Annotated in this window: 48 protein-coding genes, 1 tRNA gene and 1 pseudogene (1 of these 50 running past the window's edge); 29 read left to right on the forward strand and 21 right to left on the reverse strand. The window is 39.5% G+C overall.

Annotated elements, in window-relative coordinates; genetic code table 11:
- Positions 1-99 precede the first annotated feature (99 nt).
- Positions 100-1,287, reverse strand: coding sequence for a PQQ-dependent sugar dehydrogenase (locus CWB60_RS13810; RefSeq protein WP_138579271.1), 1,188 nt, complete (start codon positions 1,285-1,287; stop codon positions 100-102).
- Between CWB60_RS13810 and CWB60_RS13815 the strand changes: the two genes are divergently transcribed.
- Positions 1,272-1,718, forward strand: coding sequence for a hypothetical protein (locus CWB60_RS13815; protein ID WP_138579273.1), 447 nt, complete (start codon positions 1,272-1,274; stop codon positions 1,716-1,718). The two genes, CWB60_RS13810 and CWB60_RS13815, sit on opposite strands and share 16 nt — an antisense overlap.
- A gap of 92 nt (positions 1,719-1,810) precedes the next feature.
- Here CWB60_RS13815 and CWB60_RS13820 read toward each other — a convergent pair whose 3' ends face one another.
- Positions 1,811-3,073 (reverse strand): valine--pyruvate transaminase, encoded by a 1,263-nt coding sequence (locus tag CWB60_RS13820; RefSeq protein ID WP_138579275.1) that lies wholly within the window; start codon positions 3,071-3,073, stop codon positions 1,811-1,813.
- A 239-nt stretch (positions 3,074-3,312) separates the two neighbouring features.
- Between CWB60_RS13820 and CWB60_RS13825 the strand changes: the two genes are divergently transcribed.
- The 3 genes from CWB60_RS13825 (at position 3,313) to CWB60_RS13835 (ending at position 6,469) form a co-directional block, all read left to right on the forward strand.
- Positions 3,313-4,404 (forward strand): endonuclease/exonuclease/phosphatase family protein, encoded by a 1,092-nt coding sequence (locus CWB60_RS13825; protein WP_138579277.1) that lies wholly within the window; start codon positions 3,313-3,315, stop codon positions 4,402-4,404.
- Between the two features lie 144 nt (positions 4,405-4,548).
- Positions 4,549-4,968, forward strand: coding sequence for an MAPEG family protein (locus CWB60_RS13830; RefSeq protein WP_138579279.1), 420 nt, complete (start codon positions 4,549-4,551; stop codon positions 4,966-4,968).
- 124 nt (positions 4,969-5,092) lie between these two features.
- A complete protein-coding gene (locus CWB60_RS13835) occupies positions 5,093-6,469 on the forward strand; it encodes a hypothetical protein (RefSeq protein ID WP_138579281.1) in 1,377 nt (458 codons plus the stop codon).
- Positions 6,470-6,638: 169 nt separating this feature from the next.
- Here the strand turns inward: CWB60_RS13835 and CWB60_RS13840 are convergent, their stop codons facing one another.
- From CWB60_RS13840 to CWB60_RS13860, 5 genes and pseudogenes are all read right to left on the reverse strand, one after another.
- A complete protein-coding gene (locus tag CWB60_RS13840) occupies positions 6,639-7,511 on the reverse strand; it encodes a LamG domain-containing protein (RefSeq protein WP_171036152.1) in 873 nt (290 codons plus the stop codon).
- Positions 7,512-7,964: 453 nt separating this feature from the next.
- The gene (locus CWB60_RS13845) at positions 7,965-9,239 is read right to left on the reverse strand and encodes an Ig-like domain-containing protein (protein ID WP_138579283.1); all 1,275 of its coding nucleotides are present in this window, start codon (positions 9,237-9,239) and stop codon (positions 7,965-7,967) included.
- Positions 9,240-9,272: 33 nt separating this feature from the next.
- Entirely contained in the window at positions 9,273-9,785 is a 513-nt protein-coding gene (locus CWB60_RS13850; protein ID WP_096041630.1) for an outer membrane beta-barrel protein, read from the reverse strand.
- Positions 9,786-9,959: 174 nt separating this feature from the next.
- Positions 9,960-11,807: an ABC transporter ATP-binding protein gene (locus tag CWB60_RS13855; protein WP_138579285.1), complete on the reverse strand. Its 1,848-nt coding sequence runs from the start codon at positions 11,805-11,807 to the stop codon at positions 9,960-9,962.
- Positions 11,808-11,898: 91 nt separating this feature from the next.
- Positions 11,899-12,750, reverse strand: a pseudogene (locus CWB60_RS13860) (hypothetical protein).
- Positions 12,751-12,954: 204 nt separating this feature from the next.
- On the opposite strand from CWB60_RS13860, the gene CWB60_RS13865 reads away from it, so the two are divergent.
- On the forward strand, positions 12,955-13,359 hold the full coding sequence (locus CWB60_RS13865; RefSeq protein WP_138579287.1) for a GFA family protein: 405 nt from the start codon (positions 12,955-12,957) through the stop codon (positions 13,357-13,359).
- Position 13,360: 1 nt separating this feature from the next.
- Here CWB60_RS13865 and CWB60_RS13870 read toward each other — a convergent pair whose 3' ends face one another.
- Complete coding sequence (locus tag CWB60_RS13870) at positions 13,361-14,158, reverse strand: class I SAM-dependent methyltransferase (protein ID WP_138579289.1); 798 nt, start codon at positions 14,156-14,158, stop codon at positions 13,361-13,363.
- Positions 14,159-14,386: 228 nt separating this feature from the next.
- On the opposite strand from CWB60_RS13870, the gene CWB60_RS13875 reads away from it, so the two are divergent.
- Both CWB60_RS13875 and CWB60_RS13880 read left to right on the forward strand, forming a co-directional pair.
- A complete protein-coding gene (locus CWB60_RS13875; RefSeq protein WP_138579291.1) occupies positions 14,387-15,790 on the forward strand; it encodes a M28 family peptidase in 1,404 nt (467 codons plus the stop codon).
- A 142-nt stretch (positions 15,791-15,932) separates the two neighbouring features.
- Entirely contained in the window at positions 15,933-16,379 is a 447-nt protein-coding gene (locus tag CWB60_RS13880; RefSeq protein ID WP_138579293.1) for a DUF4826 family protein, read from the forward strand.
- 46 nt (positions 16,380-16,425) lie between these two features.
- Here the strand turns inward: CWB60_RS13880 and CWB60_RS13885 are convergent, their stop codons facing one another.
- From CWB60_RS13885 to mnmA, 5 genes are all read right to left on the reverse strand, one after another.
- Positions 16,426-16,884, reverse strand: a complete 459-nt coding sequence (locus CWB60_RS13885) for a GNAT family N-acetyltransferase (protein WP_138579295.1) — start codon at positions 16,882-16,884, stop codon at positions 16,426-16,428.
- 9 nt (positions 16,885-16,893) lie between these two features.
- Positions 16,894-18,039: a cupin domain-containing protein gene (locus CWB60_RS13890; RefSeq protein WP_138579297.1), complete on the reverse strand. Its 1,146-nt coding sequence runs from the start codon at positions 18,037-18,039 to the stop codon at positions 16,894-16,896.
- Positions 18,040-18,116: 77 nt separating this feature from the next.
- A complete protein-coding gene (purB, locus tag CWB60_RS13895) occupies positions 18,117-19,487 on the reverse strand; it encodes an adenylosuccinate lyase (RefSeq protein WP_096041635.1) in 1,371 nt (456 codons plus the stop codon).
- Positions 19,488-19,519: 32 nt separating this feature from the next.
- Complete coding sequence (gene hflD, locus CWB60_RS13900) at positions 19,520-20,122, reverse strand: high frequency lysogenization protein HflD (protein ID WP_004586725.1); 603 nt, start codon at positions 20,120-20,122, stop codon at positions 19,520-19,522.
- Positions 20,122-21,222, reverse strand: a complete 1,101-nt coding sequence (gene mnmA, locus CWB60_RS13905; protein ID WP_004586724.1) for a tRNA 2-thiouridine(34) synthase MnmA — start codon at positions 21,220-21,222, stop codon at positions 20,122-20,124. Before mnmA ends, hflD begins: the two co-directional genes overlap by 1 nt.
- A 337-nt stretch (positions 21,223-21,559) precedes the next feature.
- Here mnmA and CWB60_RS13910 point away from each other — a divergent pair, with 337 nt between their 5' ends.
- On the forward strand, positions 21,560-22,828 hold the full coding sequence (locus CWB60_RS13910) for a sensor domain-containing diguanylate cyclase (protein ID WP_138579299.1): 1,269 nt from the start codon (positions 21,560-21,562) through the stop codon (positions 22,826-22,828).
- A gap of 54 nt (positions 22,829-22,882) precedes the next feature.
- Here CWB60_RS13910 and CWB60_RS13915 read toward each other — a convergent pair whose 3' ends face one another.
- Genes CWB60_RS13915 through CWB60_RS13945 form a run of 7 tightly spaced genes read right to left on the reverse strand, consistent with a single transcriptional unit; the run spans position 22,883 to position 26,028 of the window.
- Positions 22,883-23,326: an NUDIX domain-containing protein gene (locus CWB60_RS13915; protein WP_138579301.1), complete on the reverse strand. Its 444-nt coding sequence runs from the start codon at positions 23,324-23,326 to the stop codon at positions 22,883-22,885.
- On the reverse strand, positions 23,319-24,005 hold the full coding sequence (locus tag CWB60_RS13920) for a pseudouridine synthase (protein ID WP_138579303.1): 687 nt from the start codon (positions 24,003-24,005) through the stop codon (positions 23,319-23,321). Before CWB60_RS13920 ends, CWB60_RS13915 begins: the two co-directional genes overlap by 8 nt.
- Positions 24,005-24,334 (reverse strand): TusE/DsrC/DsvC family sulfur relay protein, encoded by a 330-nt coding sequence (locus CWB60_RS13925; RefSeq protein ID WP_004586720.1) that lies wholly within the window; start codon positions 24,332-24,334, stop codon positions 24,005-24,007. The genes CWB60_RS13920 and CWB60_RS13925 overlap by 1 nt, the downstream gene beginning before the upstream one ends.
- Positions 24,335-24,337: 3 nt before the next feature.
- Positions 24,338-24,604 (reverse strand): sulfurtransferase complex subunit TusB, encoded by a 267-nt coding sequence (tusB, locus tag CWB60_RS13930; protein WP_138579305.1) that lies wholly within the window; start codon positions 24,602-24,604, stop codon positions 24,338-24,340.
- A complete protein-coding gene (gene tusC, locus CWB60_RS13935) occupies positions 24,601-24,957 on the reverse strand; it encodes a sulfurtransferase complex subunit TusC (RefSeq protein ID WP_024033522.1) in 357 nt (118 codons plus the stop codon). The genes tusB and tusC overlap by 4 nt, the downstream gene beginning before the upstream one ends.
- A complete protein-coding gene (gene tusD / locus CWB60_RS13940; protein WP_004586717.1) occupies positions 24,954-25,307 on the reverse strand; it encodes a sulfurtransferase complex subunit TusD in 354 nt (117 codons plus the stop codon). The genes tusC and tusD overlap by 4 nt, the downstream gene beginning before the upstream one ends.
- 55 nt (positions 25,308-25,362) lie before the next feature.
- A complete protein-coding gene (locus tag CWB60_RS13945; RefSeq protein WP_004586716.1) occupies positions 25,363-26,028 on the reverse strand; it encodes a Bax inhibitor-1/YccA family protein in 666 nt (221 codons plus the stop codon).
- A gap of 251 nt (positions 26,029-26,279) precedes the next feature.
- Between CWB60_RS13945 and CWB60_RS13950 the strand changes: the two genes are divergently transcribed.
- The 20 genes from CWB60_RS13950 (at position 26,280) to CWB60_RS14050 (ending at position 55,675) form a co-directional block, all read left to right on the forward strand.
- Positions 26,280-26,370 (forward strand) — tRNA-Ser (locus tag CWB60_RS13950).
- Between the two features lie 734 nt (positions 26,371-27,104).
- Entirely contained in the window at positions 27,105-27,485 is a 381-nt protein-coding gene (locus CWB60_RS13960; protein ID WP_004586715.1) for a hypothetical protein, read from the forward strand.
- Between the two features lie 128 nt (positions 27,486-27,613).
- Positions 27,614-28,072, forward strand: coding sequence for a free L-methionine (R)-S-oxide reductase MsrC (gene msrC, locus CWB60_RS13965; RefSeq protein ID WP_004586714.1), 459 nt, complete (start codon positions 27,614-27,616; stop codon positions 28,070-28,072).
- On the forward strand, positions 28,072-28,350 hold the full coding sequence (locus CWB60_RS13970; RefSeq protein WP_004586713.1) for a hypothetical protein: 279 nt from the start codon (positions 28,072-28,074) through the stop codon (positions 28,348-28,350). Before msrC ends, CWB60_RS13970 begins: the two co-directional genes overlap by 1 nt.
- A 15-nt stretch (positions 28,351-28,365) precedes the next feature.
- Positions 28,366-29,004, forward strand: a complete 639-nt coding sequence (proQ, locus tag CWB60_RS13975; RefSeq protein WP_004586712.1) for an RNA chaperone ProQ — start codon at positions 28,366-28,368, stop codon at positions 29,002-29,004.
- A 26-nt stretch (positions 29,005-29,030) separates the two neighbouring features.
- Entirely contained in the window at positions 29,031-31,055 is a 2,025-nt protein-coding gene (gene prc / locus CWB60_RS13980; protein ID WP_096041641.1) for a carboxy terminal-processing peptidase, read from the forward strand.
- Between the two features lie 181 nt (positions 31,056-31,236).
- Positions 31,237-32,697: a Na+/H+ antiporter NhaC gene (nhaC, locus tag CWB60_RS13985; protein WP_171036153.1), complete on the forward strand. Its 1,461-nt coding sequence runs from the start codon at positions 31,237-31,239 to the stop codon at positions 32,695-32,697.
- 43 nt (positions 32,698-32,740) lie between these two features.
- A complete protein-coding gene (gene pepN / locus CWB60_RS13990; RefSeq protein ID WP_138576522.1) occupies positions 32,741-35,335 on the forward strand; it encodes an aminopeptidase N in 2,595 nt (864 codons plus the stop codon).
- Entirely contained in the window at positions 35,336-35,557 is a 222-nt protein-coding gene (locus CWB60_RS13995; RefSeq protein WP_024033528.1) for a DUF2835 domain-containing protein, read from the forward strand.
- A 250-nt stretch (positions 35,558-35,807) separates the two neighbouring features.
- Positions 35,808-37,901 (forward strand): DUF1302 domain-containing protein, encoded by a 2,094-nt coding sequence (locus CWB60_RS14000; RefSeq protein WP_004586707.1) that lies wholly within the window; start codon positions 35,808-35,810, stop codon positions 37,899-37,901.
- 13 nt (positions 37,902-37,914) lie between these two features.
- Positions 37,915-39,279: a DUF1329 domain-containing protein gene (locus CWB60_RS14005; RefSeq protein WP_024033529.1), complete on the forward strand. Its 1,365-nt coding sequence runs from the start codon at positions 37,915-37,917 to the stop codon at positions 39,277-39,279.
- A gap of 127 nt (positions 39,280-39,406) precedes the next feature.
- Positions 39,407-40,402 carry a WD40/YVTN/BNR-like repeat-containing protein gene (locus CWB60_RS14010; protein WP_138576520.1) on the forward strand — a complete coding sequence of 332 codons (996 nt, stop codon included), beginning with the start codon at positions 39,407-39,409 and terminating at the stop codon, positions 40,400-40,402.
- Positions 40,402-42,723, forward strand: coding sequence for an efflux RND transporter permease subunit (locus CWB60_RS14015; RefSeq protein ID WP_138576518.1), 2,322 nt, complete (start codon positions 40,402-40,404; stop codon positions 42,721-42,723). The genes CWB60_RS14010 and CWB60_RS14015 overlap by 1 nt, the downstream gene beginning before the upstream one ends.
- Before the next feature lie 213 nt (positions 42,724-42,936).
- A complete protein-coding gene (locus tag CWB60_RS14020; protein ID WP_004586703.1) occupies positions 42,937-47,778 on the forward strand; it encodes an NAD-glutamate dehydrogenase in 4,842 nt (1,613 codons plus the stop codon).
- A 117-nt stretch (positions 47,779-47,895) separates the two neighbouring features.
- Positions 47,896-48,906: a quinone-dependent dihydroorotate dehydrogenase gene (gene pyrD / locus CWB60_RS14025; RefSeq protein ID WP_004586702.1), complete on the forward strand. Its 1,011-nt coding sequence runs from the start codon at positions 47,896-47,898 to the stop codon at positions 48,904-48,906.
- Positions 48,907-49,036: 130 nt separating this feature from the next.
- Positions 49,037-49,567 (forward strand): cell division protein ZapC, encoded by a 531-nt coding sequence (locus CWB60_RS14030; protein WP_138576516.1) that lies wholly within the window; start codon positions 49,037-49,039, stop codon positions 49,565-49,567.
- Positions 49,568-49,656: 89 nt separating this feature from the next.
- The gene (gene rlmKL, locus CWB60_RS14035; RefSeq protein WP_054982571.1) at positions 49,657-51,774 is read left to right on the forward strand and encodes a bifunctional 23S rRNA (guanine(2069)-N(7))-methyltransferase RlmK/23S rRNA (guanine(2445)-N(2))-methyltransferase RlmL; all 2,118 of its coding nucleotides are present in this window, start codon (positions 49,657-49,659) and stop codon (positions 51,772-51,774) included.
- On the forward strand, positions 51,767-52,003 hold the full coding sequence (locus CWB60_RS14040) for a glutaredoxin family protein (protein ID WP_096041650.1): 237 nt from the start codon (positions 51,767-51,769) through the stop codon (positions 52,001-52,003). The genes rlmKL and CWB60_RS14040 overlap by 8 nt, the downstream gene beginning before the upstream one ends.
- Positions 52,004-52,016: 13 nt before the next feature.
- The gene (gene uup, locus CWB60_RS14045; protein WP_096041651.1) at positions 52,017-53,927 is read left to right on the forward strand and encodes an ATP-binding cassette ATPase Uup; all 1,911 of its coding nucleotides are present in this window, start codon (positions 52,017-52,019) and stop codon (positions 53,925-53,927) included.
- A gap of 11 nt (positions 53,928-53,938) precedes the next feature.
- Positions 53,939-55,675 (forward strand): DUF3466 family protein, encoded by a 1,737-nt coding sequence (locus CWB60_RS14050; RefSeq protein ID WP_004586697.1) that lies wholly within the window; start codon positions 53,939-53,941, stop codon positions 55,673-55,675.
- Positions 55,676-55,809: 134 nt separating this feature from the next.
- Here CWB60_RS14050 and CWB60_RS14055 read toward each other — a convergent pair whose 3' ends face one another.
- On the reverse strand, positions 55,810-56,322 hold the full coding sequence (locus CWB60_RS14055; protein ID WP_024033538.1) for a DUF2062 domain-containing protein: 513 nt from the start codon (positions 56,320-56,322) through the stop codon (positions 55,810-55,812).
- On the opposite strand from CWB60_RS14055, the gene CWB60_RS14060 reads away from it, so the two are divergent.
- Positions 56,302-57,671, forward strand: the 5' portion of a protein-coding gene (locus tag CWB60_RS14060; RefSeq protein ID WP_138576514.1) for a DNA internalization-related competence protein ComEC/Rec2. The gene runs 895 nt beyond the window's last position; the window shows 1,370 of its 2,265 coding nt (coding positions 1-1,370); its start codon is at positions 56,302-56,304; its stop codon lies off the right edge, out of view. The two genes, CWB60_RS14055 and CWB60_RS14060, sit on opposite strands and share 21 nt — an antisense overlap.

Here is a 57,671-nt window from a genome sequence, read left to right on the forward strand (position 1 = left end):
AAATCTTGACTTCAGACATCAGTTGCAAATAGCTAAAGCGTCCTAATATAACCCATTATATTCCTCTTAAAGCAAAGTGCTTCTAATTTTCTTTGTGAGCTAATTTGCTTTAAACAACATCAGCTCAGCATCTTTCCCATCGGTTAATATTGCTACATTCCCTTTAGTGGTTACATACACGTCTCTTAATCGTCCTGTTGCTTCTGGAAATATGTGCGTTTGGGTGAATTCGCCATTAGTCAGATTAACGCTGTAGAGCTTTTTATCAACGAGTGTGGTGATGAGCGCATGTTTTTGAAGTGAAGGGAATGCGGCGTATTTAGAGCCGTAATACGCCATACCCGATGGGGCGATTGATGGCGTCCAATCTACGCTTGGTTTTTGCATGCCGGGGTAGTCTCTAAATGGAGAAATACGTGCTTGTGAATAATCGTCACCATAGGTGATCACCGGCCAGCCGTAGTTGGTAGCTGGCGTTAAGTAATTTAGCTCATCGCCACCGGCGGGGCCGTGCTCGTGGCTAATAATTTGCTCGGTATCGTAATCATACACTAAGCCCTGTGGGTTTCGGTGACCGAGCGAGTAAACAGCGTGTGCATTGGTGTTTTTGTGATTAATAAATGGGTTATCTTTTGGGATAGTGCCATCTAGGTTTATACGTAATAGTTTGCCAAGTTGGCTGGTTATTACTTGTGCTTGCTCTCTAAAATCAAAGCCATCACCAGTTGAAAACAGTAGAGTGTCGTCGGGTAAAAAGAGGGCGCGGCCAGCGTAGTGTTGTGGAGTATTTTTATCAGTCGCTACTGTGTAAATAATAACAGGCGTTGAAAAGCCGGTGCCATTAAAGGTAGCTTTTGCAATTACTAGGCGATTAGCCTCAGCTGTGCCTTGTGCGTAGGTAAATATAACTTCTTTGCTGGTGTTAAAATTAGGCGAGAGCACTATATCAAGTAAGCCGCCTTGGCCTGCAACGTATAAACTCTCAAGGTTTAAATTTACTCTAGTTTGCTGATTGTTTTTTACAATAACAACGTGGCCGTCGCGCTCTGTAATTAGCCATGACCCGTTTGGTAGCTTAACCATGCTCCACGGCGAATTTAATTTTGTAGCGACTGTGTGAGTACTGTATTGCTCTTTAGGTAATTCAGCAGCACTGGCGGTAGACGCAAAAAGCCCTACAAACAGCCATAGCGCTAATTGAGAGAGTCGTTGTTTACATTGCAAGCCTTTGCTACTGTAAGAAAAAAGCTTTACTTTAAGTTGAGATAACCATGCCATTTTTAACACGTTTACTCCCTATATTTTTAGTTTCTTGGTTATTTACCTTTACGCTTGCTAGCTTGTTTCATAGCCAATACGTTGTCAATCAATTAGTTGATGTGGGTGTAGTGGTCAGCTTAAGCGACCGTATTAATTTAACGCTAGATGATTGGTTAGGGCTATTACCTACCTATGGCGCTATTATTGCCATTGCTTTGGCTATCGCTTTTTTTGCTGTTGTGTTACTTGTTAAAAAGTTTAAAAAATACAGCATGGCGTTATTTGTGGCATCGGGTATCACTGCTTTTGCCGCGGTCTTAGTGGCCATTGAGTCGATTATGAATATTCATATTATAGCGGGCGCTCGTGGATGGGGATTTTATTTGCAGTTACTAGCAGGTGCTTTAGGTGGCTTGCTGTTTGCCTTATTAACCAAGGCGTTAGCCCCTAAACAGTAGGTTAAATAAAAAACTCAGTGGCTAACGCTAAGCGTTAACCACCACGTTAAAATACGATGTAAAACGTTAATTAAAGCTCTATATAATAAGCGCTACATAATAAGCGACTTAATAGCCTCTAGGCCTTTTCTGAGAGTAGCTTCATCGTTAGCGTAGTTAATGCGTACGCACTGGTGTTTGTGCTCCCAGCTATCTTCAATGCCAATAAAAAAGTTATGCCCAGGAATTATATATACATCTTGCTCTTTGAGTTTTTGATAAAGCATTTCGCTGGTTATTTTTGAGTCTTTAAACCATAGCCACATAAAAAACGCGCCTTCTAGTTTATGTAAATAAACAGGCAAGTCTGCAAAAATTTCATCAAACAGGTTTATGGCTATCTCTGCTTTATTTTTATAAAAAGGCAATACCGTATTTTTACACAAAGGCAGTAATTCGCCTTCGTTAATTAAGCGGGTTACTAAGCTTGGGCCAATAGCGTTAGGCGATAACACCATAGAGCCGTTAACACGGCCAATGGCTTTAATTATTTCGTTATTGGCAACCACAATACCAGTGCGCAGGCCAGGCAAGCCCAGTTTTGAAAGCGACATACACAATATAATGTTTGAGTTCCACGTAAGGTTTGCATCGGTGTAAATACAGCCCGGGAAAGGGTCGCCATAGGCGTTATCAATAATTAGGGGAATATTGTACTTGTGTGCAAGGGCGTCTAGATGGCGTACTTCCTCATCGGTAATGACATTACCAGTTGGGTTGGTAGGGCGCGATACGCACAGTGCACTAATACTGGTATCGTTGGCTAATACGTTTTCAACCGCGTCAAAATCAATGACATATTTAAATTGCTTAGAGCCACTGGGTGTATTTAAAATTTCGATGTCGGGCTTTATTGCCACAAACATATCATCAGATAAACCTTGGTCGGCGTAACCTACGTATTCAGGCGCAAGCGGAAACAAAATACGCTTATTAGTGCCATCGCTCATTTTGCCCGCAAGCATATTAAACAACACAAAAAAGTTAGCTTGGCTGCCGTTACCCAATGCTATGTTTTGTGGTGTTAAGCCCCAGTCAAACTCGCTATTTAGCTGTTTAGCAAGGGCCGCTCTAAATTCGTCATTGCCAGTTGGCCCGTCGTACAAACCAAATACTTGCGATACTTTATTACTGGCTACTAGCTTTTGTAATTCATCTAAAAATACGGCATTAACCTGTGGTACGTGTGCGGGGTTACCGCCACCTAGCATAACAATATTTGGATTATTGCTTGCGTTAGCGCTGCCTAAATCTTCCATAAGCTGCGTTATTCCGTTGGGTTGTGTAAATTTAGTACCAAAATTTGAGTAGTTCATAATACCTATGTGTGCGCTAATAACGAGGAGGGCAGTATAGCGCAAATAAAGGGCTTTATTTGCATGTTGATAATAATTCACGGTTTAGAACTTTAAACCCTTTAGGGTATAATTAACGCACTTTTATTCGCTAGGCTATTGTTATCAGTAATTTTGAATCGACTTTACATCACACTACGCTTGAGGCTGAACCTGCCGCTGATTTAAACGAGCCTGTAGTAAAAAACACGCAATTTAAAATAGCCACGTTTAATTTATTTAACTACCTTGAGCCGCCTAATGCGTATTACGATTTTGAAAAAATTTATACCGCAGAGCAATGGGCACGCAAACAGCGTTGGATTGTAGATTATTTAAATGAGTACGCGCCTGATGTAGTAGGTTTTCAAGAAGTATTTAGTATTGAATCGCTAAAAGCGTTAATGGCGCAGCAAGGCTATACATATTTTGCTGTGGTTGATGCGCCAGAGGTGATTGATGATTTTATTTTTAAGCGCCCGGTTGTGGCTATAGCGTCTAAATTTGAGATTGTTGATATAGCTGCGGTTAAGCACAATACCGAGCTTGTTGAAATGCTTGGCCTTAATAGTAATTTTACGTTTAGCCGTAAGGTGTTAAGAGCCACCATTAGATTACCCCATGTAGGTAATACCGACTGTTATGTAGTGCATTTTAAGTCAAAACGAGCCATGATTGAAAGTGATGAAAGTACTACTAGCTCAGCTAAAACCGAGCCCCCCTCAAGCGAAAAAAACATAATAGACACTCATAAAGCAAATGTGGCCGGCTCGTGGGGCTCAACCATTCAGCGCGGCAGTGAAGCCACTTTACTAATGATAGAAATGATTGCCCGACGCGAAGCTACACAACAGCCTATGGTGTTAATGGGCGATTTTAATAACGACCTAGCCGATGGCGTGTTGAGCCATTTACTAACGAATACATTGCGATTTGCCCCAGCGTTTGATGTTAAAACATACCTTGCAAAATATTGTTTAAATGACGCGTGGCAGTTATTTAAAACACTAAAAATGAGCCAATTTACGGCGCACAACACCCAGCAAAACGCTGGGAATGCAGATGTTCAACAAAGTAATGCCCCCGCTGCGCCGTTATTAAATCGCAGCCCTACCCATTATTATGGAACGAGTAGTACGGTACTTGATTATATTTTACTCTCGTGTGAATTTGACCCAAGTTACGATGATAGCTTTTATGAAGTGAGTGATTATCATACATACGACAGGCATTTAATAAACCCAGAATACGAACGAGACGATTTAACAACCGATCACGCGGTGGTATCAATTACGCTAACGTTAAGGAGTTAATACGTGGGTAACATTTATAAATAGCTTTGCAGCTTTTACATTATTATTGAACCTATAAATTATAAGTTATTAATTATAATGAACTTATTTTAGGCTTAAAACTTGCTGTAACTACTGAATTAAAACAATTTTAAGGACATAAAAATGACTGAAGTTGCGCTTTCTGCCAATATGGCGTTTTACGTTTATTTAATAATGTTAGTGGTACAGTGGTCGGTAGCTACCTTTAGCAAAGCTAAACAACCTAATGCTGTACCGGGTAAAATTAGCGATGATTTATCGCACGGCAGTTTTATATTTAGAGCCCACCGTACTTTTCATAACACACTAGAAAACAGCGCGTTGTTTATTGGTACTGTGTTGTTTGCATTTGTTATAAATTACCAAAGCCCTATATTTGCCATGTGCGTTTGGGTGTATGTAATAGCGCGATTAATTCATATGGCGCTGTATTACGTTATAGCCACAGAGAAAAACCCAAGCCCACGCACGTACTTCTTTTTAATCAGTTTTATAGCCAATATTGTTATGCTAATTTTAATTGGCTTAAGATTATTGGCTTAATCAAGTTAAACGGAAAATAAAGTTAACAATCACTATTATTTAAATTTTTGGCGATTGGATAATAAATGGGCAATGCTATATAGTTAAAATTTATGAATTAATATTTAACTTTCAAAGGCAACGGATGAAATTTAAAATAGCATTTATGTTTTTACTCGTTTCAATGTTTTTAATTTACAAGTTTTATTCTCCCCAAGAAACCAATAATAGTGGTTCGAGTAATGCTTTGAATAAAGGCAGTGAAGCGGGTTTAAAGCTATTGAATAATTTATCAATGGGCAGCCAAACTAAGCAATTTGAGTTATGTTCAAATAATTTAGAAACGTTAAAAACTAACGACGATTACTCTACTTGTGTTGATAGCGTATTGATTAATGAAAATAAACGTCTTTTAAGAGAACAAGCTAAGTTAGTCGAACCAATTTACTTAGCCTGGATATACTTTAATTGGCAAGAAGCTTTATTGCATTTAACTAGTTTAAAATTGGAACTACAGGATTTTTTAATAAAAAAAATCGCGTATACCGTAGGGCAAATAGATTTACAAGAATTACTCATTTGGATTGATAATAGTAAATTAAATAATGATATAAAGGCAAAACTAATTACAGCTGGGTATTTATCCTACATGGAAAGTAGACCAGAAACAGTTCTAGAGGAAGTAAGCTACCTCTCCAATACCTCGATCAAAATGGCAGTAATAGATAATTTGCTAATGCAATGGGGCGTTCAGGACACACTAGAAGCGCTTAGCTGGATTGAGCAACAACCAAGGCCTGATATGTATATGCGGTTGATATTACCTATGTTAACGGCATTAATTGATAAAGATACTTCTTTGGCTGAAGAGACTATTTTATTACTAGACGATTCACAAATAAAATATGACGCCGTTGCGTATTTCACACAAAAGCTTGCTAGTGATGATATTGAATCATCAGAAAGCTGGGTATTGTCATTACCTGGTGGTCCTGTAAGGCAAGCTGGTTTGCGCAGGCTAGTAGAGGTAATGGCTACACAGAGAGTCGAACTCTCACGTATACTCGATATCATTTTAGCTGAAAATGACTTAACACTTCAGGGTAAATTATTGACAAATTTAGTCGCTACTTCGCCTGAAAAAGGACTAGATGCGTTAAAAGAAATAATCCCCACATTATCATTTCCTATAGCGGTTAGAAAGTCACTTTTGGCTGCGCTTACCAAGCTTCTAATTGCTCAAAACCCTGATGCAACAAAAATATGGCTTAATTCATTAACTCCTAGTGAAGAAACTAGTTATGCTAAGCGTTTGGCTGGCGAGAATATGTTAGCCAGCAGCTTATCATCAAGCATAGAGATTGCGAATAGTATGTATAGTTCAAAAGAGCGAATACTTTTGATTGAAGCGGCATTTTCATTTGTAAAGCAACAAGATGAAATTGATTACAATTTTCTGTATAGAAGTTTAGTTTTGACTGAAAGTGAAATAACCCATTTAGAAAATCACTATAATGATTAGTTGTTAGGTGAGGGAATTTAAAGCTTAGTGAGTGCATCAGCTTATAAGTACTTTGCATTAAGTCTCAACGAATGTGTTTTAAAACTTATTAAATGCAGTGAGTATATCGCAAACATTAGAGGGTTTGTAAACATAAGTTCCGCACTTAATAAGTTAAGTTTTTAATATATTACTGGGCTTTATAAACTCGTATCCAATCTACCCAAAATATACTTTTATTGGGATCTGCAAGCTCAGATGCATTAGGCTTAACGTCTCGCCATGGCTGATGTTCCATATCCAGTATTATGTGCATAGGCTTGTTTAAGCCTGTTCCGTTAGTATAGTTTTCAGGATCAATAATATTTGGGCCAGAGACACTTCGAACCAAAACACCATCTATATAGTAATCTAAATTCCACGCATCCTTCCAATGTACTCCATATCTACGAAATTTATTGCGGTATGTTTCTCCGTTGTTGTAAACCCAAGAGCCAGCGTCCTTTGGCTGGTAATCTTGAAATGGGTCTCGAATAAATACGTGATGACTAACATGCATACGTTGGTCAAACCACTCTTGGCCAATTCGGTCGCTACCATATGACTCCATAGCATCGATTTCTTGGGTAGAATCAGCACTAAGCATCCATACAGCATTTGCCATAGTGTTGTTTGTTGGTTTTACCATCGCCTCTAGGTATAGGGGGTAAGTAAAGGTTGCTTTAGAAGAAATAATACCTGAGAGAACTTTGTTCGTACCTGCTTTTTCGGTTGCTTGCAGACCAAGCGCCCCGCCAGTTGTATATGAGTGGCCAGCGCTAAATTCTGTATCGCCAGGACCTAGCCAAGCATTTATATAAGATGCGTTCCAACGATTATTAAAAGCAGCTGGTTTATTATTAGGTTGTGCAATGTAGTTAAACTCATCTGAAACACTTTGTAACTGCCAGCTTTTACCTGCGCCTGCTTGTGCTGGAATACTAAAAGGGCTCCAATCAGCTGCCTGGACTGAAGTGATAGACATAAACAAAGTGCTACCTATTAGTAGCTTTAGCTGTTTCATATTAAATCTCCATTTAAATTAATGTTGAAAGTTTAAAGAAATAGATAAACCTTCTTTAATTTGCCGATACACATTTTTTAGATAGTCACACGATAATTTCGTCTTGAATAACGCAAATATGTGAAAAGGCTGTCAGTAAAATATTCTTTTTAAGTCCGATAATTCGCTTAAAAATCGAACTAGGTATAATATTGCATAGATGTTAATGGTTAACAATATTTAATCAACAAAAATAATAGTAAGGGATGTGCAATGAAGAGGAAGAAGTGTTCTATAAGTTTTTAGTAGTAAAAGTAAAATGTTGGATGCTATTTAAAAACTTTGCAACTTTAGAGGCTTGTAAAAACCAAGCGACAAACCTGTAAAGAGGAAGAGAGTAGAAAGGGTAAAGTGAAGGCCTAGTAAATTAAGGCCTTCGTTCTGAGCTATTTGCTTGACGTATTTAACTATTTTTTATTCAATATTGATTTGTGTACTTGTTACTATTCCATCGTAATTGACAGAAACGATAACTGTACCGTTACTATTTGAATTACTCGTTAATCTATATCTAGCCTGATTGGTTCCAATATTAATTAATTCAGCATTTGCAATTGTGCTACCATTTACACTCCAATTCGCAAATTCTGAAACATTCAAGCTAGAAGAGGTATCACTATAGTTAGCGGTTAATGTTAAATCTAAAGTACCCAGAGGGCTCAATGTTAATGGATTTTCAGCGTCATTAATTTGAATACTTTCTAGGGTTGCGTCGCCTTCAACTTGCACGGCTATTGTTTTATACACTCCACCACAGCTCGCAACAAGCTCTGTAACGCCTGGTTTTAATGCGAGTAAAGTACCTTTATTTTCGCCCTGTTTTGTAACACCGACAGTATATGAATCTAACGTAGACCACTTTATAGTATTGTCTATATCGAAAGGAGAAGGATTGTTTATTAGATTGGCTTGCGCAGCTACGCTTATACGAGAACCTAAGTTTAATTTGATAATATCCTTAGATGTATCATCAGAAAGAATATCAATACTCTCTAGGTTAGCTGGGTTGGCTGTGACAATTAAGGTATCCGATATGTTACCTATATTCGCAGTAATTGAAGTGTTCTCAATTTCACTTGATGAGGTATATAGTGTACCGTTGTTATCGATTAACGCGCTTGTTTCATCATCAAGAGTAAAACTAATATCTTTTATTGTATTTAAAGATATATAGCCATCTGAATAAGTAATATCTGCACTAATACTTGCTTCTATACACGTATTAATGTCACCTATTTCTGGTGAGGCTTGTTTTAGTTCTATGTTCGAAACGGCTTCATCACTAATTGACATTTGTCCTTCACCGGATATTTCATTTATTGTAGTGCCAGTAACCGTAATCAAACCTCTATCCAGTGGAGAATTAGTAATGGCTGTCACTAAGCCACGACTATTGACAGTGGCTACTTCTGGGTCGCTTGTACTCCAAGTAAGCTCATCGGTTACATCTCTCGTTTCTCCGTTACTATCTTTACCCATGGCTTTAAGCTGAAATTGTTCTCCAGGTCTAATGCGTGTTTGATTATTGATAATAGTAACGGATTCTATAATTGTACCTTCAGTGCGAAGCTCTTCGAGAGTTACTGCTTTTTTTAGGTCGGTTGACTCAGTATCAGAGCCACAGCCAGTAACTGCTATTAATAATATCGAAATAATAGAGAGTTTGTGAGAGGTGTGTTTTATTGCCATTTTAGGATTGTACCTTTTAAAATGAGAGAATGACTAAAATTGGTAAGTAAAACCAAGAGAAATAGCTGTTATCTCGATATCGTCTTTGTCATAAAGTGATTGATAGCCAAGCCTTACTTGGGTGCTGTTTAAGTATGGAATATCTTGGTGCATTGCCACACCCCAAGCAAAACCTTTATATTGAAATTCATCATTTATAGTTTCTTCAGGGCCATTAACTGTAATATCTGTTTGCGCATAGCCGACTGAAACATCTAAACCGAAACCATTAACAACATCAGACTGCATTACGAAAAATAATGCGGCACTTTTTTCTATATCGAATTCAATGCGATAAAGGTTATCTTTCTCGTTGGCGGTTAGGTATTGGGCTTCAAAAGCCATATTATTGTTACTGACCCCTAAACGAAGTGCAGTTGATTTTGGTTTAACATCTTCGTTACTAATTGCCATTTCAGGTAATACATAGTCAACACCAATATATGCGGTGTCTGCAAAACATTGCGTTGAGGCACAGAATAGGAGTAGATAAAGAGTTTTTTCCATGTGAAAGTAAACTATCCGTAAATTATTATAAGCAAGGATGGTATATAATTGACTTAACTTAATCAAGGGAAGAGATTCGCTTGGATAAAATTAGGAACAAATTATAAATATCTGATTTAATAGCGTAATGCGCAATAAAGATCGCGCTATTTTCGGCTTATAATCTTATCTTGGCTAATCTACACCAATAAACCCACCGGTTTGATGCGCCCAAAGGCCAGCATAAATACCATTTTGCGCAATGAGCGCTTCGTGGCTGCCTTGCTCTACAACGCGTCCTCCATCAAGTACAATAAGTCTGTCCATTTGCGCAATGGTCGATAGCCTGTGAGCAATTGCAATCACAGTTTTACCTGTCATTAAATCATCTAGGCTTGCTTGTATTGCGGCTTCTACTTCTGAGTCGAGCGCGCTGGTGGCTTCATCGAGTATTAAAATAGGTGCATTTTTCAGTAATACCCGCGCTATAGCGATACGCTGGCGTTGCCCACCGGAGAGGGTTACACCGCGCTCGCCTACTTGAGCATCAAACCCTTTATTGCCTTTGCTATCTTCTAAATCGCTTATAAACTCGAGGGCTTTAGCTTGCTTGGCAGCGCTGAGCATTTCGGCTTCTGAGGCATCGGGTCGGCCGTATAAAATATTGTCTTTTACAGAGCGGTGAAGCAGGGAAGTGTCTTGCGTAACCATGGCTATATAGCGGCGAAGGCTTTCTTGGCTTACATCGGTAATGTTTTGGCCATCAATTTTAATCGTCCCCGAATCGGTATCGTAAAAGCGCAGCAGTAAATTAACTAATGTTGATTTACCAGCGCCAGAGCGACCCACTAAGCCAATTTTTTCACCGGGTTTGATATGTAGGTTTAGGCCGTTCATTACCGGGCCGCGATTAGTTTCGTTAGCGGCTTTGCCGTAGTTAAAGTGAACATTTGAAAACGCGATATCGCCCTTAGAAACGGCAAGCGTTTTTGCATCGGGTTTGTCATCTACTTTAATGGGCGTAGATAAGGTTTTCATGCCATCGGTTGCGGTACCAATGTTTTCAAACAAGCTGCTTATTTCCCACATGATCCACTGCGCCATGCCATTTAATCTAAGCGATAAACTAACCGCAACAGCAATGGCGCCTGCGCTAATTGCACTTAGCGACCATAAATAAAGGGATAGTGCGGCCACACTAAATACTAATAAGTAATTTAGGCTATTAATGGCAAAGTTAAGGCTGGTTACTAAACGCATTTGCTTATAAACAGGCTGTAAAAATACATCCATACTTTGTTTAGCGTATTGCTCTTCACGTTGTGTGTAAGAAAAAAGCTTAATGGTTGATATATTTGTATAGCTGTCGACTATACGGCCGGTCATTTCAGAGCGCGCATCGGCCTGTGAGCTGGCAATTTTTTTAAGTTTTGGCACAAAGTACATTTGAATAGCGGCATAAATAATTACCCACACTAAAAGCGGTAGCATTAAACGCCAGTCAGCTTCTGCAACTAAAAACACCATAGCGCCAAAATAAACCACAATATACATTAGTACATCGAGCAGTTTCATTACGGCTTCTCGTACGGCCAGTGATGTTTGCATTACTTTTGTGGCAATACGCCCTGCAAACTCGTTTTGATAAAAGCTAACACTTTGGCGTAATAAGTATCTATGCGCCGACCAACGAATCGACATAGGGTAATTACCCAGTAATGCTTGGTGTAAAATAGCCGAGTGAAAAAACACCACAATAGGCAATATCACTAAAAGTACTACCGCCATTTTTATAAGTTCGGTTTTTTGCTCTTCAAATAGGGTTTGCGGTGTGTAGGTGCCCAACCAATCAACCAATTGGCCCATATAGCTAAATAACGATACTTCTAAAATGGCAAGCAGGGCAGCACTAACAGACATTAAAACTAACGACAGCTCCATACCTTTAGTGTAATGACGACAAAACGCAAATAAGGTAGAGGGCGGCTGCGTTGGCTTTTGCTCAGGAAATGCGTTGGTCATTTTTTCGAATAATCGATACATTTTATAAACTTAAATGACAAAAAATAGAAAAGGATCATACCATTTAAGTGGCGCGCTGTAGATCTTTAGCGATTAATTTAAACTGCTACTTTTATCGAATAGGGTTTGTGAGGTTTACGCCTTTAATCATATAAATGTCGTCATAGCGTAAACCGCCATTTCCGTAGGGCTTTTTATGTGGGCCCGTATTACATTTAGCTAAAAAATAGCTAAGTGGGCGTTCGCGTTTCATTCTAAAGGTGGCATTTTTATACACTAAGGTTTGGTTTTTAAATTCGCCGCCTTGTACATATACATTGTATTGCTGGCCTTGCATTTTTACCGATGCATTATTAACAACGTACCAAATGTTGTACCAAATGTTGTACCAACTGTTTGTATCAAGTGGTTTAGCCGATTGCGCTTGTGCATAGTTTTGGATATTACTATAGCCTTTATCAGTTTTGACCATTAGCGGCCCGGTATTGACTAACCCATTTGACTCGGTTTTATCGGTAACCCGAAGAGTGGCTTCAAAGGCATCGTAGCCATGAACGTTTATTTGCTCTGGCTCTAAGTTACTTAATCCAAAAGCATGGTTATTTGGAAAAGAGGCGACGTTAATACGGGTAAAAAAAGTGTAGGTTTCGCCAACGGGCACTGTTTTTGGAAGCTTTTTATAGCTGAGGGCTTTTCGGTTGCCGACAATACCATTTTCGGCAGGCTTTTTAATTAAAAAATGGTTTATCCCTTTGGCTGTGTCCTCAACTTATATTTTAGTTACTTGTGGGTTAGCGACATAAGGTTGAGTTTGATTGTCTGTGTCGGCCTTTGTCCAGCCTTTTAGCGGTTGTTCAAAGTTATCTACTAATAGCCATTTTGCAGAGGGGGCATTTTGATTGTTTTGGCTACAGGCTAATAATCCTGAGCAGGCGACTAACAGTAAGCTGTATTTAACGCGCATAATCCCTCTTTTACTAATGTAAGTATAATCATATAAATTGGTAAACCAATATGTGGAATTTAATTTTTAAAGCTAAAAATCTATATAACCAATTTAGCGAAAATTAGTCAACCAATATTGTATTTTATCTATTCTACTGACGTCTATATTTTAAACGCGTAAAATACCTAACAACACGCAATTAAGAATAATAAAAGGGATTATATGTATACTGGAACGTGCTTATGTAAAGCGGTAAGAGTTGAAATTAAAGGGGCTATTTCTCAAATTATTCATTGTCACTGCTCACTATGCAGAAAAAACAGCGGAACTGCTTTTGCCACTAATGGTTTTGTAAACACTCACGAATTTACACTTACCAAAGGAGAAGATAATTTAACTGAATTTAATTTCAAACCTGGGCGTGCGCGCTTTTTTTGTAAAACATGTGGCTCACCTATTTACAGTGCTAATGCAGAGGATAAATCTCGCTTGCGAATACGCCTAGGGTTGATAGATGACGATATTACTGAACAGGTAATGTCGCATAATTTTGTTACCTCTAAAGCCAATTGGGAGCAATTAGAAACCCATTTGCCGTGCTATGAAAAACACGAACCAGGTCGCTAAATTACTCTATGTGGTAAATGCTGTTTATGTCGTTGTGAAGGGTGGGCGCCCACGTTTTAAATAATGGCGAATGGGCTATTTCTTCTTTATTAATGTGCACTAAACTTTGCTGAGAAAGTATCACGACAATATTTTTGTATTCGTTAAACTCTATAAGGGCAATACAGCTAAAGTGTTGCCTAAACAAGACGAGTAAAGCTTGGAGCTCTTTTCCTGTTTTAGGGTTTAAATTTATAATAATTTGCGAATTTAGCCCGCTGCAGCGACGTATGTTTTGCCAAAATACGCTGTTAGATAAAAAGTCTTGATGTACATCGCCACTAAAAATATCAATTGTAATGACATTGTATGTGCGCGTGCACGTTGCAACAAACAGCTCTGCATTTTGTAAGTGCACCGTATGATTAGCGGGCAAGTTAAAATGGTGCTTAGCAACGCTTATCATCGCGGGGTTTATTTCTACACTGTCAAACACAGCTAAGTTATTTATATAAGCCGTTTTGTTATGTAAATAATGAATGGCTCGCTCAATGCCCGCAGTACCTAAACCTAAATTTAAAACCCGTAGTGGCTCAGCTGTTTTAAGTAAAAATAACAGCATACATTGATTAACCGCAATCAGTAATTGTTCATTTTCATTAAGGCTCATCACCCCTTGAATAGTGATATCGCTATGCGCATTTTGGGCAAGTGTTAACCAGCGATAGGCCGTATTTTGATAAACACAAATAGGCCCATATTGGTTGTTACTAGAGGCTATTAAATTGGCAGAGACAGTATCGGCTTTAAGCTGGCGCATAGGTTACAAATACAAATAAAACACCCCATTAGTTTGCCACGAAAACACGCTATGTATATAGCGTATTTATGTAACAAGGTTTGTAATACGCTTGGTTACTTAAAAGAGGGGAGTACTTAAGTGTGGTTAATTTTTACAGTTGAGCTTACTTGTATAAAGCTTTAACTCAAAATAGTTGCACTAAATAGGTTGTTGAGTAATGGTAAGGTAAAAAATAAGGAGCTTATAATGCGCAAAACCCCTTTTTCTATTACAACTAAACTTATTAAATTGAGCACGTTAGCCTTTGCTTGTGCGGCAGGGTTATCAGTACAGGCTCATGCCAGCATAAAATATGAAGAACAACAAAAGCTACATGATATTGCAGCGCAGGTATCAGCTAAACGTATTGAGAGCGACATACAAACGCTGGTGGATTTTGGTACCCGCCATACGCTTTCTGAAACTAAGTCAGATACACGGGGCATAGGTGCTGCACGGCGTTGGATTAAAAAAGAGTTTGAAAAAATATCAGCGCAATGTGGTGGTTGCCTAGAAGTTATTGAAGTTAAAGACACTATATCAGGTGAAAAACGAATTCCTAATCCTGTTGAAGTGGTGAGTATAGTGGCCATTCAGCGTGGTAGTACTGAGCCAAACCGAATGGTTATTATGTCGGGCGATATTGATTCGCGGGTGAGCGATGTAATGGACTTTACCAGTGATTCACCGGGAGCAAATGATAACGCTTCAGGCGTGGCAGGGGTTATTGAAGCTGCACGTGTACTAAGCAAGCATAAATTTAATGGCTCAGTAGTGTATGCAGCGTTGTCTGGCGAAGAGCAGGGGTTATTTGGCGGTAAAATACTCACAGCGTATGCACAAGAGCACAATTGGCAAGTACATGGCGTTTTAAATAACGACATGATTGGCAATATTACCGGTTTTAATGGCGTTACCGACAATACAACGGCGCGTATTTTCTCAGAAGGCACGCGTGTAGTAGAAACGAAACAACAAGCAAGAACGCGCCGTTTTACAGGTGGTGAAGTCGATTCGGCGAGCCGTAATTTAGCGCGCTATATAGATACAATTGCCGATAGGTACATTCCAAATTTAGATACAATGTTAGTTTACAGGTTAGATAGATTTGGCCGGGGCGGGCACCATAGACCGTTTAACGATGCAGGTTTTGCAGCAGTCAGAATTATGGAAACTAATGAGCATTACGACCGACAACATCAAGATTTACGTACAGAAAATGGTGTGGTCTATGGCGATACCATAGATGGCGTTGATTTTGACTACACAGCAAAGCTTACATCATTGAACGCAGTAACAATGGCTTCAATGGCTTGGGCGCCAGCTCCCCCTAAGCAGGTAAAAATTGAAGGCGCGGTTAAGGCCGACACTACGCTTTCGTGGCAAAGTTCAGATGATGATAATATTGCCGGTTATCGTATTTATTGGCGCTATACCAGTGAGCCGCAATGGCAATTTAGCCAAGATGTGGGCAATGTAAGTAAAGCTACACTTAAAAACGTTGTTATAGATAATTACTATTTCGGTGTTGCAGCGATAAGCAAAGACGGGATTGAATCGCCTGTGGTGTTCCCAGGTGATGTAGGCTCGTTTGATCACAATATAAAATAACAGCGATTTACTATTGCTTATGTGCAATTGTGATTAAAAACAAATCAAATGGTGTATTTAAGGTGCAAAGCAGGTGTTTTATGCTTGCACCTTATTTGTTATGCACTTAGAGTGTAGAAAAAAAGCAGTAAAGGTTAATAAAATGCAGCAAGAAGAAAAAAAACCATTAACAGCGCAAGAGCAAGCACAAATAGAGCAACAACGGGTTGCTTGGCAACGCGAGTGTTTTCAAAACGCCCAAAAATACTTAGCAGAAAAAGGCATTATGCCTAAATCAGTAATAGACAAAGACAGTCGTTTTTTAGCGCCATTGTGTGCTATGTGGAAATTTAAAGCGCAAAACGGCAAGAGTTACTGGGTAATAACAGGGCGCTTACCCACTGATCATGCAGACGTAAGTGCAGCAAAAGATGCGCGCGATGCTATGCGATATTTTTCATTACAATGGCAGTTAAAAGCAGATCAAATAATGAGTGCTGGCGCACGAGATAAAACCCAGGTCGACTTTGCTAACTTACTTATAAACCGTGCACACGGCTTATACGAAATGCATGAAAACGAGCAACTTTGGGCTAATGAACCAAAATAAGGTATTGCTTGTATAAACGTAAAAAAGGGCTATTAACGGCCCTTTTTTAATGTACTAATGTAAATGGTTTAGTGACAAACTCAGACACATGGCATTGCATTCGCTGCCTAGGTATACCTGCTTCCATAAAAACACCGCCTTGTTGTATAAAGCCGTTTCGTTTAAAGCGCTCAACTTCGTTTAAAATACAATTAATACTAATAACTTGGTGCCCATCGTTAGCGGCAAGATTAACAATAAAAGTAAGTAATGAAGTATAAACATGGCGATTACGATGTGCGGGTAAAACGGCTATTCGGCCTATTAAGCCATCTGTACACAGCCTACCTGTGGCTACGGGTGCGTTACTGTTGTGAGTAACTAGCACATGGTGTGCTAGTTTGTCTTGGCTATCAAATTCTATTCGTTTGGGTATGTGTAACTCATACACAAATACTTTTTCACGTATTTGTTGTAGCTGGTCTTTTTGCCTATCCCACTCGACCTTATTAATTTGATAGCCCATAGCGCACCTCTAATTAAACCACATCCCCTCATTAACTAGTGTAGTAAAGGTTTGAATAAAAACTAGGCTGGGCTGCGCTGCGTTTAAATCGTCGGTATTAACATAATCATGATCTGTTAATAGTGTAACGGCATTTAAGTCGCAAAGTGGTAACGGGTAGTTTTCGCCATTAATACTTAATAATAGGGTGTCTTCTAGCTGCTGATAGATAGCACGTACGCCGCCTAAACGCTCAAATTCTTCTGCATTGTTTGCTATTAACTCACTCATTTGCTCGCAGGTTATAGGCTCTTCAAGCGGTGCTAAGTCCATTTCGTGCTTGGCTTGGCTTAAGGTATTACCAAGCCAATGCTTAAATAGCTCATCGTTATTAAGTAGCGCTTGCATAAGGGTTTTAACTTTATCGGTTTCGCTCTGTAAAAGCTCACCTTTAGAGTCCCTAAGGGCTAAAGTATGATCGGTATAGCGTTTTTGGCCGCTGTCGGTATCAATAACATGATCGGCAAAACTAGAAAATAAGTCTTGTTGATTAGGCGCTCTAAATCCAACCGAGTAGTTAAGGGCGTTTTCTATTGCATAGCCTTCGTGAGGGCACCCAGGTGGTATATATAAAATATCGCCGGGCTCTAAAATACAATCTATAACGGCTTCAAATTGCTCAACTTGCAGTAGTTTTTTATTTTGCGCAAATTGTTTAAGTGTTGGATCAGGCAGGCCAACACGCCAATGACGCTTACCCTCGCCTTGAATAATAAATACATCGTACTGATCTAGGTGTGGACCAACGCCACCTTTAGGGGTTGAGTAGCTGATCATTAAATCATCTATTCGCCAGTTAGGTATAAACCTAAATGGCTGAAGCAGTTGTGCTGCATCGCTATGCCAATGATCAACCGCTTGTACCAATAAAGTAGCGTGTTGCTCAGTTAATTTTTCAAAGTCTTCAAATGGGCCTTGGTATGCTTGCCAATCGTTATTGTGGTTGGTAACAATTCGCGACTCTATACTTTCTTCCATAGCAAGACCGGCAAGCTCTTCTGCCTCTATTGGGTCTTGAAAGTCTGTAAAGCCTTGTTTAATTAATAGCGGTTTTTTTTGCCAGTATTGGTTTAAAAATTCTTGCTCACAGAGGTTGTTTATTTTTAATTGGTACATAGAGTTGGCCTATAATTTTTAGTACAAAAAAAGCGAAAGGGATTATCCTTTCGCTTTTTATATGCGCAATTTAGTATTTAAACTAAATCGTCAATAAACTCAACAGCGCGGCCAATGTAGTTGGCAGGTGTTAGTTTTTTCATTTCTACTTTAGCGTGCTCTGGCAGGTCTAAACCATCGATAAAGTCGGCCATAATCTCTTGATTTACACGTTTACCACGCGTTAAATCTTTAAGTTTTTCGTATGGTTTTTCAATACCGTATTTACGCATAACCGTTTGAATTGGCTCAGCAAGTAATTCCCAGTTTTGATCAAGCTCATCAAGTAAACGTTGCTCATTTACTTCAAGCTTGCTTACGCCTTTAAGTGTAGATTGATACGCGATAAGCGTGTAGCCCATACCCACACCTAAGTTACGTAAAACGGTTGAGTCGGTAAGGTCACGCTGCCAACGAGAAACAGGCAGTTTTTGTGCAAGGTGAGCAAATATAGCATTTGCTAAACCTAGGTTACCTTCTGAGTTTTCAAAGTCGATAGGGTTTACTTTATGCGGCATTGTTGAAGAGCCGATTTCGCCAGCAATGGTTTTTTGCTTAAAGTGGTTAAGGGCAATGTAACCCCAAACGTCACGATCAAAATCAAGTAAAATAGTGTTAAAGCGAGCAATAGCATCAAATAGCTCGGCAATGTAGTCATGCGGCTCTATTTGTGTAGTGAACGGGTTAAAGGTTAAACCAAGGCTAGTTACAAAGTTGCTTGCGTGGGTATGCCAATCGTAATCTGGGTAAGCACTCAGGTGAGCATTGTAGTTACCTACAGCACCGTTAATTTTACCTAGCATTTCTACCTGTGCGATTTGGTCGCGCTGGCGTTTTAAACGCATGTATACGTTAGCAAACTCTTTACCCATTGTTGAAGGCGTAGCTGGTTGGCCGTGGGTACGCGTCATCATAGGTACTGCTTTGTACTCAATGGCTTTTTCTTTTATAGCGTTAAGTAGTTGGTCGCAGTATGGAAGGAGCACATTATCACGAGCTTCGCTTAGCATTAAACCATGAGATAGGTTATTAATATCTTCTGATGTACAGGCAAAATGGATGAACTCGTTAATAGCGTTAATTTCGCTGTTATCGGCTACTTTTTCTTTTAGTAAATATTCTACCGCTTTAACATCGTGGTTTGTGGTGCGTTCAATGTCTTTAACACGCTGTGCGTCTGCTTCGCTGAAATTATCAACTATGGCATTTAAAAGTGCATTGGCTTGGTCGCTAAATGCAGGTACTTCTTTAATATCGCTTGCTGCAGCTAAGGCTTGCAACCAACGCACTTCAACGGTTACGCGGTATTTGATTAAGCCAAATTCGCTGAAAATACTGCGTAGTTCAGTGGTTTTGCTGCCGTAGCGACCATCCACTGGAGAGATAGCGGTTAACGCTGAAAGCTCCATAATAACTCCTAAATTTTAGTTTTGAACGATAATTAAATGTTTGTTTTTGCAATAGCGAGAATTTTTCTTTTTGCAAAGAAAAAGTGACGGCGTTTACCGCCCATTTGTCGCCATAATACAGCACTGCGAATTCCTGCTAATAAAAGGGCACGAATTTTATTTTGCGTTTGCTGCTGTTTTAATAACTCGGGTTTACCATAAACCTGAATTCGGTGCCCAAGGGGGCTCAGCACCGACGAGTATATATCTGCTAAACCGGCAACTACTGTGTCATCGGTTATAGCAAAGTGATCTAAGCGACGATGAATGTCGTCGATACGACGGCCAAGTTCAGCTAAGCTTTTTGGCTCGTTATTTAAAATACGTTCAAGCTGCATTAAACCACCTACGTACTTAACTATTTCCACATCTTTTTGAGCGCCAGCAGTAAGCTGCGCCATTAATGTTTTATAGCCGTCGCGCAAGTTATGCGTACCTTGGTAAACATCAACCGGGGATGCGGGTGATGTTTGTACAATACTTGTAAATAGCACGTCTAAGTCTGAATCGTTTGCGCTGCCGTATTGCGCGATTTTTTGTACTTGTTTAGCCACTTGGCACATGGCGGCAAGCGCCATGACTTGGTGTTGATTCATTACTTAATCACCGAATCTATAATACCGCCACCTAAACACACATCATCGGCATAAAATACAGCTGATTGACCTGGTGTAACGGCTTTTTGTGGTTCATCAAACAATACGCGTGCCATACCATCTTCCCCAACGAGAAGGGTACAATTAATATCTTCTTGGCGGTAACGGGTTTTAACGGTGCAGCGCGTTGTACCTTGAGGACCAACACGGTCTACCCAATGTAATTGATTGGCGTTTAGGCCATTGCTGTAAAGACGAGGGTGGTCTTTACCTTGTCCGACAACGAGCACATTGCGCTCAACGTCTTTATCTACAACGTACCATGGCTCGCCAGAGCCTTCTTTCATGCCACCAATTAACAAGCCTTTACGCTGGCCAAGTGTATGATACATAAGCCCTTCGTGCTCACCTACGTTGTTGCCGTCAGTATCTTCAATCACGCCAGGTTGAGCAGGTAAAAACTTTTGTAAAAAGTCTTTAAATTTACGCTCACCAATAAAACAAATACCGGTGCTGTCTTTTTTGTCATGGGTGATTAAGTCTTGCTCTTCTGCAATACGGCGTACGTCTGGTTTAGCTATATCGCCTACTGGGAAAAGAGTTTGGCCTATGTGTTCATGGCTTAAGGTATATAAGAAATAGCTTTGATCTTTGTTATCGTCTAAGCCTCGGCACATAACGTATTTGTCGTCTCGTAGTTCACGACGAACATAATGGCCTGTTGCAATATAATCGGCGCCAAGTGCTTGTGCTGCAAATTCTAAAAATGCTTTAAATTTAATTTCTTTGTTACACATAATATCTGGGTTTGGCGTACGGCCCGCTTTGTACTCTTCTAAAAAGTACTCAAAAACGTTATCCCAGTATTCGGCTGCAAAGTTAACGGTATGAAGCTCGATGCCTAATTTGTCACACACTGCTTGTGCATCTTTTAAATCTTCAGCGGCTGCACAGTATTCGTCATTGTCGTCTTCTTCCCAGTTCTTCATAAACAGGCCTTCTACTTGATAGCCCTGTTGTTGTAATAAATATGCAGATACAGAAGAATCAACACCGCCGGACATACCAACGATGACTTTAATGTGACTATTTTCGCTCATGAATAATTTCGCTTATACAGATTGCTGTTAACTTGGAAAGGCCGCGATTATAGCACGCATTTTGTTTTTGCTTAAAGGGAGGAGTGGCGCAAACACACGATTTTGTAGTTATTTTATTCATATAATAAATAGCAAATAAGACTGAAACGCATTTAACATAAAAAATGATGAAAAAATTAAATAAGCCATTGTAAAAAGATATTTCGGTGCCATTCTTACGTTATTAAATGATAATAATGCTTTCATTACCTTGTGCTTGCTTGTAAATTCAGCTGCCAGTAAGATTTTGCGTATTAGACTCACTTTTTTAAAAAAATATTTTCAACGGAATGAATATATGAATTATGCCTTCCAGGTAAAAAAGCTTTCAACGTTAATACAATATTATGCTGCAAACTCACGCGATGAACTAAATGAGTTGCTCATAATGCCTACAAGCGACTTAAAACGTGATACATATACGCTTTTTCATGAAGTTTTTGAGCACACTTTACCCTCAGATGCCAAGCAAAACAGTCCTATTGATGAGATTTTCAATGCTGTCTCAAGTTCTATTGAATTAGTTGACGAGCCAGAAACTGCCTTGTTTGAGACTATGAAACGCTGGTGGGATGAATGGTATTTTGCATTAAGTATGGATAATTCGCTTTCTCACGAAAAAGAAGATGCGCCATACAGTTTCCTTTCTAAAAAAATGCATCATCCTATGAAGCGCCACGAGATGAGCCACTACGCCCATTTATTTACTATTTTGCCTATGCCTATCTCTAATGTGTGTGCTAAAACCGGTGATATTATTAGAGTTAATCAGCGCTTTATAGATGTATTTGGTTATACCGTTGATGACTTACCTAACATAGAGCAGTGGTGGGTTAATGCATACCCAGACCCTCACTATCGAGAGGCCGTGAAAAAAACGTGGCAATCGGCGTTAGAAATTGGCAATGAAACAGGGCAAGACATCCCCGCGCATGATTACCATGTTACTTGTAAAAACGGTAATACAATTACCATGGAAGTATCTGGAATCAATTTGGGCGATGAATATATTGCTGTATTTAATGATGCGACCAAGCGTTTAGAAGATCAAAATATTTTACGCGACATGGCATTTTTAGATTCGCTAACACAAATAGCAAATAGACGTCGTTTTGATGAAAAGCTAAGTAAAGAGTTTGAAAAAGCCGTTGAGTGTGGTGACGATTTGGCGATTATTTTAATCGATATTGATCACTTTAAACTCTTTAACGACCGCTACGGGCATGTTGAAGGTGATTTATGTTTGTATAACGTGGCGCAAGCAATAGCGTGTACGGTAAGTCGCACCGAGGACTTTGTGGCGCGTTATGGCGGAGAAGAATTTGTTGTATTGCTGCCTCAAACCGATAAACAAGGGGCTTTATTTATTGCTGAGCATATTCAAAAGGCAATTGAAGAGCTGCACCTCCCTCATGAAGACAGCTTTACCGGCTACTTAACCCTGAGCATAGGTATTCACGCAATTAATAAAGAGGATAGTTGCGATCAAAAAGAGTTTATTAAGGCTGCCGACAGCGCACTTTATTATTCAAAAAGGCAGGGACGAAATTGTTTAGCATTAAGTTAATTTATAGCCTTGGACTATTTATATAGTTTTGAGAATTATATAAAGCGCAGATGTTTAATTATCGTCGTAAATAAAGTCTACGTCTTGAATAGGGCGGTTTAGGCTGTCTTCAATACATTTTAAAACTAAATGGCTTCTTAGAGGCAGTGCTTTTATGTCTTCTAAACTGTGCCAGTTGGCACTAATTATATCTGCATCTTTTGGGCAGGGCTCAGTGGTGATTTGAGTGCCACCAAACATAAAACAAAAGCGTAAGTAATGCACCCCATTAGCCGCATGTAAGTTATAAATACCGATTAAACCAGTGGGCGTTAGGGACAAACCTGTTTCTTCAAAAAGCTCTCTACTGGCTGCTTGAGCCAGTGTTTCGTTTACTTCTAAATGGCCAGCAGGTTGGTTATAACAAATATTAGAAGTAAATTTATCTCGCTCTTTTACCAGTAAAAAATGCTCTCCTTTTTTTACTACAGCAGCCACCGTTACATGGGGTTTATGCATTTACCTCACCTTTTATAACACTGTACTGTGCGCTGTTTATGCCATCTAGCGTATAATTGCCAATACTGTAGCGAATAAGCCTTAATGTAGGGTGCCCAACATGGGCGGTCATACGGCGAACTTGCCTATTACGTCCTTCATTAATTGTAATACTTAACCACGTTGTAGGAATCGACTTTCGCTCTCTTACCGGCGGCACGCGAGGCCAAAGTTTTGGCTCGTCAATAATTTTTACGTTTGCGGGTAAGGTCATCCCATCTTTTAGTTCAACACCTTTACACAGGGCATTAATGGCCTCTTCACTAGGCTCGCCTTCAACTTGCACCCAATAGGTTTTATTGGTTTTTTTATTCGGTGCGGTAAGGGTATTTTGAAGCTTTCCGCAGTTTGTTAAAAGTAACAAGCCTTCACTGTCACGGTCGAGTCTGCCTGCAGCGTATACATCTTTAATGGGAATAAATTCAGCCAAGGTTTTTCTATTGGCATCGTCTGTAAATTGGCAAAGCACATCGTAAGGCTTGTTAAATAAAACAATTTTTCTATCTTTAGGCGCTATAGCGGGTTTAATTTCACGCGAAGTTGTACTTTTTTTAGTGAGCGCACTGCGTGAGTAAGTTCTACCCGTGGTTCGTTTAGTGGTACTTTTACTTGCGCGATTATGCATTGGTTTGTTCGCCATTAAATACACCTAGCGGGCTTGGGTAAGCCGGCAATTTTTGTGGCTTGTTTTGCAGGCCCCTTGGGAAATAATTTATACAAATAAATACTATTGCCTTTGTCCTCGCCAAGCGCTTTAGCCATGGCTTTAACAAGCATTCTTATTGCTGGGCTGGTGTTATATTCTAAGTAAAAATTGCGCACAAAATTAATCACTTCCCAGTGTTGTTCACTCAAGATAATGTTTTCTTGCTCGGCGATAATGGGGGCTAACTCTTTTGTCCACAAGGTGTAATCTAGCAAGTAGCCTTGTTTATCAGTGTCGATTTGTTGATTATTAAATTCAAGCATGGATTACCAGGTAATAGATTGGTTAGTAGATAGAGTAAGAGCAACAAACTCATCGTAATTAATAAGTGTTTGGCCTGGGCTTAGTTTAACTGCGCGTGCCTGCGCATCCTCTAAAAGCAACAATAGCGAATTGTTTAATTGAAAATACTGCTTAGCGGCATAACAGGCATCACCAACAAGGAGTACTTTATCGGTGTCTTTAATTAAGTTTTCAAGCTGAGTAGAGTCGTAATAAGCCAGTGGCTTTGAAAAAATGTGTAATGTACTCATAGGTTCACCACAAAATCTTGCTGGCCGATCAGCTGCTGTTGCTCAGTGTAATTGAGGCTGGTTGAATCAATAATTAACTGAGATTTGTTTAAGTTATAATCTAGTAACGATTTTTCACATACATATATGTTTTCTACTTCATAGATTTCAAGCGTTTTGATGTTTTTAAAAAAATCTTTTACACCAAGTTGCTGTGTTGATTGATTATGTTTTAAAGCAAGCACAGCAGGGCCGCTAAATAGCCAGCTAATATTTTGCTCAACTGCGGCAAATATCAGTGACATGTCTAGGGCATCGCGGGTATTAAGCTCATCAAAGGGGCTGGATTGGCTCATTACTAAAACGTTTTTCATTTAAACTGTATCCATTTATCTGCATCACTCGCTAGCATGGCAAATTCTGCAAGCCCGGCTACAGTAAACACACCTGTTTGGCTTGTGTTTAAGCCACGTTTTTCTGCTGCAGTAATACATAGCATTAAGTTGACGTTTTTATCTGCAAGTTGTTGCCATTGCGTAGGAATTTGTAGTTCGTCAGAGGCTAGCTCAAAGTGAGCTGACGCGTGATAAATCCCATTTTGATACAAAAATATCGCATCTATGGTGTGGCCTTGTGCTAAACATGCATTCGCAAACTTTATAATACGTTGCGTTGAGTCATGATCTGAAGGAGGAGTATGTAAAGAAAGAACAAATCGCGCCAAAACAATTCCAATAAAAAAGCCCCAATAAAGGGGCTATTTTAACAGAACTATTTAATTAGTCATCACTTGCGCCAAGAAGGTGCAGTAAAGAGGTAAATAGGTTATATACGTTTAAGTATAGAGCGACCGTCGCGCGAATGTAGTTAGTTTCGCCGCCATTAATAATACGGCTAGTATCAAATAAGATTAAGCCAGACATAATTAACACAACAGCAGCGTTAAGCACCATAAACATTAGCGAGCTGCCAATGAAGATGTTAACTATGCTTGCAACAATAACCACTAGTAAGCCTACTGTTAAAAAACCACCCATAAATGAGAAGTCTTTTTTAGTGTTTAATGCATAAGCCGATAGACCAAAAAATATTAATGCAGTAGAACCAAGCGCCTGCATAATAAGCATAGGGCCATTAGGCATAGCCGCATAATAGTTAAGTAGTGGGCCAAGGCCTGCGCCCATACAGCCTGTAAAAGCAAACACCCAAAACACGCCTGAGGCTGAGTCTGCTTTTTTGTTTACAACAAATAATAAACCAAACGAAACCAGTGTGAACACAATTCCCATAAAGTAAGGTAATTGTAATGCCATTGAAATACCCGCCGTAACAGCACTAAATGCTAATGTCATGGCCAGTAAGAAATAGGTGTTTTTAAGTACCTTGTTTGTTTCAATGGTCGACATTACCGGTTTAGCGGTATTGTACGAATGATTAAATGCCATTGTAGAGCTCCTTTAAGTGAAACATGTTTGTTTCGATAATTTAACTAAAATTAGATTACCAACTCTTATATGTTTGGGCAAACCTTTGTAGATCAATAGAGTGTTATTTTTTAATTAAAGTTCATTTAAGCATCAAAAAGAAATTATTTGTTTCATCTTTAAACAAATTAATTGTTTTTTAAGCACTTAAACAATTTTTTTAAAAAAAAGCTTCACAAAGCCAATGGGTTTCCCTATTATGCAGGCCGTGCGGAGAGATGGCAGAGTGGTCGAATGCACCGGTCTTGAAAACCGGCATGGGTTTGTAGCCCATCTAGGGTTCAAATCCCTATCTCTCCACCATTATATTTAAGCCCGCTTTTAGCGGGCTTTTTTGTTTTTACGCTTTATTATCAGGCCACCTTAGGTTTCCTCGCTTATTTCCCCATTTCGGTTTGCTATTAGCCGCTATTAATAGATTAATAACATATTAATTTGCTACTTTTATTTTTTAGATTTTAAAATTGGTAATTAAAATAGTATGTTGTGGCTCAAGGATGATTTACCTTCAAGAAAACTTATTGTTTATCGTGCAATGATGCTCTCGTTGGTAACGTTGTTTGTTTTATTTGTATTTCAACCTTTTGACACAATTAACGATACATCGTCACTTTTGCAGCTTTGCTGTGCTGTATACCTACGACGTATTTAATATTGCAATCTAAAGGTTAGGTTTTATTGACGATAGCGCCTATAAGGTAGTGAACTTAGTCTTATAGGCGACTAAGCAGCGCAAAGTAAGTGTGGGCTGGCAGCACAATGCGTGTTTGTTTTTTGTTAGCAAAACCATTTATTAAACCATTCACTAAACAGCCCAACATAAATTAAATCTTCAAATTATCACACCTTTCAAAGGGGGTTAAATACCTTTGCTATAAACGCTAAGGTATATTTTTATAAAATTAAAATGCCTAGTTACAGCAGTTTAAAGAGTGCTTGTTTTCCCATCATAAATTACGACCATAGTCTCTGTTTCTAACCTTAAGAACTTGGTGCATGCTTAAGATAATGTTTGTAGTGTGTATTTAGGAACTTATATGAAACATCAACTAGCCAAAAGTGTCGCGCTTTCTTTATTATCCCCTGTGATTGTTGGTAGTTTACTTGGCCTTTATTATGGGCTCACTATGAATGGCGATGCGGCTACCATTTTCTTACAACTACTGATGAGTGCAATCGCGAACGCACATATTGTTGGACTGACTATGGCCGCTTTTGTCGTACCGGGTTATTTGCTTATGTTTAAGTATGCAAAAGTGAATTATTCAGGTGTACTGACTCTTGGGCTGCTCGGTGGCGCAATATTTAGTTATTTACTTAGTGCTACAACAGGCGAGATATTTTTAATTAATAGTGTAATGGCCGCTTTTGCCGCAGGACTATTTTTATTTGGCCTGCGTAAAACATCAAAAAAATAATTGCAGAAATATTAATCAAGCGTGCTGAAAAACGGCGCTATTTCTGTTTTTTTGCCTGTAAAAGGTTTCAATTTTTCACGACAAAGAGTACCTTTAGCTACTGTCTGTTTAATAAGAAGTAGTTTGGTATGCAAAAGCACGATTTTTACCAGTCATTAGTTAAGCAAACTGAATCACTAATTGCTGGTGAATCTAATGTCATTGCTAATATGGCTAACGTAAGTGCGCTATTATTTACCTCATTAGAAGATGTAAATTGGGCGGGCTTTTACTTTATGGATTCGCCAAGTGAATTAGTGCTTGGGCCTTTTCAAGGTAATCCAGCGTGTATTCGTATCCCTGTTGGTAAAGGGGTGTGTGGTACGGCTGCAGCAACGTTAGAAACTCAACTAATCGAAGATGTACATGCGTTTGATGGCCACATAGCCTGCGATGCAGCGTCTAACTCTGAGATTGTTGTACCTATCATGAAAAATGATAAAATAGTTGCTGTTCTTGATATCGATAGCCCAACTATTGGTCGATTTGATACTGATGACCAAGCAGGTCTTGAAGCATTAGTTAAATGCTTAGAGGCAAGCTTATAATGAAAGACTTGCTAAATGTTCAAGACTACCTATTCGCAGTACAAGATGTAGGCGATTGGGAAGGGGAAGAAGAACATGTAGCGGAAACGCTCAATGATTTGATTCACATAGCCTGGGATAAACTTCCAGATGATTTAGATTGTGAATCAATCGATGAAATAATAAATGGTATTTGGGAACACCTTCGAGGTGATTTGGCTGTACTTGAAGCCGACTTCGAAGAGTTAATCGACTGGGTAATACACTACGTTGACTCGTCCCTTGATGAAAAGATGTGAAAAATAGGTTCTAAAATGGAAACCACAAACAAGCTAAAAGATATTAATGAAGTGCTGGAATTTCTTTATCAAGAATTTCCACAATGTTTTAAACAAAAAGACGGTATTAAACCGCTTAAAGTCGGTATTTTTAAAGATATTGCCGAGCGTATCGAAGGGTCTGAAAAAGTAAGTAAGACTCAAGTACGTCAAGCGCTTAGAAAATACACGTCTAACTGGCGTTATTTAGAAGCTGTGACTAAGTCAGAGTTTCGTATTGATCTTGATGGCAATCAAGGTGAAAAAGTTGAGCAAGAGCACATTGACCACGCTCAAAAAGCACTAGAAGAAAGCCGTGCTAAAATGGCAAAACGCAAAAAACAACAGCGTCCACGCCAAGATTCAGATTCTAAATCTTTCAAGAAAAAACCAGCCCACGCTAGCAAAAACAATGCACAAGCTAACAAACCAGCTAAAGCAGCCCCTGCTAAACGTTCAGGAAAAGTTGAACCTTTACCTGCAAGTGAGGTCAAGGTTAATAACAAGGTTAAGGTTAAACTTGGCCAAGCACTTGTAAATGCGGTAATTACTGAAGTAAACAAAGACGAAGTTCATGTTGAATTAGTAACAGGCATGCAAGTTAAAACCAAAGCTGACAGCTTATACATTATTTAAGTTGTAAATAAATTAAGGAGTTGTGTATGAGTAAAAAGTTTACGCTCATTCCGTTAGTTGCTGCCCTGTTTTCGGGTTCTTTATTCGCTTCCGTAGAAGCGGCAAAACTTGAAGACTTGCCTGTACTTAAACAAGAAAGTCAACATGGCACTGCCAGCAAACGAGTGGCTAACTTATTTGCTCGTTCACACTATACACCGGTTCGATTTAACGATGGGCTTTCTAGCAAAGTGTACGATCGTTATATCGAATCCCTTGATTTTAATAAAAGTGTGTTTTTAGCAAGCGACATTGCTGCGTTTGAAAAATACCGCAACGATTTTGATAATGCTATTACCACCGGTAAGCTTGGCTTTACGTTTGATATTTTTAACTTAAGCTTAAAGCGCCGTTTTGAACGTTATGATTACTCTTTATCATTACTAGATAAAGAAATGACGTTTGAGAAAGACGATGAATACTTTTTTGACCGTGAAGATTCAGCATGGCCAGCATCGCAAGCTGAGCTTGATGAAATTTGGCGTGAACGCGTTAAATACGATGCCTTACGTTTAAAAATGACAGGCAAAGATTGGGAAGGGATCAAAGAGGTCCTTACTAAGCGTTATAAAAATGCACAAAAACGTTTAGTGCAAACAAATTCAGAAGATGCATTTCAAATTGTAATGAACTCGCTAGCGCGAAGCATTGAAGCGCATACGTCGTACTTATCGCCGCGCCGCGCAGAACAATTTAAAATGGATATGGACCTAGAGCTTGAAGGCATTGGCGCCGTTTTAAGCCCAGATGAAGATTACACCGTTATTCGCAGCTTAGTACCAGGTGGACCTGCCGATAAAACAGAGCAGCTAAAAGCTGACGACAAAATTATTGGTGTTGCCCAAGATCAAAAAGAGTTTGTTGATGTTATTGGCTGGCGTTTAGATGATGTAGTTGATTTAATTAAAGGCCCTAAAGGCACTAAGGTACGTTTACAGTATCTTAAAGGCTCTGATGCACATGGCACGCCTAAAGTAGTTGAAATCACCCGTGATAAAATTCGCTTAGAAGATAGGGCTGCTAAATCTGAAGTATTTGAAGCGAGCTATTCAAATTTAACTTCAAAAATTGGTGTTATTGAGATCCCAGGCTTTTACAACAATCTTTCAAAAGACGTTAAGGTTGAATTAGCTAAACTTAAAGAAGAAAACGTAGACGGTATTATTATTGATTTGCGTCAAAATGGCGGTGGATCATTATATGAAGCTACACAGCTATCAGGCTTGTTTTTTGACCAAGGTCCGGTTGTACAGATTCATACATTAAATAACCGTATTGAAGAGCAAAAAGACCGTGACGGAATTACCTACTACGATGGCCCATTAACTGTTTTAGTTGACCGCTACAGTGCTTCAGCCTCTGAAATTTTTGCCGCCGCAATGCAAGACTATGGCCGCGCAGTAATTATAGGCGAGCAAACCTTTGGTAAGGGAACGGTTCAGCAACACAAAGGCTTAGGCCGTGCGTACGATTTATACGACAATGACTTAGGTAGCGTACAATACACTATTGCTAAGTTTTACCGTATAAACGGCGGCAGTACTCAGCATAAAGGGGTTATTCCTGATATTTCATTCCCTTCGGCGATAGACCCAGCAGAGTGGGGCGAGAGCAAGCAAGATAATGCATTGCCGTGGGATAGCATAGTACGAGCTAAGTATAATAGGCAGGGTAATTTAACGCCTGTAATCACTTATCTTGAAAAACAGCACGAAGTACGTATTAAGTCAGAGCCAGAGTTTGGTTACGTATTTGATGATATTGCCCGTTACAATGAAGAGAAAGACCGCAAAACTATTTCTTTAGTTGAAGCAGACCGTATTAAAGAAAAAGATGAAAATGAAGCACGTACTCTAGCGCGCACTAATGAGCGTTTAAAGCGTTTAGGTAAAGAGCCAATAGAAAACCTAGATGATGTACCTGAGGTAATTGAAGAGCTTGACCCTTTCTTAGAAGAGGCAGCACTGATCACTCAAGATTACATTAACTTTGGCCGTATCGCTAAAAAATAAACACGTGTTTACCCCGTTTAAAAGGCGCTTTTTGCGCCTTTTTTGTTACCTAAATTTCGCTAAATTGCTATAATCGCGAATTACTAAATTGAGTTACATTACTGTGGCTTAAAAAAAGCACTGATACGCTAAAAATAATAAATAACCACGCCACGATATGTGGTGTGCAGGAGTCACTATTTTGAAGCCTTTAGAAAAACCGATTAAACCCGCCTCGTTTTTTGATGCACTTGTTCCTATCACTGTTTTAATTTGCCTTTTAGGCGCAGCGGTATATTTATTTGGCGATAACTCGTCATCAGGTCCTAACCAAATAGCGTTATTATTTGCCACCTTTGCTGCGGCACTAATAGGGCTAAAAAATGGCTATACGTGGAAAAAGCTTGAAGAAGCCATGATTGAAGGTATTACCTTATCATTGGGGGCTATTTTAATTTTATTAATGGTGGGCGCCTTAATTGGTACTTGGTTGTTGTCGGGTACCGTGCCAACGCTCATTTACTATGGCTTACAGGTTATTAACCCAAGCTGGTTTTACGCCGCAAGCTGCTTAATTTGTGGCATTGTTGCAATGAGTATAGGTAGCTCTTGGACCACAGCTGCCACCATAGGTGTGGCGCTTTTAGGGGTGGCCACCGGGTTAGGGCTTGATCAAACTGTGACGGCAGGGGCGGTTATTTCGGGTGCTTACTTTGGTGACAAACTCAGTCCGCTTTCTGAAACTACTAACTTAGCACCGGCTGTTGTTGGAGCTGATTTATTTGAACATATTCACCACATGTTATGGACTACTGTTCCTAGCTTTGTCATTGCATTAATCATTTTTATATTTATGGGCTTTAATGCAACGGCTTCTAACGAAGCCGGCAGGATTGACGAAATAACAGCGATTTTAGAGCAAAACTTTAATATTGGCTTTGAAATGCTAATTCCATTAATTGTGCTGCTAGTTTTAGCTATTAAAAAAATGCCAGCGTTTCCGGCAATTTCAATTGGCGCTGTAATTGGTGCTGTGTGGGCAATGTTGTTTCAGTCTGATTTAATTGCGACACAAATTGACCTTTCTCAGGGTGAGTTGGTTGGTTATTTTAAAATTATTTGGACGACTTTTTTCGATGGTTTTAGCATCGACACGGGTGATGACAAAATGGATTCATTGCTCAGTGGTGGCGGTATGGCTGGGATGTTAACAACAACATGGCTGATCATGACGGCTCTTATGTTTGGTGCCATTATGGAAAAAACCGGCTTATTAGATATTTTTGTTAAGAGCATTTTAAAAATAGCAAAAAGTACGGGCTCGCTTATTACATCAACCATTGCTACTTGTGTGGGCACAAACTTAATAGCGGCTGATCAATACATTGCTATTGTAGTGCCAGGTCGTATGTTTAAAGAAGAATATAAAAAGCGTGGCTTAAAGCCCGTTAATTTATCGCGTACTTTAGAAGATGGCGGCACAATAACAAGCCCGTTAATTCCGTGGAATACCTGTGGTGCGTACATGCAAAGCGTATTATTAATAAACCCATTTGACTATGCCTTGTATGCTTTCTTTAATTTAATTAACCCTTTCTTAGCCATTATTTATGCGTACGTAGGCATTAAAATTTTACGCATTGAACCCAAGCAACCTGCTTAAATCTAAATAGCTCCTTTTTTAAGGAGCTTTAGTTGGAGTAACTATGACTGTTTCAGCAAAGCCAAAAGCGCAATACTTAAAAGACTACACTGCGCCTAATTTTTCTATAGAGCACACTGAACTCACTTTTGACTTACAACCACTAAATACAAAAGTGACGGCGCTACTAACACTTAAAAGAACAACAAATCAAAACTCAGCGCTTGTGTTAGATGGCATAGACTTACAATTAGTGGAGCTGCAAGTAGACAATATTGCTTATACTAATTATAAGATTGAAGGTGAGCACCTAATCATTAATGATTTACCTCACACATGCCAGCTTAAAATTGTTACTGAAATTTCTCCTGATACAAATACCTCTTTAGAAGGCTTGTATTTATCTGGTGGAGCGTATTGTACGCAATGTGAAGCGCAAGGTTTTAGAAAAATAACCTACTTTTTAGACCGCCCTGACGTGCTAAGCACGTACGATGTGACGATTATTGCTGATAAAAGCTTTAAGCATTTACTGTCAAATGGTAACCAAATTGACAGCGGTGAAACAGCTGATGGCCGCCATTTTGCTAAATGGCAAGACCCATTTAAAAAGCCAAGTTACTTATTTGCATTAGTAGCGGGTGATTTTGATGTACTAAAAGACACTTACACAACAAAAAGTGGGCGCGAAATTGAGCTTGCGTTATTTGTTGATAAAGGCAATTTATCTAAAACACCACATGCAATTAACTCATTAAAAAAAGCCATGCATTGGGATGAGACACGCTTTAACCTAGAATATGACTTAGATATTTACATGATTGTTGCCGTAGATTTTTTCAATATGGGAGCAATGGAAAACAAAGGGCTAAATGTATTTAATAGTAAATGCGTATTGGCTAACCAAGAAACGGCCACCGATAAAGATTATCACACGATAGAGTCGATTGTTGGTCATGAGTATTTTCATAACTGGACGGGTAACCGTGTTACCTGTAGAGACTGGTTTCAGCTATCGTTAAAAGAAGGGCTCACAGTATTTAGAGACCAAGAATTTAGTAGCGATTTAGGCTCACGCGCACTTAACCGCATTGATGCCGTTAAGGTAATGCGCACACATCAGTTTAGTGAAGATGCGGGGCCAATGGCGCACCCAATTCGCCCTGAAAAAGTTATCGAAATGAATAACTTTTATACCGTAACGGTGTACGATAAAGGGGCTGAAGTTATCCGAATGATGCACACCCTGTTAGGTGAGGTTAACTTTCAAAAAGGGATGCAGCTTTACTTTGAACGCCATGATGGTCAAGCGGTTACCTGTGATGATTTTGTTGCTGCAATGAGTGATGCTTCAGGCATAGATTTAACGCAATTTAAGCGTTGGTATAGCCAATCAGGTACACCACGATTAAATGCAACACAGCACTATGATCACGATAAGCAACTTTATACTTTAACAATTGAGCAAACAGCTCCGCTAAATCAGCCAGATAATAAGAGCCTTCACATTCCATTTGCCATCGAATTATTAGATGAAAATGGGCAAAGTATTGCACTTACTTATCAAGGTGAAAAACGCGACCACGTGCTTAACGTAACTGCGCCAACGCAAACGTTTTACTTTGATCAAATACCTGCTCGCCCAGTGGCTGTGTTACTTGAAGATTTTTCAGCGCCCTGTATTTTAAGCCAGCAAAATTCAGAACCGGATTTACTGCATATTATGCGTTATGCGCGCAGCGATTTTTCGCGTTGGGATGCGCAGCAGCAGTTATTTATTAATGCGGTTAAGCAAGCAGTCAAGGCACCTGAACACGCAACACTAAGTGAAAACGTTATTAATGCACTACGTGTGTTAATAAGCGCACAAAGTGGCGATTTAGCACTGGTAGCAGAGCTTATAAAACTGCCAAGCTTTGACACCTTTGCCGCTGAGTTTGACATAATTCCTGTTGACGAAATCATTACAATCACAAGATTGTTTGAGCAACAGATTGCCGAGCAATTATCTGATGAGCTTTTACATTGTTACAGTTCGTTAGTAGATGATGGCAGTATAAATCCAGATGCAGTGGCTATAAGAGCGCTTAAAGGTGTTTGTTTACATTACTTAGCTAAAATACCTTCTGAGCAAGTTGACCGCTTTATCAAAGAATCGGCAGATTCACCGAATATGACCAATGTTTTAGCCTCATTAAGTGCGGTAGTAAAAGCATCACACCCATTAAGAACAACGTTGTTAGATCATTTTGATAGCCAGTGGCGTCATGATGTTTTAGTTATGGATAAATGGTTTGCGCTGCAGGCTATGCAATCTGGTGATGATGCTATTGAGAATATAAAAGCGTTGTACGCGCATCCTAGCTTTGATTTTTCAAATCCAAATCGTGTACGGGCATTAGTGGGCAGCTTTAGTCATTTTAATACCGCACAATTTCACCGAAAAGATGGTGAAGGTTACGCATTATTAGGTGATTTACTTATTAAGCTAAACGCGATTAATCCGCAAAATGCCTCTAGAATGTTAACGCCTTTCATGTCGTGGAAACGCTTTGACACAACCCGTGCTCAAGCAATGAAAGCACAGTTGCAACGCTTAGCAAACCTTGAAGGATTAAGTGCTGATTTATTTGAAAAGGTTGAAAAAGCGCTTAATTAAATGATTGAGTATTACTTCTCTTTACACCTGAGCTATAACAAATGCATGGACTACTACCATGGTCGTTTTAGCTCAGTACAAGTGGTTGAGGATAACGGTAAAACAATACGCTTTGCCGCCTCGCACTTACGCCCTTACATTTCATCTATAGGAATAAGAGGGCGTTTTAGACTTTTACTTACCCCCGAGAATAAATTTATTCGCCTCGAACGTATCGCCTAACCTGCTGTTTTTATGTTATAGATACATAAAAATATTATCTTTTTGTTAATTTCAATTTGTTCTATTGTTAATTTACGTGTATAAATTATCTGGTATGACGTCTTACCAATACGTAAACGTCAGCTCAAAAAATATAATAATTGATTGAACGCGACCATTTGTAATTTTTTATAATCGCTTCTATCGTTAAGATTACACTAAAAACAATAACTTGATCACACATAATTACCCACGACAGGGGGGATACACAATGATAAGAAGATCGCTTTTTGTTAAAAACAAAATAGCTATAGGTTTAGCAGCCGCAAGCTTAGGTTTATCTGCAGCAGCGAATGCAGCAAATTTTGAGGTAGGGGGCTTTGATGTCACCTTCGACTCAACTTTTTCCTATGGTCAAAGCGTCCGTGTTGAAGACAGAGATTTCGACATTATTGGTAAAAGCAATAATCCTGCATTTGATTGGACTGGGTATAATCCTTCATTAAATACAATTTATTCTTCTCAAGATGTTTGGGCTCAACCAGGCTCTTACTCTAATAATGGCGATGCAGGTAATCTTAATTTTGATAGCGGTGATTCGTTTTCAAAATTATTGAAAGGAACACACGACCTTTCAATTAGTAAAGATAACTACGGCTTATTCACACGTTTTATGTACTTTTACGATTTTGAGTTAATGGATGGTGATAGAGCCTACGTTAACCCAACCTCAGGACAAGGCGTAGATCCATGTGATGATGACGACACAAAAGAGCAAAGCTGTGCCGACATTCGTTTATTAGATGCCTACGTTTGGGCAAATTTTGACTTAAACGATGGCAATAACCCGCTGTCAATTCGCCTTGGTCAACAAGTAGTTAACTGGGGTGAGAGTACACTTATCTCTCATGGTATTAACGTAAACCCGGTCGATATTGACCGCTTAAAAGCGCCAGGTGCTGAGCTTAAAGAAGCATTTATTCCTGTAGGTATGCTTTGGGCGTCATTAGGGATCACTGAAAATATTACTTTAGAAGGTTTTTATCAGTACCAATGGCATGAAACACGCCTACCGGCTGCGGGTACTTATTTTTCTACCAATGACTTTGCAGCAGAAAACGGCTATCAGCAAAATGTACAGTTAGGTTTTACTTCAAACCCTGACATTGATATGGCCTTTTTAACCGACAGCCTTAATAACCTTTATACTAATTTTGCTCAGGTAGCCGCAGCACAGGGTATTGACCCAACAAGTGCTGAAGGCCAAGCCCTGCTTGCAAACATGTATTTAGCTCATCCAACTAAAGTTGCGCTTAAGGGGAAAGGCGATAACGGTAAAACAGAGCCAGATGACGGCGGCCAATATGGTTTACGTTTAGGTGTATTTTTACCAGAGTGGAACGACACAGAAGTGGCGTTATACCACGTTAACTACCATAGTCGACGTCCGCTAATTTCTGGTCGTGTATCTAACTTTTCTCAAGCTGCCATCGCACAAGATTTAGCGATGATTGCAACAACAGAAATTACAGATGACAACGTGGCAGATTTAGTTGCGTTTTCAAAAGCAGAAAATGATTACCCAGAAGATATTAAACTTTACGGTTTAAGCTTTAACACCACAATTGGCGAAACCGCGTTTGCTGGTGAGTTTGCATTTCGTAAAGACGAACCGTTACAAATTGATGATGTAGAGCTACTTTATACCGCCATGCCTGAACAATTGGCGCTTGCCGGTATTCGCCCAGACTTTGCGGGTATTTCGCAAATGAGTTTTGGTGATGCGATTAGCTCTGTAGCGGCAGGTGAAGTTGCACAAGGTTATATTGAACGCGACACATCACAAATTCAGTTTACTGCAACACATTTATTTGGCCCGTCATTAGGTGCTGATAGCTGGGCTGTAGTAGGTGAAGTAGGTGCTGTGAAAATTCATGATATGCCTGATTACGACGAAATGCGTTTAAATGTGTCGGGTACAGGTCGAAGTGGTGTGATCACAGGCCCAGGCACTACTGACTACACAACATTACAACTAGGCCTTTCTAATGGCCCAGAAGAAAAGTCGTTTGCAACGGCATCATCTTGGGGTTACCGCCTAATTGCTAAAGGTGATTACTTTAACCTTTACAATGGCATTAACTTCTCTCCACGATTTGTATTTTCTCATGATGTAAACGGTAACACACCTGATCCTATGTTCTTGTTTATTGAAGACCGTAAATCGTTGGGTGTAACGATGAACTTTAATTACCAAAATGCATGGTCACTTGATGTGAGCTACAACTCATTTTGGGGTGGTGGCGATATCAATACTTTCTCAGATCGTGACTACGTTTCTTTCAATTTAAAATATTCAATTTAGGGGTAATATTAGTATGATTAAAAAACCTACCCTCATCGCTACCGCTTTGTGTAGCATGTTTTTAAGTTCAGCGGCAATGGCAAAAATGAGCGCTGAAGAAGTTGCACGTTTAGGACAAGACTTAACGCCATTTGGCGCAGAAAAAGCAGCCAATGCTGATGGGTCAATTCCAGCGTGGAATGGCGGTATTACATCTGCACCAGAAGGTTATGAGCCAGGCATGCACCATTTAGACCCGTATTCTGCGGACAAAGTGTTGTTTACCATTGATAAAACAAACCTTGATAAGTACAAAGCTAACTTAAGCCCTGGTCAAATTGCTTTGTTTGAAGCATACCCAGATACGTTTAAAATGCCTGTTTATGAAACGCGCCGCTCTGCGTCTTACCCACAGTTTGTATACGATGCAACAAAAGAGTTTGCTGCAACGGCTGAGCTTATTGAAGGTGGCAACGGAATAAAAAATACCGCAATTGGTATTCCATTTCCTATTCCTAAATCTGGCTTAGAAGCTATTTGGAATCACTTATTACGCTATCGTGGACAATCAATAGAGCGTTTTGGTGGACAAGCTGCACCCACCGCATCGGGTTCGTACAATTATGTAGGCTTTGATGAACAACTATTGGTTAAATATTCAGATCCTAAAGCGACCCCTGCAGAGCTTCAAGACTCAAACATTTTGTTTAAATTTAAGCAAAAGGTGACAGAGCCAGCACGCCTTGCCGGTACAGCGCTACTTGTACATGAAACCATGGATCAAATTTTAACGCCTCGCCAAGCGTGGACATATAACTCAGGTCAGCGTCGTGTTCGTCGTGCACCAAATGTTGCATATGACGCTCCAGGTACAGCCGCAGATAGCTTACGTACTACTGATGATTTTGATATGTTTAATGGCTCACCTAACCGTTACAACTGGACGTTAAAAGGTAAGCAAGAACTATATATTCCGTACAATAGCTACAAGTTACACAGTGATAAACTAGAGTACGACGATATTTTAAAACCAGGCCACATTAACCCAGAGCATACGCGTTATGAAAAGCACCGTGTATGGGTTGTTGAAGCTAACTTAAAAGATGATACACGCCATATTTATAAAAAACGCGTGTTTTATATTGATGAAGATAGCTGGCAAGTACAAGTGACCGATATTTATGATAATCGCGACCAGCTTTATCGTGTAGCAATGGCATATGGCTTAAACTACTACGAAGTACCTACGCAGTGGAGTACCTTAGAAGTGTATCATGATTTAAATTCGCGCCGTTACTTAGCTATTGGTTTAGATAACCAAGAAAAAATGTACGACTTTTCAGAGTCGTTTAACGATAACGAATTTACTTCAAGCGCATTACGCCGTGAAGGTAGATAACAACGTAATATGCAGCTAACAGCCCGTTAGCTGCTTTTTTCTTTCTCATCGCGTTTGTCTATACGACACGCAGGATTTTCCTCAGCAAACAGACAAACAATTCTTCAGTTCAAGGCGATTAAAATTTATGAAGTATTTGGTATATGCCAGCCTGATCATAAGCGGTGCGAGTATTGCACAAGATGCACCTCAGTATGCTATTAGCGCAATCAACGCAAATAAAACCCTACTAACTGATATTACTAATACAGGTGCTGCTTTAGTGGCTGTAGGTAAGCACGGTACGGTAATAACAAGCAAAAATGCTGAGCAATGGCAGCAAGCGCAAAGCGTCCCTACACAGGTATTGTTAACGGCTGTCGATTTTTCTAATGAAACCCACGGGTGGGCGTGCGGGCACGATGCCACAATAATTAATACCACCGATGGTGGTTTAAATTGGCAATTACAACAAGCAAAGCCAGAGCTTGATAAGCCGTGTTTAGATATTTACTTTGAAGATGACTCAAATGGTTTTGCTGTTGGCGCTTATGGCATGTTTTATCAAACCAGTGATGGCGGCAAGCACTGGCATAAACGCTTTTTAGACTCTTTACTGTTTAGTGAAGACAGAGAGTATTTGAATGATTTAAAAGAAAATGATCCTCAAGGCTACGAAGCTGAAACAGCATCTATACTGCCTCATTTTAACCGTATTGAAAAAACAGACAGTGGTTTGATGTTAGTCGGTGAAATGGGGTTAATGGCCAAAAGCAGTGATAATGGCCAAACATGGCAACGCCTTGATGAAATTTACCCAGGTTCTTTTTTTGCGGTAGTATCAGATCCGCAGCAAGAGATTGTGGCAGGGCTCAGAGGAAATGTATTTGCTAAAAATAAAAATGAACAACAATGGCAGCATTTTGAAAATGTTAAAACGGCCACGGTTAATAACATTATAAATTATAATAATGAGCATTGGTTACTGCTGGCAAATAGTGGTGTGATCTTTCATTTAAAAGATGGCTTACTTACACATGAACAACGCCCCGATGGTAAAGCTATTCTTGATGGCGTAATAATTAATAATAAATTAGTCATGGCAACAGAAGATGGCATTAAAGTGAAGGAGTTGAACCCTTAATGCATACGTTTTTAGATTTTTTAGAAAAGGCGGTGTTTAGACACCGTACTATCATGTTGATCGCTTTTGCGCTAATCACATGTTTTTTAGGCTATAAAGCCACTCATATTGAATTAGACGCCTCGTTTAACAAAAATATTCCGCTGAATCACGAATACATGAAAGTGTACACCAAACACGAAAAACAATTTGGTGGCGCAAATAGCATTTTAATTTCGGTGTGTGATGACAGTGGCGACATTTTTAACCCCGAATTTTTCACCCAGTTAAAAGCAGTACACGATCAACTGTATTTTATTCCTGGTGTAAACCGCCCATTAGTTAACTCTATTTTTGCGCCCAGTGCGCGCTTTGTTGAAGTGGTTGAAGATGGTTTTGCTGGCGGCCCAATCATTCCTGCAAACTTTAAAGCTGACCAAAAAGGTTTAGCGGTAGTTAAAGAAAACATTGAAAAAGCAAAAGTAGTAGGGCGAATGATTGCCAGCGATTACTCATGTGCCATGGTGACCGCGCAACTACTCGAAACCGACCCGCAAACTCAGCAAAAGCTAGATACACTCGCATTTGCAGATAAGTTAGAAACGCAAGTAAGAGAGCCTTTAAGTACAGATAAAGTCAGTATACATATTATTGGATTTGCCAAAATGGCCGGCGATATTGCTCAAGGGGCAAAAGGCGTTGTGCTATTTTTTGCTATTGCCATTGGTTTTACCTTTATTATGGTATGGCTATTTTGTGGCAGTTTAAAGCTCACCATTTTACCTATAGCGTGTTCAATTATTGCCGTAATCTGGCAAATGGGTTTATTGTCGAGTCTAGGTTTTGGTCTCGACCCTATGTCTATATTGGTGCCGTTTTTAGTATTTGCGATTGGTGTAAGCCACGGTGTGCAGATGATCAACGCCATTGGTAAAAAAGTAGGTGAGGGCAAAAGTACCCGCATTTGTTGTCAATCAAGCTTTAGAGCATTACTTGTACCTGGTGGTATTGCGCTGCTTTCAGACACGGTGGGCTTTTTAACCCTGCTGACTATTGATATAGGTATTATTCGTGAACTTGCAATCACAGCAAGTTTAGGTGTTGCGGTTATTATATTTACTAATTTAATTTTATTGCCTGTGTGGGCCTCGTATATGAATTTTGCCAACACTGTGCATATTCAATCAGGCGATGCGCAAAAGCCAAATATGCTAGATGCGATACGCGATTTATTAGTAAAAGCCACAGACCCTAAAACCGCAAAAATGATTATTGGTTTTACCCTGGTGTTATTTGCCTTAGGTTACTGGCAAGCAGATAAAATGCGAATTGGTGATTTACATGCAGGTGCGCCTTCGCTGCATCAAGATGCTCGCTACAATCAAGATACTTTTTTAATATCGGACAAATACACTATTTCGTCGGATATTTTAAAAGTGATTGTTGAGGCTTACCCAGCGGCGTGTACAGAGCACGATGTGATGGCGCGCATTAGCCGTTTTCAGTACAAGGTAGAAAACGTGCCAGGCGTACAATCGGCGGTTAGTTTAAGCTCTGTGGCGCAGTCGGTTAACGCAGGTTACAACGAAGGTAACTTAAAATGGCAAAGCTTACCGCGTAATTCAGCCAGCTTAGTGCAATCAACAGCCCGTGTAGAAACAAGCACAGGGTTACTCAATGGTGATTGCTCAGTCATGCCGGTGATTATATTTTTAGATGATCACAAAGCAAATACAATCGATACCGTTATTCAACGTGTTAAGCAATTTGCACAAGAAGAAGGCACAGACAAGTTAGCCTTTAAGTTAGCGTCTGGGCCAGTAGGGGTTATGGCGGCAACAAACGAGTCTGTTTCTGCGGCGCAAATTCCGATGATGCTGTACGTTTACGGCGCAGTTATTATTTTGTGTTTGTTAAGCTTTAAGAGCGTAAAAGCGACAATCGCAGTAGTATTACCTCTGTATATTGTATCAACTCTTGCACAAGCACTTATGGTGCAATTAGAAATTGGCTTAACGGTATCTACTTTACCTGTTATAGCCTTAGGTGTAGGTATTGGTGTGGATTACGGTATTTATATACTTTCTTCAATGATGGGCCAACTTAAGCAAAACGTACCGCTGAGCGTGGCGTACCGTAATGCCCTTGTTGAGCGTGGCAGTGCTGTATTGTTTACCGGTATTACCCTTGCGATAGGTGTTAGTACGTGGATATTCTCTGATCTTAAGTTTCAAGTAGATATGGGAATACTGCTTACCTTCATGTTTTTAGTAAATATGTTAGGTGCGGTACTGCTATTACCCGCAATTGGTAGTCTGCTGTGGACCGACCAGAAAAAATAAAGTGAATAATTGTGCTCCTAAATGACCTGTAATGGTCATTTATATCTATATTTTGTGAATAGATGACCAAATAGCTGAAATGCTTAAAATGTTTTCATCGAAAAGGCTGTTTATTAGCGCTAAAAGGGTTAGAATTTAACTGACTCCACGCTAATAAATGGCTGTACAAATATTCTGCTTAACTAAAAGCAGTAATAGATTAAGGAACATACAATGACACGAAATGAAGGCCAAGCCTCGGTTATCCTAGATAATGTCTGTAAGCTTATCCAGAAAAAAGTTCACGCTGATAATGTGTTACTCGTTGAGAAATTCGCCAAAGCCTTGTACAGCAATATGTCTAAAGAGGATTTGGCAAATCGCAATGATAGTGACCTATACGGTGCTGCACTCAGCCTTTGGAATGCACTAGAAAAAAACACCACGGACGACGCAGTAATTCGCGTTTTCAACCCTGAAGTAGCAAAAGATGGCTGGCAGTCATCACATACAATTGTAGAAATTATTGCTAAAGATATGCCATTTTTAGTAGATTCTGTTCGTATGGCTATGACCCGTGAAAATATAGCTTCTCACTTATTACTTCACTGCCCACTAAAAATTCAGCGTGACGATAACGCTAAAATTTCTGGTTTATCAAATTTAAAAGCAGAGCAAGAATCGACCTCTACTAAAACAGTGTTCTTTATTGAGATTGACCGCCAAACTGATGCATCTGTTATTGCTTCTTTCAAAAAAGAGCTCGAATCAGTATTGGTTGATGTTTCTATTGCGGTAGATGATTGGCAGCCAATTCGCGAAAAATTAGTCTCTGTTACTAAAGAAGTACCAAAACGTAAGCACAATAAAAATAAGAACGAAGTATCTGAAGCCGTAGAGTTTTTAGATTGGCTGGCTAAAGATAACTTTACTTTAATGGGTTATCGCGAGTACGAGCTTACCCCTGTACAAGGTGATTACCAGTTAAAAGGTAAAATGGACACAAGCCTTGGCCTGATGAAAAATTCAACCGATGAGCACACACGTTTATTATCTGAATTACCTGAATTTGCTCGCCAAGAAGCCCTCAGCAGTAACTTATTAGTATTAACAAAAACGAACTCTGTATCGCGCGTTCATCGCCCAGCGTACATAGATTACGTTGGTATTAAACGCTTTGATGATGAAGGCAATGTGGTTGGTGAAGACCGTTTTATCGGCCTATTTTCATCAAGCTTTTACAACAACAGCGCAGCAGATGTGCCTGTTCTAAAAACTAAAATTAACCGCATCATGGATATGTGTGACTTTGCAAAAGGCACCCATGCATACAAAGCGGTACTTAATATTTTAGAAACGTACCCACGTGATGAATTAGTTCAAGCTCGCGAGAGCGAGTTACTTGAAGTAGCAATGGGTGTTTTACAAATTCAAGAGCGTGACATGTGTCGCTTGTTTGTTCGCAAAGACGCCTACGGACGTTTCTTCTCTTGTATGGTGTACGTCCCGCGTGAGCGATACAACACAGCGCTGCGCCGAGAAACACAAGACATTTTAGCTAACGCCTTTAATTCTGACGAAAAAGTCGAATTTACTACCTATTTCTCTGAGTCAACACTGGCGCGTACACATTACACCGTTCGTGTGACCGATAACAATATCGAATATAACGTGAAAGACATCGAAAACAACCTAGTAGAAGCTGCTCGTACATGGGAAGATAAATTACAATCTGCACTGTTAGAGTCAGCAGGGGAAGCCCGCGGTAATGAGCTAAATCGTAAATATTGCAACGCGTTTGCACGCTCTTACAAAGATGAAGTACTACCAAGTGCTGCGGTTGTAGATATTGAAAAACTAGAATTGTTAAACGACGAGAACAAGCTAGAAATGCTGTTCTACCGTCCGCAAGAAGAAGCTAACAGCAATATTGTACGGCTAAGCTTGTTCCATAAAGATGAGCCAATTCACTTATCTGATGTTATGCCAATGCTAGAAAACTTTGGTTTACGCGTGGTAGGTGAAACGCCATATTCTGTTAAAACAAGTGATGGTCGTATCAATTGGATCATGGACTTCTCTATGCTGATTGACAGCAAAGGAATGGCCGACTTTGATAAGATTTCTGCTCGTTTTCGCGCTGCATTAACTAATGTATGGGGCAACCGCCTTGAAAACGACGGCTTTAACCGCTTAGTATTAATGGGTGGTTTAACAGGTCGTGAAGCCTCTATATTACGTGCCTATGCAAAATATATGCGCCAAATTGGGGTTACCTTCTCACAGACCTACATTGAGAGCACGTTTGCAAACTACCCGCATATTGCTGCGCAAATAGTTAACTTATTTGCTAAAAAGTTCTCAGTAAAAAGCCCTGCAAGCCCTAAAACACTTGAGAAATTAAGTGCACAAATTTACTTAGAGCTTGAAAACGTAGCGAACCTTGATGATGACCGTATTATACGTTTATACGTAGATATGATTGTCGCAACACTGCGTACTAACTACTTCCAAAAAGATGAAACAGGTCAGTTTAAATCTTACGTGTCGTTTAAAGTACAGCCTAGCTTAATTCCTGATATGCCGCTTCCGCTGCCAGCATTTGAGATTTTTGTATACTCTCCGCGTGTAGAAGGTGTACATTTACGTGGGGGTAAAGTTGCTCGTGGTGGCCTTCGTTGGTCAGACCGTCGTGAAGATTTCCGTACTGAGGTACTGGGCTTAGTAAAAGCACAACAAGTTAAAAACACCGTAATTGTTCCGGTAGGTTCTAAAGGTGGTTTTGTATGTAAGCAGCTACCGAGTGAACGCGAAGCCTTTATTAAAGAAGGTCAAGAGTGTTACAAAATTTTCATCCGTGGTTTATTAGACATTACCGATAACATTGAGCGTGGTGAAATTGTACCGCCAGCTAATGTAACACGTCACGATGAAGACGACCCATACCTAGTAGTTGCAGCCGATAAAGGTACAGCTACTTTCTCTGATATTGCTAACGGTATTGCTAACGAATACAACTTCTGGCTAGGTGATGCGTTTGCATCAGGTGGTTCAGTAGGTTATGACCATAAGAAAATGGGCATAACAGCAAAAGGTGCATGGGAGTCTGTTAAACGTCATTTCCGTGAAATGGATATTGACTGTCAAACTACCGACTTCACTGTGGTTGCTATTGGTGATATGGCCGGCGACGTGTTTGGTAACGGCATGTTATTGTCTAAGCACATTCGCTTACAAGTCGCGTTTAACCATATGCACATATTTGTAGACCCTACACCAGATGCAGCGACCTCTTACCCAGAGCGTGAGCGCTTGTTTAACCTGCCTCGTTCATCATGGGAAGATTACAATAAAGATCTGATTTCAGCGGGCGGTGGGATTTTCTCGCGCGCAGCTAAATCGATTTCTTTAAGCCCAGAAATGAAAAAAATGCTTGGCACTAAAAAAGCAAGCATGACACCGAACGAGTTAATCAAAGCCTCATTAATGATGGAATTTGATTTACTGTGGAACGGTGGTATTGGTACTTACATTAAAAACAGCCACGAAACAGACGCTGATGTAGGGGATCGTGCAAACGATGCGCTGCGCATAAACGGTAAAGACCTTGGCGCTAAAATTTTAGGTGAGGGCGGTAACTTAGGTGCAACCCAATTAGGGCGTATCGAGTTTGCAGCCAAAGGCGGGCGTGTAAATACCGACTTTATTGATAACGTAGGCGGTGTTGCGTGTTCAGATAACGAAGTAAATATTAAAATTTTACTTAACGGCTTAGTTTCAGAAGGGGATTTAACACGTAAACAACGTGATGAGTTACTTTACTCTATGACCGACGAAGTGTCTGAGCTTGTACTTAAAGATTGTTACCGTCAAACACATACATTGTCGATTACACAGTCTAAAGGTGCATCAACACTTAAAGAGAAGATCCGCTTTATTCATGCCCTTGAAAAAGAAGGCAAGCTAAACCGTGCAATCGAGTTTTTACCAACTGATGAAGAGTTGGCAGAGCGCGCTGCAGCAGGTAAAGACCTAACACGTCCAGAGCTTTCAGTATTAGTTTCGTACGCTAAAATGGTGCTTAAAGAGTCGTTAGTAACAGATGAAATTACTGAAAACCCTTATTACCGTCAGCTACTAGTTAAGTCTTTCCCGCGTCCACTGCGTGAAAAATTTAACGACGCGATGGATAATCACCCACTGCGCAAAGAAATTATTGCAACAAAACTAGCGAACAATATCGTTAATGACATGGGCTTAAACTTCATGGTACGCATGAACGAAGAGACCGGTGCTAACGAAGCTGAAATCGCAATGTGCTACTCAATTGCGAGTGAGATTTTTGAAATGCGTGAAACCTGGTCATCAATCAGCGCGCTTGATAATAAAATCCCAGCAGCAGTTCAAACCGAAATGCTGTACCAATTACGTCGTACTGTTCGCCGTGCAACACGCTGGTTCTTGCGTCATCGTAATAAGTCACAAACAATTGAACAAGCTATCGAGTTCTTTGCACCAACGTTTAAAGATTTAAGCGAAAACTTAAATACGTACATGCAAGACAAAGAACACGAATGTTTAACTGGCAAAGCAAATGAGCTAGTTGAAAAAGGTGTACCTAAGCAAATTGCTAAGCGTATTATTGACCTTTCTAGCCTGTTCTCTGTAATGGATATTGCTGAAATAGCGCATAATTCAGGCCGCAGTGTGGCGATGGTATCTAATACCTACTTTAAACTTGGCTCGCGTATGGGCTTACACTGGTTCTTAGATCAAATTACTAACCAGCCTGTTTCTAACCATTGGCAAGCACTTGCCCGTGCGTCGTACCGTGAAGAGCTTGATTGGCAACAACGTACGCTTTCTCATGTTGTGCTAAACAGCTTTGAAGGTGACGAAAACGATGTTGATAATCAAATCGATCAGTGGATGGCCAGCCAAGATCTGCTGCTACAGCGTTGGAAGCAAATGTTAGCTGAATTTAAAACCTCGCAAAGTCACGACTTTGCTAAGTTCTCAGTTGCACTGCGTGAATTAATGTTGTTAAGCCATAACTGTGATACATCAGGAAAATAATTTAGCTTTAATTGGTTATTTATTCAGTAAATAATCAGTTAATTGTTAAAATTGTTATACAATACCTCAGCCTAGTCTGAGGTATTTTTTTGTCTGTAATTTAAAGAGGAACAATTCATGTTTTACGATTTAGCCCGCCGTTTTATGTTCACCCGAGATGCTGAATGGGCACATGAGTTTGCGCTTAATAATTTACGCCGTTTTGCACACACCCCTTTAAACGCAGCTTGGTCACAACAACTACAAAACAAACCCGTTAATTTTTTAGGCCTTGAGTTTAAAAACCCTGTGGGTTTGGCCGCAGGTTTAGATAAAAACGCTGAGTGTATTGATGCCTTTAGCCAAATGGGCTTTGGTTTTGTAGAAGTTGGCACAGTTACCCCGCGCCCGCAAGCAGGTAATGATAAGCCGCGCATTTTTAGATTACCGCAGTCAAATGCCATTATTAACCGGATGGGCTTTAATAATAAAGGGGTCGATAATTTAGTTAATAACGTAAAAAATGCCAAGTACACCGGTATTTTAGGTATTAATATTGGTAAAAATAAAGATACCCCAAATGAGCAAGGTAAAGACGACTACATTCATTGTATGCGTAAAGTGTTCGAGCATGCTTCGTATATTACGGTGAATATTTCATCTCCAAATACCCCAGGGCTGCGCGATTTACAATATGGCGCCGCGTTAGATGATTTACTGCAAAGTTTAAAGAATGAACAGCTCGATTTAATTGCCAAGCATAATAAGCAAGTACCTATGCTGGTTAAAATAGCGCCAGATCTTGATCAAATCCAAATTGAGCAGGTTAGCGAGTCACTATTAACGAATCAAATTGATGGTGTAATCGCAACAAATACTACGCTTGAACGTAGTGCAGTAATGGGTCAGCAATACGCCGATGAGGCGGGTGGTTTATCTGGCAGCCCTGTAAGAGAGCGCTCTACACACGTTGTTAGCGAACTTAAACGTTTAACACAAGGTAAATTACCAATTATTGGTGTAGGCGGTATTGATGATGCGCAATCAGCTCAAGAAAAGCTAAATGCAGGCGCAAATTTAGTGCAGGTTTATACTGGGTTCATCTACAAAGGGCCACAATTGGTAAAATCGATCGTTGATTCCTTATAAGGATCAGTTATGTAAGCTTTTGATCGTTCAATAAATGTTCTAAACAAATGTTTTAAAAATGGTCAAAAGCCGTTATAATCTAATATTAATGTCTTAATTATAAATAAATTTTTAAACAAGGAGGAGGCAAATGTTACAAGCAACAAAACAATGGCAGTGGATTGCATGTGCAAATAAAAACCGCTTACTACTTGATTTAAATGACGATATGCAACTATGCACACCGTATAAATTAAGACAACTCACCGACTGTGTATTTGAAAACCCGCGTTTTAGCTTAGAAGATGCTGCTTTTTATGAACAGGTATATAACTACTTAGATGGTTTTGAGCTGTATAAGCCTGCACAAATTTGCCAAATTGCGCTCAATGCCACCGCTGTAAAATTTCATTTAAAACCGGTACTGGCTAAAAGTTGGTTTTTTGAAGAGTACACTGGCAGCCAGCCAAGTACAGAAGCCATCGTTAAACTTACCTCAAAAGCGCAAACCGGTGAGTTTTTAATTGTTGAACATTGCCCTGATGCTTCAATTTGCCTAAACCTTAACGAAATATTCAAACTTGATGATAACTTGTCTCTTGAACAGTTTGAAGTTATCCGCGTTTTAAACAATCGTATTCACCCGCTATTACTTGAGCAATATCACACTAAATCAGCTTAGCAAATTTACAAATCGAGCTGCGTTTATCAAGTGTTTGTCAGCCAACCTATGTTATAATCCTGCGCAATTAGCTATTAAGGGTTATTACTTTGCAATTTATCGCACTTACTTCTATCGGAATCGAAAATTTACTTGTTGATGAACTAACAGAATTAGGCGCCGTCGTGTCTAAACAAACTGTGGGTTCTGTTCGCTTTGAGGCAGATTCAACATTGGCGCAAAAAGTTTGTCTATCAACTCGTTACGCAACACGTGTGCTGATGCTTATTGAAGAAAAAGAAGGCGTGAATGATAAAGATAGCCTGTATAAATTTGCTCGTTTTCAGCCATGGCAAGAATGGTTTGGCCCTACCCAAACATTTGCCGTTGATTTTAATGGTACCAACGACTCTTTAAAAAATACCCAGTTTTCAGGCTTGGTAATTAAAGATGCAATTGTTGACTACTTTAACGATTTATACGAACAGCGCCCAAATGTAGATAAGCAAGATGCCAATGTGCGTGTTGTGGCGCGTTTAAATCGCCATGGTGTGGCTTTGTATATTGATTACTCGGGACCTCGTTTGTCTGAGCGCGGTTATCGCCAAGGCCAAGGTAAAGCGCCTATTAAAGAGCACTTAGCGGCCGCGATTATTAAACGCAGTGGTTGGCTTGAAAATGTAAATCAACCTTTATTTGACCCATGTTGTGGTGCAGGCACTATTTTAATAGAAGCTGCGGGCATGGCGCGTAACGAAGCACCTGGTTTATTTAGAGAAGGGTTTGCTTTTGAGCGTTTACCTAGTTTTAGAGCGGCCAAATTTAAACAACTGCGTGAAGAATTAATTGAGCAAATTACCGATCCTAAATTGTGGTTAATTGGCCACGATTACGATGCGCAAGTTCTAGATAAAGCCATTGCCAATGCCGAGCGTGCAGAGCTGGGTAATGTTATAAAGTTTAAGCAAAGTGATGCAACTAAGCTTACCTCTGTTGCTAAATTACCCGGGGTGGTTATTTCTAACTTACCGTACGGCGAACGTATTGGCTCTATGGCTGAGCTGGTAAATTTACACCGCAGCATGGGCGTGGGTTTTAAAAAGCACTTTAATCATTGGAAGCTTGCGTTACTAGGCATGGATGAAAGCTTATTTAAGCTGTTAAAACTGGTCAAACAAAAGCGTTATAAATTTAAAAACGGCCCATTAGATGTAGAGCTAAATTTATATCAGTTAGATGATAAACAGGTAAGCCTGACAAGCGATGACAAACCGGCTCTTAATTTTGAAGGCTCAATGTCGTTTGCTAATCGTTTGAAAAAGAACAAACAAGGCCTAAAAAATTGGCTTAAACAAAACGAAGTACAAGCTTATCGCGTATACGATGCTGATATTCCTGAATACAACGTAGCGGTTGATATTTACGGCGATTCTGCTGTTATTTTTGAATACGCAGCACCTAAAGAAATTGACGAAAAAACATCAGAAAAGCGTCTTCAAGATGTGATTAGCTTAACTGCACAGCAGCTAAACATAGCGCCTGAAAACATTGCCGTTAAAGTGCGTAAAAAACAAAAAGGGGAAGAGCAGTACACCCCAATGGCTAAACAAAACCGCACTATGGTGGTGGAAGAATTTGGCGCTAAGTTTAAAGTAAACTTGTTTGATTACCTCGATACAGGGCTGTTTTTAGATCATCGTTTAGCGCGTCGTTATATTCAGCAAAATGCAAAAGACAAACGCTTTTTAAACTTATTTGCCTACACAGGTACAGCCTCTGTGCACGCGGCATTAGGGGGTGCAAAAGCAATTACCACCGTTGATTTATCAAAAACCTACCTTAAGTGGGGCCAAGATAACTTTGCGTTAAATGATATTAGCAATACTCGCTACCGTTTTGAGCAAGCTGATTGTTTAAAATGGCTAGAATACGCACAAGGCCAATACGATTTAATCTTTTTAGACCCGCCTACGTTTTCTAATTCTAAACGAATGAAAGACGCGTTTGATGTGCAAACCGATCATATAAAATTACTTACTTGGGTTAAAAAAATCTTGAGTCCGTCGGGTACATTAATTTTTTCTAATAACAAACGCGGTTTTGTAATGGATGAAGTAGGTTTGATGGGCTTAGGGTTAAAAGCTGAAAATATTTCAGAAAAAACGTTATCACCTGATTTCAAACGTAATAAAAAAATACACAACAGTTGGTTAATTACCCATGGCTAATTATGTTTTATACCACACCGATGGCTGTCATTTATGTGAGCAAGCCGAGCAGGTTTTATTATCGGTTTTGGATAAAAATAGTGAGCTTAAATTAATTGATATACTCACTGATGAGCAGCTAATAGCGCGTTTTCAGTTAAGTATTCCCGTATTTGAGAGCAAAAGCGGCCACTATTTGTATTGGCCGTTTGATGCACAAACAGTGCATGAATTTTTAGCGCAAGAATAAAAGAGCAGTATTTATGGATTTAATTAGAATACAAAAAGCGCAGTTAGCTTATGGTACGCACCCATTACTTGATGATGCTGATGCAGTGATAGAAAGCGGTGAGCGCGTCTGTATTGTAGGGCGAAATGGGGCGGGTAAATCTACACTTTTAAAAGTACTAGATGGCCAAGTTATTTTAGATGATGGTGAAATTAACCAGCTTGGCGGGATCAAAATATCTCGCTTAGAGCAAGATCCTCCTAAAGGAGCAAATGGCTCAGTATTCGACTATGTAGCACAGGGTATGCCTGATATTGCTAATTTGCTGATTGATTATCATCATGTAAGCACACAGTTACAAACCGATTGTACCGACAAACTGCTAAATAAGCTTGAGCGTTTATCTAACGATTTAGAAGCGTGTGACGGTTGGCGTTTTGATTCGCGTATTCAATTAGTACTAACGCGTTTAGAGCTTAGCCCAGATGCTAAATTAGAGTCGCTCTCAGGTGGTTGGTTGCGTAAAGTTGCTTTAGCACGTGCTCTTGTGAGTGAGCCTGACTTATTGTTACTTGATGAACCAACAAACCATTTAGACGTAGACAGTGTTAAATGGCTAGAACAGTTTTTAAAAGAATTTAAAGGCGGTATTGTATTTATATCGCATGACCGTGCGTTTATCCGTGCTGTTGCAACGCGTATTTTAGATTTAGATCGCGGTAAACTTATCTCTTATCCTGGCGATTACGCGACCTACCTTGAACAAAAAGCGCATGACTTAAAAGTAGAAGAATCACAAAATGCACTTTTTGATAAGCGTTTAGCAGAGGAAGAGGCCTGGATACGCCAAGGGGTTAAAGCCCGTCGTACCCGCAACGAAGGCCGTGTACGTGAACTTAAACAGTTACGTGTTGAGCGCAAAGCCCGTGTAGAGCAAGTAGGTAAAACCGATTTTAATATTGAAACGGCTGACAGATCGGGCAAGCTAGTGTTTGAGGCAAAACACCTTAGCCATGCATTTAAAGATAAAGTGATTGCTAATGATTTTTCTACCCTTGTTATGCGCGGTGACCGCATTGGCTTAGTCGGCCCAAATGGTATTGGTAAAACTACCTTACTTAAACTGCTGTTTGGTGATTTAGAAGCCGATAGCGGTCATGTTAAACAAGGCGTTAATTTAGAATTTGCTTACTTTGACCAATACAGGCAAAAGCTTGATGAAGAGGCCACTGTTCAAGATAACGTTGCCGAGGGTAAACAAGAGGTAATGATGGGCGGGCGTTCTCGTCATGTACTTGGTTACCTGCAAGACTTTTTGTTTCCACCGGCACGTGCGCGTACACCTGTAAAAGCACTTTCTGGTGGTGAGAAAAACAGACTTTTACTTGCAAAACTATTTTTGAAACCCTCAAATATTTTAGTACTCGATGAGCCAACCAATGACTTGGATATTGAAACATTAGAGTTACTCGAAGAAATTATTAATCAGTATCAGGGTACTGTGCTTATAGTAAGCCATGACCGTGAATTTATTGATAATACGTGTAGTAGTGTTTGGGCGTTTGAAGGTGATGGCAAAATAACCGATATGGTAGGGGGTTACACCGATTACCAAGCTTATTTAAGCTATTTAGCCGAGCAGGAAAAACAGCAACAAGCACCAAAAAAAGACGTTAAACCTGCGCCTGTAGCCGCTACAAAGCCTGAAAACAAAAGCACTAAGCTTTCTTACAAATTAAAACTTGAATTAGAGCAACTACCCAATAAAATGGAACAACTTGAAGCCGCTGTAGAAGCGCAGCAAGCTGTAGTGAGCGATCCTGACTTTTTCAAACAAGATAGCGACGTAACCACTAATGCATTGAACTATTTAGCAAAACTTGAGTCTGACCTTGAAGCCGCGTTTGAGCGCTGGGAAGAACTTGAAGAATTACAGAATCAGTAGTAAGGATTAAAATGAAATATAAATTACTCGCTGCCAGTATTTTAGCGACATTGAGTACATCTGCATTAAGTGCAACCTATGAATTAACAGAACTAGGTACTCTTGACGGCGCTAAACATTCTTACGTGACTGACGTAAGCGAAAGCGGGCACATTATTGGTACTGCCAACGGATTGTATAATTTACCAATCGATATTAGCTATATCGACTTTACCGAAAGCGTTATTGAAAATGCGTACGATAGTGAAGAGTACAACTTTGAGCTAAGTGATAAAGAAATTACTTTTACACTTGATGATATAGAAAATAACGATGCGGTTTTTAATAACGCCGATGCCCATTCATTTATGGTTAGCTTTTTAGCTGGCAGACCAACGGATTACGAGTACCAAAAGTTAAGCTCGGTAGTTGGTATCAAGTTTGACGATGGCATAGTTACTGAGCAAATACTGTTTGATGAAGAGTCGGTAGATTACGATGGTTTAACGCGTTCGGTTAGTAACTTTTATAATGCGGTAAGCGAAGATGGCGTGAGCGTTGGTTGGAGTGCAGCTCCATATGATAAAGTTTTATTTACGCCAGATGATGAAGATGAAGAAGAAACATGGTTTACCCATGACTTTATAGAGCGCGGAATAGTTATTTCTGAAGATGGAACGCAAAAGGTTGAGTTAGTTCCAGACTTTGACGATTACGGCGGTACTAGCCGAGCTAACGATATTGTTAAAACAAATGACGGATACACTGTCGTTGGTTATGTTTCAACAGGTATTCCTGAAGATAGGCTTGATAATATTGAAGATAACTGTGATAACGAAGACGAGCCAACCAATACCTGTGTGGAATTATTAAATTCAAGTGTAACCACCGGCGTATTTGATGAGCGCGCGGTAAAATGGGAGCTTGATGAAGCATTTAATATCACTTCTACTGAAATACTTGGCCTTGCCTTAACGCCAGAAGAAGATGATGACTTTGCTTTTACAAGTACCGCTCTTGCGCTAAATAATAATGGCACAGTGGTGGGCTCTTCAAATGCTCGTTACTATAAAAATGACGACACTATTTTAACAATGCCTGTTTATTTTAAAAATGGTGACGTGTTTAATTTTATAGACCAAGAAGATGATTGGCTTTCTGGCAAAGCGCTTGCTGTCAATGACAACGATGTAATTGTTGGTTATGCATCAAAGCGTATTGAAACCACGATCCGTGATCAGTTTTTCTATCATGATATAAGTACTGGCAATACCGTTTTCCCTACCGGTTACTTTAATAGCTCAAGCGCTTATGGTAATGATATTAATAACCAAGGTTATGTTGTTGGTGAAGGCGAGGTAGGCACATCTGAAAACAGCCGTCGTAAAGAAGCGTTTATATATAAAATTGGTGACGATAAAATTACCAATTTAAACGATTTACTACCTTGTTATGAAACAGATGGTGAAACAGACTACGCCTACACAATGGCTGAAGCGAAAGTCATTAATGAAGACAATGAAATTTTTGGTGTAGCTACCAAAACCGTTGAAAAGCGCGATACCTTTGGTAATGTAGAAACCGATATCGAAGGTAATATTGAGTACGAAAGTGTTGCTGTTGCAGTAAAACTAACACCTATTGATGGTGAAGTAGAAGACTGTACACCTATAGAAGAAGAGCTCTATGAAAGAAGCTCAGCAAGCTTCCCTTGGTACACACTGTTATTATTGCCGCTAGTGGGCTTACGCAGAGTATTTAGATTTTAAGCTTTATGCTTTTCATAAAAAAACCAACTTATAAAAGTTGGTTTTTTTTCGTCTATAATAAAGTGCTTGGCGTTAATTAGTTATCTCAATTTGCTTCATTAAGTCATTCTTGAGCACTTTAATCGTTGGCTTTATTACGTATTAGTATTTCGCGCTAACCAGGCTTTGCGCACAGAGCGTCGCCAAATAATATCAATACCTAAATAAGCAATAATTGCGGCAACAGAAGCGCATACCAGTGAGCCAATTAAAAATGCAGGTCCGATGGTAGAAAGGCTTTCTAAGAACCATGCCCAACTGGCTTCAAATGCAAAATGCTGCTCTGGTTGATTTAAAACAAGCGTACCTACAAGGTATGAGCCGTAAAATATTGGCGGCATAGTCAATGGGTTGGTAAGCCACACCAATGCCACAGAGATAGGTAAGTTAACTCTAAATACAATAGCTGCCGCAGCGGCTAAAACCATTTGAAAAGGAACAGGGATGAACGCAAAAAATAAACCCACCGCAAATGCGCCCCTTGCCGAGCGTCTGTTTAAATGCCATAGGTTGGCGTCTTGTAATAGGCGGCCGAATATTCTAAGTGTTTTATGATGCCTAATTTTATTAGGATCAGGTAAAAATCGTTGGATCGTTTTCTTAGGCATTTCAAGCAACCATTTACTTCAGTGTGGATTAGTCTTGGATTTGTAATAGGTTGTATTTCAACCGTATTTTATTATCAAACCCATGAATTTACAGTCATCACAATATCTGTCCTTATTGCGAGCGCCTATTTTAAGCCGTTTTTGAATGTTTTGTTAGGGTTTATTTTAGCTATTTGCTGCATTGTTGTGCACTTTTACCTGTTTTATAGCTATACATTGCCAAATGATGAAAATAACTATGCTTACCCTGCCACAATTCTTGTTGATGAGGTTATCTCTGCAAAGCAACCACAGTATATAAAAGCAACGTTATTAAAGTTAAATGGCGATGAAATACACAAATTTAAAGCACCTAAAGCCATGTTAAATGTCGATTCTGCACAGCTTATTAAGCAGGGCGATACTTTTGAGGCAACAATAGCGCTGAAAAAATTCAGAACAATTAAAAATATCGGTGTGTTTGATAATAATGTGCATGCCTTTAAACAACGCATACTATTTAAAGGCAAAGTACTTAATAAACAATTGCGCATTACTAGCGCGGCTTCACCTTCAATAATTTATAAATACAGGTCGTTTTTAAAACACACTTATCAAAAAACAACGCTTAATTGGCTTTATTATGCATTGCTTAGTGGTGATAAATCACTGATGTCGTTTGAAAATAAACAAACAATGCAAAGTTTAGGGCTCAGCCATTTATTAGCCATTTCAGGGTTGCACATAGGGCTTATATTCAGCTGTTTTTATTTACTGAGTAAGTACACAGCATACATTTTGAAAATTAATGTATTGCAGTCAATTAATTTAACTATTATTTATAGTTTTATCGGCTGGTTAGCGGCATTTATATATGTGTATTTAAGTGAATTTTTACTCTCAGCGACTCGCGCATTTATTATGTTAAGTTGTGTATTAGGTCTTTACTTTATTGCCAAACAGCCACTGCGCTGGCGAAGCATTCTATATGCTTTAGTCGCTGTATTACTCATCAATCCTTTTAATGTTTTAAACCCAGGTTTATATTTTTCTTTTATTGCGGTTGCAATTATTTTCCTTGTTATAAAGCACCTTCCTAAAACTAAATATAATTGGCTTAGCGTGTCTATAGCGCTGTGTATTATTCAGCTTGCTTTATTTATTGGGCTTTTGCCTATTACCCTTATTTATTTTAATGGGGTAAGTATTGCTGGGTTGGTTATTAATTTATTGGCAATTCCATTATTAAGCGTGGCGATCATGCCGCTTTTGCTGCTATTTACGATAATAAGTGCTGTGGTAGATATAACGCCCGTCATTTTATTATTCGATAGTGTACTTATAACATTGTTTAAGTATATGGATGCAAT

This window comes from Pseudoalteromonas sp. S327, from assembly GCF_005886415.1.
Classification (GTDB): domain Bacteria; phylum Pseudomonadota; class Gammaproteobacteria; order Enterobacterales; family Alteromonadaceae; genus Pseudoalteromonas; species Pseudoalteromonas atlantica.

Coding starts and splice junctions, on each gene's coding strand:
- CWB60_RS14040 (WP_096041650.1), top strand. CDS start 51,767: ATGGCTAATTATGTTTTATACCACACCGATGGCTGTCATTTATGTGAG.
- CWB60_RS13865 (WP_138579287.1), top strand. CDS start 12,955: ATGTATACTGGAACGTGCTTATGTAAAGCGGTAAGAGTTGAAATTAAA.
- CWB60_RS13835 (WP_138579281.1), top strand. CDS start 5,093: ATGAAATTTAAAATAGCATTTATGTTTTTACTCGTTTCAATGTTTTTA.
- CWB60_RS13945 (WP_004586716.1), bottom strand. CDS start 26,028: ATGGCATTTAATCATTCGTACAATACCGCTAAACCGGTAATGTCGACC.
- hflD (WP_004586725.1), bottom strand. CDS start 20,122: ATGAATCAACACCAAGTCATGGCGCTTGCCGCCATGTGCCAAGTGGCT.
- prc (WP_096041641.1), top strand. CDS start 29,031: ATGAGTAAAAAGTTTACGCTCATTCCGTTAGTTGCTGCCCTGTTTTCG.
- tusB (WP_138579305.1), bottom strand. CDS start 24,604: ATGAGTACATTACACATTTTTTCAAAGCCACTGGCTTATTACGACTCT.
- CWB60_RS13875 (WP_138579291.1), top strand. CDS start 14,387: ATGCGCAAAACCCCTTTTTCTATTACAACTAAACTTATTAAATTGAGC.
- CWB60_RS13870 (WP_138579289.1), bottom strand. CDS start 14,158: ATGCGCCAGCTTAAAGCCGATACTGTCTCTGCCAATTTAATAGCCTCT.
- CWB60_RS14015 (WP_138576518.1), top strand. CDS start 40,402: ATGCATACGTTTTTAGATTTTTTAGAAAAGGCGGTGTTTAGACACCGT.
- CWB60_RS14030 (WP_138576516.1), top strand. CDS start 49,037: ATGTTACAAGCAACAAAACAATGGCAGTGGATTGCATGTGCAAATAAA.
- pepN (WP_138576522.1), top strand. CDS start 32,741: ATGACTGTTTCAGCAAAGCCAAAAGCGCAATACTTAAAAGACTACACT.
- CWB60_RS13845 (WP_138579283.1), bottom strand. CDS start 9,239: ATGGCAATAAAACACACCTCTCACAAACTCTCTATTATTTCGATATTA.
- CWB60_RS13830 (WP_138579279.1), top strand. CDS start 4,549: ATGACTGAAGTTGCGCTTTCTGCCAATATGGCGTTTTACGTTTATTTA.
- purB (WP_096041635.1), bottom strand. CDS start 19,487: ATGGAGCTTTCAGCGTTAACCGCTATCTCTCCAGTGGATGGTCGCTAC.
- CWB60_RS13920 (WP_138579303.1), bottom strand. CDS start 24,005: ATGGCGAACAAACCAATGCATAATCGCGCAAGTAAAAGTACCACTAAA.
- CWB60_RS14000 (WP_004586707.1), top strand. CDS start 35,808: ATGATAAGAAGATCGCTTTTTGTTAAAAACAAAATAGCTATAGGTTTA.
- CWB60_RS13925 (WP_004586720.1), bottom strand. CDS start 24,334: ATGCTTGAATTTAATAATCAACAAATCGACACTGATAAACAAGGCTAC.
- uup (WP_096041651.1), top strand. CDS start 52,017: ATGGATTTAATTAGAATACAAAAAGCGCAGTTAGCTTATGGTACGCAC.
- CWB60_RS13915 (WP_138579301.1), bottom strand. CDS start 23,326: ATGCATAAACCCCATGTAACGGTGGCTGCTGTAGTAAAAAAAGGAGAG.
- CWB60_RS14055 (WP_024033538.1), bottom strand. CDS start 56,322: ATGCCTAAGAAAACGATCCAACGATTTTTACCTGATCCTAATAAAATT.
- CWB60_RS13995 (WP_024033528.1), top strand. CDS start 35,336: ATGATTGAGTATTACTTCTCTTTACACCTGAGCTATAACAAATGCATG.
- proQ (WP_004586712.1), top strand. CDS start 28,366: ATGGAAACCACAAACAAGCTAAAAGATATTAATGAAGTGCTGGAATTT.
- CWB60_RS13890 (WP_138579297.1), bottom strand. CDS start 18,039: ATGTACCAATTAAAAATAAACAACCTCTGTGAGCAAGAATTTTTAAAC.
- CWB60_RS13820 (WP_138579275.1), bottom strand. CDS start 3,073: ATGAACTACTCAAATTTTGGTACTAAATTTACACAACCCAACGGAATA.
- CWB60_RS14010 (WP_138576520.1), top strand. CDS start 39,407: ATGAAGTATTTGGTATATGCCAGCCTGATCATAAGCGGTGCGAGTATT.
- CWB60_RS13815 (WP_138579273.1), top strand. CDS start 1,272: ATGCCATTTTTAACACGTTTACTCCCTATATTTTTAGTTTCTTGGTTA.
- pyrD (WP_004586702.1), top strand. CDS start 47,896: ATGTTTTACGATTTAGCCCGCCGTTTTATGTTCACCCGAGATGCTGAA.
- CWB60_RS14050 (WP_004586697.1), top strand. CDS start 53,939: ATGAAATATAAATTACTCGCTGCCAGTATTTTAGCGACATTGAGTACA.
- CWB60_RS13970 (WP_004586713.1), top strand. CDS start 28,072: ATGAAAGACTTGCTAAATGTTCAAGACTACCTATTCGCAGTACAAGAT.
- CWB60_RS14005 (WP_024033529.1), top strand. CDS start 37,915: ATGATTAAAAAACCTACCCTCATCGCTACCGCTTTGTGTAGCATGTTT.
- CWB60_RS13880 (WP_138579293.1), top strand. CDS start 15,933: ATGCAGCAAGAAGAAAAAAAACCATTAACAGCGCAAGAGCAAGCACAA.
- CWB60_RS13850 (WP_096041630.1), bottom strand. CDS start 9,785: ATGGAAAAAACTCTTTATCTACTCCTATTCTGTGCCTCAACGCAATGT.
- CWB60_RS13910 (WP_138579299.1), top strand. CDS start 21,560: ATGAATTATGCCTTCCAGGTAAAAAAGCTTTCAACGTTAATACAATAT.
- CWB60_RS13855 (WP_138579285.1), bottom strand. CDS start 11,807: ATGTATCGATTATTCGAAAAAATGACCAACGCATTTCCTGAGCAAAAG.
- CWB60_RS13885 (WP_138579295.1), bottom strand. CDS start 16,884: ATGGGCTATCAAATTAATAAGGTCGAGTGGGATAGGCAAAAAGACCAG.
- mnmA (WP_004586724.1), bottom strand. CDS start 21,222: ATGAGCGAAAATAGTCACATTAAAGTCATCGTTGGTATGTCCGGCGGT.
- CWB60_RS13960 (WP_004586715.1), top strand. CDS start 27,105: ATGAAACATCAACTAGCCAAAAGTGTCGCGCTTTCTTTATTATCCCCT.
- msrC (WP_004586714.1), top strand. CDS start 27,614: ATGCAAAAGCACGATTTTTACCAGTCATTAGTTAAGCAAACTGAATCA.
- CWB60_RS13840 (WP_171036152.1), bottom strand. CDS start 7,511: ATGAAACAGCTAAAGCTACTAATAGGTAGCACTTTGTTTATGTCTATC.
- tusC (WP_024033522.1), bottom strand. CDS start 24,957: ATGAAAAACGTTTTAGTAATGAGCCAATCCAGCCCCTTTGATGAGCTT.
- CWB60_RS14020 (WP_004586703.1), top strand. CDS start 42,937: ATGACACGAAATGAAGGCCAAGCCTCGGTTATCCTAGATAATGTCTGT.